The 56928-nt window shown below is 72.7% G+C and carries 51 protein-coding genes (2 of these 51 cut by a window edge); 16 read left to right on the top strand and 35 right to left on the bottom strand.

Annotation, left to right across the window (positions count from 1 at the left end; translation table 11 throughout):
• Positions 1–467, top strand: the 3' portion of a protein-coding gene (locus tag IEZ20_RS21065) for an urease accessory protein UreD (RefSeq protein WP_229896167.1). It extends 301 nt beyond the left edge of the window; the window shows 467 of its 768 coding nt (coding positions 302–768); the start codon falls outside the window, past its left edge; it ends in the stop codon at positions 465–467.
• Positions 468–611: 144 nt separating this feature from the next.
• Positions 612–2207: an alpha/beta hydrolase gene (locus IEZ20_RS21060; protein WP_189300997.1), complete on the top strand. Its 1596-nt coding sequence runs from the start codon at positions 612–614 to the stop codon at positions 2205–2207.
• A gap of 63 nt (positions 2208–2270) precedes the next feature.
• On the opposite strand, the gene IEZ20_RS21055 is transcribed toward IEZ20_RS21060, so the two are convergent.
• Together IEZ20_RS21055 and IEZ20_RS21050 are read right to left on the bottom strand one after the other, a co-directional pair.
• Positions 2271–3293 carry an NAD-dependent epimerase/dehydratase family protein gene (locus IEZ20_RS21055; RefSeq protein ID WP_229896166.1) on the bottom strand — a complete coding sequence of 341 codons (1023 nt, stop codon included), beginning with the start codon at positions 3291–3293 and terminating at the stop codon, positions 2271–2273.
• A gap of 58 nt (positions 3294–3351) precedes the next feature.
• Positions 3352–4077, bottom strand: a complete 726-nt coding sequence (locus IEZ20_RS21050; RefSeq protein ID WP_189300994.1) for a lysophospholipid acyltransferase family protein — start codon at positions 4075–4077, stop codon at positions 3352–3354.
• A 157-nt stretch (positions 4078–4234) separates the two neighbouring features.
• On the opposite strand from IEZ20_RS21050, the gene IEZ20_RS21045 reads away from it, so the two are divergent.
• Positions 4235–4636 (top strand): DUF6153 family protein, encoded by a 402-nt coding sequence (locus IEZ20_RS21045; RefSeq protein ID WP_189300992.1) that lies wholly within the window; start codon positions 4235–4237, stop codon positions 4634–4636.
• Positions 4637–4742: 106 nt separating this feature from the next.
• Positions 4743–5372: a DUF305 domain-containing protein gene (locus IEZ20_RS21040; RefSeq protein WP_189300990.1), complete on the top strand. Its 630-nt coding sequence runs from the start codon at positions 4743–4745 to the stop codon at positions 5370–5372.
• Positions 5373–5424: 52 nt separating this feature from the next.
• Here the strand turns inward: IEZ20_RS21040 and rocD are convergent, their stop codons facing one another.
• The 8 genes from rocD to IEZ20_RS21000 all read right to left on the bottom strand — a co-directional run bounded on the left by rocD (position 5425) and on the right by IEZ20_RS21000 (position 12671).
• Complete coding sequence (gene rocD / locus IEZ20_RS21035; protein WP_189300987.1) at positions 5425–6642, bottom strand: ornithine--oxo-acid transaminase; 1218 nt, start codon at positions 6640–6642, stop codon at positions 5425–5427.
• Positions 6642–7451, bottom strand: coding sequence for a dimethylargininase (gene ddaH, locus IEZ20_RS21030; protein WP_189300985.1), 810 nt, complete (start codon positions 7449–7451; stop codon positions 6642–6644). Before ddaH ends, rocD begins: the two co-directional genes overlap by 1 nt.
• A gap of 153 nt (positions 7452–7604) precedes the next feature.
• Positions 7605–8090 carry an Lrp/AsnC family transcriptional regulator gene (locus IEZ20_RS21025; protein WP_189300983.1) on the bottom strand — a complete coding sequence of 162 codons (486 nt, stop codon included), beginning with the start codon at positions 8088–8090 and terminating at the stop codon, positions 7605–7607.
• A 36-nt stretch (positions 8091–8126) separates the two neighbouring features.
• Positions 8127–8294: a hypothetical protein gene (locus IEZ20_RS21020; protein WP_189300980.1), complete on the bottom strand. Its 168-nt coding sequence runs from the start codon at positions 8292–8294 to the stop codon at positions 8127–8129.
• Between the two features lie 70 nt (positions 8295–8364).
• Positions 8365–9315 (bottom strand): cytochrome c oxidase assembly protein, encoded by a 951-nt coding sequence (locus IEZ20_RS21015; protein WP_189300977.1) that lies wholly within the window; start codon positions 9313–9315, stop codon positions 8365–8367.
• Positions 9316–9431: 116 nt separating this feature from the next.
• Positions 9432–10457, bottom strand: coding sequence for a 6-phosphofructokinase (locus IEZ20_RS21010; protein WP_189300975.1), 1026 nt, complete (start codon positions 10455–10457; stop codon positions 9432–9434).
• Positions 10458–10683: 226 nt separating this feature from the next.
• On the bottom strand, positions 10684–11412 hold the full coding sequence (locus tag IEZ20_RS21005) for a type 1 glutamine amidotransferase (RefSeq protein WP_189300973.1): 729 nt from the start codon (positions 11410–11412) through the stop codon (positions 10684–10686).
• Between the two features lie 20 nt (positions 11413–11432).
• Positions 11433–12671, bottom strand: a complete 1239-nt coding sequence (locus IEZ20_RS21000) for a MurT ligase domain-containing protein (protein WP_189300971.1) — start codon at positions 12669–12671, stop codon at positions 11433–11435.
• 153 nt (positions 12672–12824) lie between these two features.
• On the opposite strand from IEZ20_RS21000, the gene def reads away from it, so the two are divergent.
• A complete protein-coding gene (def, locus tag IEZ20_RS20995; RefSeq protein WP_189300969.1) occupies positions 12825–13364 on the top strand; it encodes a peptide deformylase in 540 nt (179 codons plus the stop codon).
• Positions 13365–13434: 70 nt separating this feature from the next.
• Here the strand turns inward: def and IEZ20_RS20990 are convergent, their stop codons facing one another.
• Positions 13435–14079, bottom strand: a complete 645-nt coding sequence (locus tag IEZ20_RS20990) for a TetR/AcrR family transcriptional regulator (RefSeq protein ID WP_189300967.1) — start codon at positions 14077–14079, stop codon at positions 13435–13437.
• A gap of 170 nt (positions 14080–14249) precedes the next feature.
• Between IEZ20_RS20990 and IEZ20_RS20985 the strand changes: the two genes are divergently transcribed.
• Positions 14250–15476 carry an acyl-CoA dehydrogenase family protein gene (locus IEZ20_RS20985; RefSeq protein ID WP_189300965.1) on the top strand — a complete coding sequence of 409 codons (1227 nt, stop codon included), beginning with the start codon at positions 14250–14252 and terminating at the stop codon, positions 15474–15476.
• 40 nt (positions 15477–15516) lie between these two features.
• Here the strand turns inward: IEZ20_RS20985 and IEZ20_RS20980 are convergent, their stop codons facing one another.
• From IEZ20_RS20980 to IEZ20_RS20945, 8 genes are all read right to left on the bottom strand, one after another.
• Positions 15517–16038, bottom strand: a complete 522-nt coding sequence (locus IEZ20_RS20980; protein ID WP_189300963.1) for a cupin domain-containing protein — start codon at positions 16036–16038, stop codon at positions 15517–15519.
• 7 nt (positions 16039–16045) lie between these two features.
• Positions 16046–17263 (bottom strand): cytochrome P450, encoded by a 1218-nt coding sequence (locus IEZ20_RS20975; RefSeq protein ID WP_373303952.1) that lies wholly within the window; start codon positions 17261–17263, stop codon positions 16046–16048.
• Positions 17260–18324 (bottom strand): type III polyketide synthase, encoded by a 1065-nt coding sequence (locus IEZ20_RS20970; RefSeq protein WP_189300961.1) that lies wholly within the window; start codon positions 18322–18324, stop codon positions 17260–17262. Before IEZ20_RS20970 ends, IEZ20_RS20975 begins: the two co-directional genes overlap by 4 nt.
• 175 nt (positions 18325–18499) lie before the next feature.
• Positions 18500–18733 carry a DUF6213 family protein gene (locus IEZ20_RS20965; protein ID WP_189300959.1) on the bottom strand — a complete coding sequence of 78 codons (234 nt, stop codon included), beginning with the start codon at positions 18731–18733 and terminating at the stop codon, positions 18500–18502.
• Between the two features lie 26 nt (positions 18734–18759).
• Positions 18760–20145 carry an NADP-dependent succinic semialdehyde dehydrogenase gene (locus tag IEZ20_RS20960; protein ID WP_189300956.1) on the bottom strand — a complete coding sequence of 462 codons (1386 nt, stop codon included), beginning with the start codon at positions 20143–20145 and terminating at the stop codon, positions 18760–18762.
• Between the two features lie 81 nt (positions 20146–20226).
• Positions 20227–20700, bottom strand: a complete 474-nt coding sequence (locus IEZ20_RS20955; protein ID WP_189300954.1) for an NUDIX hydrolase — start codon at positions 20698–20700, stop codon at positions 20227–20229.
• Positions 20697–22235: an ATP-dependent DNA ligase gene (locus IEZ20_RS20950; RefSeq protein WP_189300952.1), complete on the bottom strand. Its 1539-nt coding sequence runs from the start codon at positions 22233–22235 to the stop codon at positions 20697–20699. Before IEZ20_RS20950 ends, IEZ20_RS20955 begins: the two co-directional genes overlap by 4 nt.
• A gap of 88 nt (positions 22236–22323) precedes the next feature.
• On the bottom strand, positions 22324–23298 hold the full coding sequence (locus tag IEZ20_RS20945) for an NAD(P)/FAD-dependent oxidoreductase (RefSeq protein WP_189300950.1): 975 nt from the start codon (positions 23296–23298) through the stop codon (positions 22324–22326).
• A 65-nt stretch (positions 23299–23363) separates the two neighbouring features.
• Here IEZ20_RS20945 and IEZ20_RS20940 point away from each other — a divergent pair, with 65 nt between their 5' ends.
• From IEZ20_RS20940 to IEZ20_RS20915, 6 genes are all read left to right on the top strand, one after another.
• On the top strand, positions 23364–23936 hold the full coding sequence (locus IEZ20_RS20940; RefSeq protein WP_189300948.1) for a helix-turn-helix domain-containing protein: 573 nt from the start codon (positions 23364–23366) through the stop codon (positions 23934–23936).
• 86 nt (positions 23937–24022) lie between these two features.
• On the top strand, positions 24023–24988 hold the full coding sequence (locus IEZ20_RS20935; protein ID WP_189300946.1) for an NADPH:quinone oxidoreductase family protein: 966 nt from the start codon (positions 24023–24025) through the stop codon (positions 24986–24988).
• Complete coding sequence (locus tag IEZ20_RS20930; RefSeq protein WP_189300944.1) at positions 24985–26166, top strand: acyl-CoA dehydrogenase family protein; 1182 nt, start codon at positions 24985–24987, stop codon at positions 26164–26166. The genes IEZ20_RS20935 and IEZ20_RS20930 overlap by 4 nt, the downstream gene beginning before the upstream one ends.
• Complete coding sequence (locus IEZ20_RS20925) at positions 26163–27236, top strand: acyl-CoA dehydrogenase family protein (protein ID WP_189300942.1); 1074 nt, start codon at positions 26163–26165, stop codon at positions 27234–27236. Before IEZ20_RS20930 ends, IEZ20_RS20925 begins: the two co-directional genes overlap by 4 nt.
• Positions 27237–27465: 229 nt before the next feature.
• A complete protein-coding gene (locus IEZ20_RS20920) occupies positions 27466–28329 on the top strand; it encodes a phosphatidylinositol-specific phospholipase C/glycerophosphodiester phosphodiesterase family protein (protein ID WP_189300940.1) in 864 nt (287 codons plus the stop codon).
• A gap of 103 nt (positions 28330–28432) precedes the next feature.
• A complete protein-coding gene (locus IEZ20_RS20915) occupies positions 28433–28627 on the top strand; it encodes a hypothetical protein (RefSeq protein ID WP_189300938.1) in 195 nt (64 codons plus the stop codon).
• Between the two features lie 13 nt (positions 28628–28640).
• Here IEZ20_RS20915 and IEZ20_RS20910 read toward each other — a convergent pair whose 3' ends face one another.
• Complete coding sequence (locus tag IEZ20_RS20910) at positions 28641–29831, bottom strand: phosphodiester glycosidase family protein (RefSeq protein ID WP_229896165.1); 1191 nt, start codon at positions 29829–29831, stop codon at positions 28641–28643.
• 122 nt (positions 29832–29953) lie between these two features.
• A complete protein-coding gene (locus IEZ20_RS20905; RefSeq protein ID WP_189300934.1) occupies positions 29954–30313 on the bottom strand; it encodes a DUF779 domain-containing protein in 360 nt (119 codons plus the stop codon).
• A 203-nt stretch (positions 30314–30516) separates the two neighbouring features.
• Between IEZ20_RS20905 and IEZ20_RS20900 the strand changes: the two genes are divergently transcribed.
• Both IEZ20_RS20900 and IEZ20_RS20895 read left to right on the top strand, forming a co-directional pair.
• Positions 30517–31017 (top strand): hypothetical protein, encoded by a 501-nt coding sequence (locus tag IEZ20_RS20900; RefSeq protein WP_189300932.1) that lies wholly within the window; start codon positions 30517–30519, stop codon positions 31015–31017.
• Positions 31018–31050: 33 nt separating this feature from the next.
• Positions 31051–31782 carry a DUF2625 family protein gene (locus tag IEZ20_RS20895; RefSeq protein WP_189300930.1) on the top strand — a complete coding sequence of 244 codons (732 nt, stop codon included), beginning with the start codon at positions 31051–31053 and terminating at the stop codon, positions 31780–31782.
• Positions 31783–31841: 59 nt separating this feature from the next.
• Here the strand turns inward: IEZ20_RS20895 and IEZ20_RS20890 are convergent, their stop codons facing one another.
• The 11 genes from IEZ20_RS20890 to xylB all read right to left on the bottom strand — a co-directional run bounded on the left by IEZ20_RS20890 (position 31842) and on the right by xylB (position 49487).
• Positions 31842–32480: a DedA family protein gene (locus IEZ20_RS20890; RefSeq protein ID WP_189300928.1), complete on the bottom strand. Its 639-nt coding sequence runs from the start codon at positions 32478–32480 to the stop codon at positions 31842–31844.
• Positions 32481–32647: 167 nt separating this feature from the next.
• Positions 32648–34033, bottom strand: a complete 1386-nt coding sequence (locus IEZ20_RS20885) for a glycoside hydrolase family 43 protein (protein WP_189300925.1) — start codon at positions 34031–34033, stop codon at positions 32648–32650.
• Between the two features lie 192 nt (positions 34034–34225).
• On the bottom strand, positions 34226–38590 hold the full coding sequence (locus IEZ20_RS20880) for a caspase family protein (RefSeq protein WP_189300923.1): 4365 nt from the start codon (positions 38588–38590) through the stop codon (positions 34226–34228).
• Complete coding sequence (locus IEZ20_RS20875) at positions 38587–39459, bottom strand: lipase family protein (RefSeq protein ID WP_189300921.1); 873 nt, start codon at positions 39457–39459, stop codon at positions 38587–38589. The genes IEZ20_RS20880 and IEZ20_RS20875 overlap by 4 nt, the downstream gene beginning before the upstream one ends.
• Before the next feature lie 172 nt (positions 39460–39631).
• A complete protein-coding gene (gene exaC / locus IEZ20_RS20870; protein WP_189300919.1) occupies positions 39632–41155 on the bottom strand; it encodes an acetaldehyde dehydrogenase ExaC in 1524 nt (507 codons plus the stop codon).
• A 56-nt stretch (positions 41156–41211) separates the two neighbouring features.
• The gene (locus tag IEZ20_RS20865) at positions 41212–42519 is read right to left on the bottom strand and encodes a GAF domain-containing protein (RefSeq protein ID WP_189300917.1); all 1308 of its coding nucleotides are present in this window, start codon (positions 42517–42519) and stop codon (positions 41212–41214) included.
• Between the two features lie 103 nt (positions 42520–42622).
• On the bottom strand, positions 42623–43228 hold the full coding sequence (locus tag IEZ20_RS20860; protein WP_189300915.1) for an N-acetylmuramoyl-L-alanine amidase: 606 nt from the start codon (positions 43226–43228) through the stop codon (positions 42623–42625).
• A 294-nt stretch (positions 43229–43522) separates the two neighbouring features.
• On the bottom strand, positions 43523–44536 hold the full coding sequence (locus IEZ20_RS20855) for an acetamidase/formamidase family protein (RefSeq protein ID WP_189300913.1): 1014 nt from the start codon (positions 44534–44536) through the stop codon (positions 43523–43525).
• 258 nt (positions 44537–44794) lie between these two features.
• A complete protein-coding gene (locus IEZ20_RS20850) occupies positions 44795–46279 on the bottom strand; it encodes an APC family permease (RefSeq protein WP_189300911.1) in 1485 nt (494 codons plus the stop codon).
• 502 nt (positions 46280–46781) lie between these two features.
• Positions 46782–47990, bottom strand: coding sequence for an ROK family transcriptional regulator (locus tag IEZ20_RS20845; RefSeq protein ID WP_189300909.1), 1209 nt, complete (start codon positions 47988–47990; stop codon positions 46782–46784).
• Positions 47991–48041: 51 nt separating this feature from the next.
• Positions 48042–49487 (bottom strand): xylulokinase, encoded by a 1446-nt coding sequence (gene xylB, locus IEZ20_RS20840; protein ID WP_189300907.1) that lies wholly within the window; start codon positions 49485–49487, stop codon positions 48042–48044.
• 156 nt (positions 49488–49643) lie between these two features.
• Here xylB and xylA point away from each other — a divergent pair, with 156 nt between their 5' ends.
• Both xylA and IEZ20_RS20830 read left to right on the top strand, forming a co-directional pair.
• On the top strand, positions 49644–50810 hold the full coding sequence (xylA, locus tag IEZ20_RS20835) for a xylose isomerase (protein WP_189300905.1): 1167 nt from the start codon (positions 49644–49646) through the stop codon (positions 50808–50810).
• 209 nt (positions 50811–51019) lie between these two features.
• Complete coding sequence (locus IEZ20_RS20830; protein WP_189300903.1) at positions 51020–52474, top strand: fascin domain-containing protein; 1455 nt, start codon at positions 51020–51022, stop codon at positions 52472–52474.
• A gap of 128 nt (positions 52475–52602) precedes the next feature.
• Here IEZ20_RS20830 and IEZ20_RS20825 read toward each other — a convergent pair whose 3' ends face one another.
• The 3 genes from IEZ20_RS20825 to IEZ20_RS20815 form a co-directional block, all read right to left on the bottom strand.
• On the bottom strand, positions 52603–53943 hold the full coding sequence (locus IEZ20_RS20825; protein ID WP_189300901.1) for an esterase-like activity of phytase family protein: 1341 nt from the start codon (positions 53941–53943) through the stop codon (positions 52603–52605).
• Positions 53944–54074: 131 nt separating this feature from the next.
• Positions 54075–55355, bottom strand: a complete 1281-nt coding sequence (locus IEZ20_RS20820) for an SWIM zinc finger family protein (protein WP_189300900.1) — start codon at positions 55353–55355, stop codon at positions 54075–54077.
• Positions 55352–56928 carry the 3' portion of an SCO1167/SCO6262 family helicase gene (locus IEZ20_RS20815; protein WP_189300898.1) on the bottom strand. The gene runs 1291 nt beyond the window's last position, so only the last 1577 of its 2868 coding nucleotides appear in the window; its start codon lies off the right edge, out of view — the gene reads right to left on this strand; it ends in the stop codon at positions 55352–55354. The genes IEZ20_RS20820 and IEZ20_RS20815 overlap by 4 nt, the downstream gene beginning before the upstream one ends.

Raw genomic sequence — 56928 nt, 5'->3', positions numbered from 1 at the left:
GGCTCGACGTGGCCGCCGGCGCCGAACTGCACTGGACGCCCGAGCAGTTGATCTCCGCCGACGGCAGCGACCTGTACGTCACCACCCGGGCCGAACTCGCCGCCGGCGCCCGCCTCGTCCTGCGCGAGGAGCAGGTCCTGGGACGCGTCGGCGAGCCCCCCGGCCGGCTCACCAGCCGCCTCACCGTGCGCGTCGCGGGCCGGACCGTACTGGACCAGGAGCTGTCCTGCGGCCCCGGCGCACCGGGCGGCTGGGACGGGCCGGCGGTGCTGGCGGGACACCGGGCGGTAGGGCAGCTCGTCGTCGTCCGTCCCGAGTTCGCGCAGCGTCCGGTCGAGACGCGGATGCTGGGGGAGAGCGCGGCCCTGATACCGCTGGCCGGCCCGGCCGTTCTCGTCAGCGCCGTCGCCTCCGACGCCCTGCGCCTGCGGCGGCTCCTGGACGAGGCGCTCACCGGGCTCGGCTGAAGCGGACGGGCGGTTCGCGGCTCGAACATGATCATCCGGTTATCGGATTGGTAAAGAAGACCGGCAAACCCTGTTCCCCGCGCGCTCACAGCCGAGAGGATCCCCGCCTGACAACTCACAGCTAGGTACGGGGAGGGGCCCCACTTGAGGGAGAACAGACCGAAGAGCCGCCTGCTGGCGCTCGGTTCGGCCGGAGTACTCGTCACCGCCACTCTGATCGCCGGCGCCGTGTCGGCGCCCATGGCCGGCGCCGCGAGCCGGCCCGCGCCGGACCGGGAGGCCAAGGGCGCCGAGACAGCCGCCGCCCGCGCCGCCAAGGCCGGCGTCAAGTGGCAGGACTGCCCGGCCGACTGGGGGCTGGAGAAGCCCATCCAGTGCGGCTGGGTCAGCGTGCCGCTCGACTACGCCCACCCCTACGGCAAGCAGATCAAGCTCGCCGTGGACCGTATCGGCAACACCGGCACCAAGAAGGACCGCCAGGGCGCCCTCGTCTACAACCCGGGCGGCCCCGGCGGCTCCGGCCTGCGCTTCCCGCGCCGGGTCACCACCAAGAACCCCGTCTGGGCGAACGTCGCCAAGGCCTACGACTTCGTCGGCTTCGACCCGCGCGGCGTCGGTCACTCGGCGCCCATCTCCTGCGTGGACCCGCAGGAGTTCGTCAAGGCGCCCAAGATGGACCCGGTGCCGGACAGCACGGCCGACAAGACCGCGCAGCGCAAGCTGGCCCGCGCGTACGCGGACGGCTGCGCCGAGCACAGCGGCCGGATGCTGCCGCACATGACCACGCCGAACACCGCCCGCGACCTGGACGTCATCCGCGCCGCGCTGGGCGAGAAGAAGCTCAACTACCTCGGCGTCTCCTACGGCACCTACCTCGGCGCCGTCTACGGCACCCTCTTCCCGGGCCACCTGCGCCGCATGGTCGTCGACAGCGTGGTCGACCCCTCGCGGGAGAAGATCTGGTACCAGGCCAACCTGGACCAGGACGTCGCCTTCGAGGGCCGCTGGAAGGACTGGCAGGACTGGGTCGCCGCCAACGACGCCGCCTTCCACCTCGGCACCACCCGCGCCGCCGTCCAGGCCAAGTGGCTGGACCTGCGGGCCACCGCGAAGAAGCACCCGATCGGCGGGGTCGTCGGCCCGGCCGAGCTGATCTCCTTCTTCCAGAGCGCGCCGTACTACGACTCCTCGTGGGTGCCGGTCGCCACCGTCTTCAGCAAGTACGTCGCCGGTGACACCCAGGCGCTGGTCGACGCCGCCGCCCCGGACCTGTCGGACACCGCGGGCAACATCTCCGCGGAGAACAGCAACGCCGTCTACACGGCCGTCGAGTGCGCCGACGCCAAGTGGCCCACCAGCTGGCAGAAGTGGGACCGGGACAACACCCGGCTCAACAAGAGCTACCCCTTCCTCACCTGGTCCAACGCCTGGATGAACCTGCCGTGCGCCACCTGGTCGGCCAAGCAGCACACCCCGGTCGACGTCACGACCCACAAGGGTCTGCCCAAGGTCCTGATCGTGCAGTCCACGCGTGACGCCGCCACCCCGTACGACGGCGCCGTCGAACTGCACAAGCGCTTCAAGGGCTCCCGCCTGATCACCGAGAAGGACGCGGGCTCCCACGGTGTGACCGGCCTGGTCAACCCCTGCATCAACCAGCGCGTCGACGCCTACCTGCTCGACGGCACGCTGGACGGCAAGGACGTGACCTGCGCCCCGCACGCCACGCCCAAGCCGTAACCGCACCGGTACGGTGACGAGGGGCGGCCGGACTCTCCCGGCCGCCCCTCTGCCGTGCGCCCGCTAGGCCGTGCGCCAGGCGTCCTCCGCCGCGTAGTCGAACAGGTCCGGGTAGACCTGGGCGAGCAGCGGGAACGCCGCCCGCCAGTCCCGCCCGCGCAGCTCCCCGGTCAGCCACTCCACCGTCTCCGGCAGGCTCTCGGCGTACGACACCACCGGCCGGTAGCCCAGCTCCCGCTCGGCGGCGGCCATGTCGAACACCACCGGCCGCGGCACCGACCACGGCGTCCGGCCGACGGAACCGGCCGGCGGCCCGTCGAGGTACGCGGTCCGGGTCTCCACCCCCATCACGGCGTCGATCGCCGCGCCGATGCCGGCGACCGTCGGCGTGTCCCCGTCACAGGCGTTGAGCACCCGGGAGCCCGGCCGGGCCGCCGCCAGCCGCACCAGCTCGGCGATGTTCCGGGCAGCGGCCGGATGGAACCGGCTCCGGCCCCCGTGGGCCAGCACCCGGTCACGCCGCCCGTCCAGATTCCGCTTCACGAAGTACAGCTCGCGCGGCAGCGGGCTGTACGGCCCGTGCACGGCCCCCGCCCGCAGCACCGTCACCGGCAACTCATCACATGCCGCGCGGAGTTCGTGCTCCATGGCGACCTTACGGGTGCTGTAGGTGGCCTCACCGGGAGCGACCGTCGGCTGTGTCTCGGTCACCGGTACCGGATAGTCCGGGAAGCCGTCCGGCTCGCCCAGGGTGTCGAAACCGCGCCCCGCGCCGTCCTGGTACACGGAGACGCTGGAGACCACCACCGCCGAGCCGATCCGGTCCGCGAGAGCCGTCACCTGCCGAGCGTGCCCCGCGTCGTAGGCGATCACGTCGACCACCAGGTCGCAGCCGCCGCCCACCACCGCGGCCAGGGCCCCGTCGTCGGCGCGGTCCAGCCGGACCGTCCGCACTCCCTCGCCCCACGCGGCGTCCCGGCCGCCGCCACGCGAGGCGGCCGTCACCGCCCACCCGTCCCGCGCCAGCGCCTCCACCACCGGACGCCCGATCTGCCCGCTCGCCCCGATCACCACCGCTGTCCTCATACGGCGAGCCTAGGCACCCTGCCACGGCCGGCGGTCGTCGTTCTGCCCACGGCAGAGATCAGGCGAACGGCGCCCGCGGGAACCTGCGCTCCCGCGCCCGCTGCTCCGCGGCGTGCCGTTCCTTGACGACCGCCGCGTACTCGTCGACGTACTCCTGCCCGGACAGCGTCAGGATCGCGTAGACGATCTCGTCGGTGACCGCCCGCAGCACGGCCTTCTCGTTCTCCATGCCGGCGTAGCGGGAGAAGTCCAGGGGCTCGCCGAAGCGGATGGTCACCGGGCGGATCCGGGGGACGACCCTGCCGGGCGGCTGGGCCTCGAACGTGCCGATCATCGCGCAGGGCACCACCGGCACCCCAGCCGTCAGGGCCATCACGGCGACCCCGACCTTGCCCTTGTACAGCCGGCCGTCGTGCGAGCGCGTGCCCTCCGGGTAGATGCCGAGCAGCTCCCCCTTGCGCAGCACCCCGAGCCCCTCACGGATCGCGGCCTGCCCCGCCTCCCTGCCCGAGCGGTCCACCGGGATCTGCCCGGCGCTGCGGAAGAAGAACGCGGTGAGCCGGCCCTTCACCCCCGGCCCGGTGAAGTACTCGGCCTTGGCGAGGAAGGTGATGCGGCGCTTGAGGATCGCCGGCATCAGGAAGTGGTCGGAGAAGGACAGGTGGTTCCCCGCGACGATGGCCGGCCCCGACGCGGGCACGTGCTCCAGGCCCTCGATCCGGGGACGGAAGACCAGTCTGAGCAGCGGTCCCAGGAACACGTACTTGAGCAGGTAGTAGAACACGGCTCGCCCCTCACTCCGCTTCGACCGGTGTGAGTCATCTGTAACCATGTTCCGTCGGTCTCATGCTGACCGGGTACGGCCCAGCTGCCGAGCCGGGCGCGGCCGTTCGTGTCCGGCCTGACGGGCTCCGGCCGCCTCCCCTTGTACGATGACGCTGATGCACGGCACCGGATCACGCACCCAGCGCCCGCCCCGACGGCGGCACAGCGCGCTGTTCGTGCTGGTGGTGCTGGCCGGACTGCTGGGGATGCACGCCCTGGCGCCCGGCGGTGGCATGGTCCGCGCGCAGCACGTGCACACGGTGCACCGGGCGGTCGCGTTCAGCGCGCCGGACGGCTGTCCGGGCGACGGCGGTCACTGCGGCGGGAACCACCTGCACCACGCCGACCCCACCTGCGCGTCCGGTGCCGTCGGCGGCGCGCCCCAGCTGCCCGCGCTCGTTGCCGACCCCGTGATCACCCCCGAGGCGGCCTCAGCCGTCCGGTCGTGCGCGGTCGGGGCGCCGGACGGGGCCCGAGCGCCCCCCTCCCTGGCCGAACTCCAACTCCTGCGGATCTAGAGGCCGTCCCGGCCGCACGCCCTGCCATGCGCAGCACGCCATGCGCAGGTGCGGCGGTCGTGCGCACGCGTGTCCATATCCCTTGAGAACAGCAGGAGTTCCCCGCATGACCATCCGCACCCTGACCCGCCGTGCCGCCCTCGCCACGGTCGCCGTGACCGGCGCCCTCGTCCTGGCCGCCTGCGGCGGTGACAACGACGGCGACAGCGGCAGCGCCCACCCCGGCCACGGCGCCTCCGCCACCGCGAGCGCGTCGGCCGGCGCGCACAACGCCCAGGACGTCGCCTTCGCGCAGGGCATGATCCCGCACCACCAGCAGGCCCTGGAGATGGCGGAACTCGCCGACGGCCGGGCCGCCTCGGCCGAGGTGAAGGACCTCGCCTCGCGCATCGAGAAGGCACAGGGCCCGGAGATCCGCACCATGACCGGCTGGCTGAAGTCCTGGGGCGAGGAGGTCCCCATGGCCGGCATGGACCACTCCGGCCACGCCGGGATGTCCGGCATGTCCGGGATGATGGGCGAGGCCGACATGACGGCCCTGAAGAAGGCCCACGGCAAGGACTTCGACACCCGGTTCCTGACCCTGATGATCGAGCACCACCAGGGCGCCGTCACGATGGCCACCACCGAGAAGGGCAAGGGCCGCTACAGCGCCGCCACGGCCATGGCGGACGACATCGTCACCGCGCAGAACGCCGAGATCAAGGAGATGAAGAAGCTCCTCGGCGAGAAGTGACGCACGCGGCGGGCGGGGACCGGTCACCCGACCGGCCCCCGCCCGCCGTCCCTCAGGCCAGCACCTTCTCCAGGGCGGCCAGCGCCGACCGCAGCTCCTCCGCCGTGACGGTCAGCGGCGGCGCCAGCCGGATCGTGGAGCCGTGGGTGTCCTTGACCAGGATTCCCTCGCGCATCAGACGCTCACTGACCTCCCGGCCGGTGCCGAGCGCCGGGTCGACGTCCACGCCGGCCCACAGCCCGCGCGAGCGGAACCCGGTCACGCCCTTGCCCACCAGCTCGGTCAGCCCGTCCCGCAGGACCACCCCCAGCTCGGCCGCCCGGCGCTGGAACTCACCGGTCTCCAGCAGCTCGACCACGGCCGTGCCGACCGCCGCCGCGAGCGGGTTGCCGCCGAACGTCGAGCCGTGCTCACCCGGGTGCAGCACCCCCAGCACCTCGCGCCGGGCCACCACCGCCGACACCGGCACGATGCCGCCGCCCAGCGCCTTGCCGAGCAGCAGCATGTCCGGGACGACGCCCTCGTGCTCGACGGCGAGGGTACGGCCCGTGCGGCCGAGGCCCGACTGGATCTCGTCCGCGATGAACAGGCACCCCTTGCGGCGGGTCAGCTCGCGCACCCCGGCGAGATAGCCCTCATCCGGGATGATCACCCCGGCCTCGCCCTGGACCGGCTCGATCAGCACCGCCGCCGTGGTGTCGTCCACGGCCTCCTCCAGCGCGGCCAGGTCGTTGTACGGCACGACCCTGAAGCCGGGCGTGAAGGGGCCGAAGCCGGCGCGGGCCGTCTCGTCCGTGGAGAAGCTGACGATGGTCGTCGTACGGCCGTGGAAGTTCTCGGCCGCGACCACGATCGTCGCCCGGTCGGCCGGGACGCCCTTCACGTCGTACGCCCATTTGCGGGCCACCTTGATGCCGCTCTCCACCGCCTCCGCGCCGGTGTTCATCGGCAGCACCATGTCCAGGCCGGTCAGCGCCGCGAGGCGCTCGGCGAAGGAGGCCAGGCGGTCGTTGTGGAAGGCGCGGGAGGTGAGGGTGAGCCGGTCGAGCTGGCGGTGGGCCGCCTCGATCAGCGCCGGGTGCCGGTGGCCGAAGTTGAGGGCCGAGTAGCCCGCCAGCATGTCGAGGTAGCGGTTGCCCTCGACGTCCTCCACCCAGGTGCCCTCGGCGCGGGCCACGACCACGGGCAGCGGGTGGTAGTTGTGCGCGAGAACCGGCTCCTCCGCGCGGATCAGGTCGTCGGACGTACGGGTGCGCGCGGGTGCGGTCATCAGCGGATCTCCTGGGTGCAGCACTTGATGCCACCGCCGGCCTTGTGGAACTCGGACAGGTCGACGGGGACGGGGACGTAACCGTGGTCGGCGAGACGCCCGGCGAGGGCCTCGGCACGGGGCGCGATGAAGACGTGCCGGCCGTCGGAGACGGAGTTCAGGCCGAACGCCATGGCGTCCTCGCGGGTGGCGAGCACCGCGTCCGGGTACAGGCGCCGCAGCACCTCCCGGCTGCCCGGCGAGAACGCCTCCGGGTAGTAGCAGACGTTGTCGTCGTCGAGGACGAACAGCGCGGTGTCCAGGTGGTAGAAGTACGGGTCCACCAGGGTCAGGCCGATCACCGGGTGGCCGAGGAACTCCTGTGCCTCCCGGTGCGCCTCGCGGGTGGTGCGGAACCCGGTGCCCGCGAGCACGTACCGCCCCGTCCACACCAGGTCGCCCTCGCCCTCGGTCACCGACTCGGGGCGGTACACGTCGTAGCCCGCCGCCTTGAACCAGGTGTCGTAGTGCACCGACTCCGGGCGCCGCTCCGGCGCGTGGAACAGGGAGCCGAACACCCGGCCGCCGACGACGAACGCCGCGTTGGCGGCGAACACCATGTCGGGAAGGCCCGGGACCGGCTCGACGCAGTCGACGGTGTGGCCGTGGGCCCGGTAGGCGCGGATCAGCGCCTGCCACTGCTCCTGGGCCAGGTCCACGTCGACCGGCTTGTCGGGGTGCATCCAGGGGTTGATCGCGTACTGCACGGCGAAGTGTCTGGGTTCGCAGACCAGAAAACGCCGGGAACGCGGCACACGGCTGTCGGACACAGAGGGTTTCCTCCGCTTTCCTGTGTGTCACTGAGGGGTGCCACTACCGTAGGAAGGGAGGAAGACGGACGACAAGCGCGAAGAGCTGCGTGAATGCGCAGCATCGCTGCGTCTTCGGTGCGGGCCGCGCAGGACTCCTGCGCGCTTCCCGGGTCATTCGGGGGCCGGATGGGTGGCGCCCGCTTCCGGGCTTTCCGGGAGCAGATGGGACAGCACCATCACGCTGATCGTCTTCCGGATGAACGGCTCGGCACGGATCCGCTCCAGCACCTCCTCGAAGTGCTCCACGTCCCGGGCGCGCACGTGCAGCAGCGCGTCGGCGCCGCCGGTCACGGTCATCGCCGCCGCGATCTCCGGATGGTTGCGCACGACCTCCGCCAGCCGCCGGGGCGGGGCCGCGCCCTCGCAGTAGACCTCGACGTACGCCTCGGTGCGCCAGCCCAGCGCCGAGGGCTTGACGGTCGCCGTGAACCCGGTGATCACCCCGGTCTCGCGCAGCCGGTCCACCCGCCGCTTGACCGCCGTGGCGGACAGCCCGATCGCCGTTCCGATCTCGGCGAAGCTGGTGCGGGCGTTCGCCATGAGCGCGGTGATGATCTTGCCGTCGAGGTCGTCGAAGGACGCAGCCCTGCTGTTCATGCGGGCACTGTAATCAGCCGGGCCCGCGGGGGCGTGCTACGCCTGGGTGACCACCAGGGCGAGGGTCAGCAGACCCAGCACCACCCACCCGAACCACAGCCAGCCGTTGCTGCCGAGCGCGACCGTGTAGGCGGTCACGAGGACCAGCCCGCCGACCGTGAGCGCCCCCATCGTCTTGGTGGAACCGTTCGTGGAACCGGGCATCGCGACACCCTCCTCATGGTCCGTCTGAGACCATGGTGCCCCCGTTCGGGTCCGGAGGGGACGGGTGCGACTAGCCTTCGCGTGCGTTCAGCGAGGCCAGGTAGGCGTTGTACGCCTCCAGCTCCGTGTCGCCGTCCCGGTCGGCGGCCCGGTCCTTGCGCTTGGCCTGCCGCTGCTCGGAGCGGTACCACTGGAACAGCAGGGCGATCAGCACCAGCACCGACGGGACCTCGCTGAACGCCCAGGCGATGCCGCCCGCCGCGCTCTGGTCGGAGAGCGCCTCGATGCCGAGGGAGGCCGGCGGGTTCCTGAAGGTCTCCACCATCGGCGTCGAGGCCATCATCAGCGCGATGCCGAAGAACGCGTGGAACGGCATGCCCGCGAACAGCTCCAGCATCCGCATCAGGTGACCGGGCCGGTGCGGGCCCGGGTCGACCCCGATGATCGGCCAGAAGAACACCACGCCGACCGCGAGGAAGTGCACCATCATCGCGATGTGCCCGGCCCTGGAGCCCATCAGGAAGTCGAACAGGGGGGTGAAGTACAGGGCGTACAGGCTGGCGATGAACAGCGGGATGGTGAACGCCGGGTGGGTGATGACCCGCATGTAGCGGCTGTGCAGCAGCATCAGCAGCAGCTCGCGCGGGCCCCTGCGGCCCTTCCCGGCGGCCGGCAGCGCGCGCAGCGCCAGGGTGACCGGGGCACCGAGCAGGATCAGGATCGGTGACAGCATGCTGATCACCATGTGCTGCACCATGTGCACGCTGAACATGACCATGCCGTAGTCGTTCAGCTTGGTGCACATCACCAGCGCGATGGTGAGCACGCCGACGGCGTACGAGACGGTACGGCTCACCGGCCAGGCGTCCCCCCGGCGCCGCAGCCGCACGACGCCCCAGCCGTACAGGGCCAGACCGGCCAGGCAGGCGATGAGGAAGAAGGGGTCCGCCGACCACTCGAGCCCTCGCCCCAGCGTGAACGGCGGCAGATCCATGGTCATGCCGTGCCCGCTGTGATCCATCCGCCGGCTCCTGTTTCGTGGGGGTTGTGCGAGTTGTCCGCCCCCAAGAGTAGAACCGCCCCCGGTCAGGACCTTGACCGGGGGCGGGTTGTTCTCGGGTGAACTACTCGGGTGTCCTACAGGACGCACTCCGCCTCGTCGTACCGCTCCACCGGAACGGTCTTCAGCCGCTCGACCGCCTCCGCCAGCGACACCATCACGATGTCGGTGCCGCGCAGCGCGGTCATCTTGCCGAACTCGCCCCGGTGCACGGCCTCCACCGCGTGCCAGCCGAAACGGGTCGCCAGCACCCGGTCGTACGCGGTCGGCGTACCGCCCCGCTGCACATGACCGAGGATCACCGGGCGGGCCTCCTTGCCGAGCCGGTGCTCCAGCTCGACCGACAGCTGCCGGGCGATCCCGGCGAAGCGCTCGTGGCCGTAGATGTCCTTGCCGCCCTCGTCGAACTCCATGGAGCCGGGCTTCGGCTTGGCCCCCTCCGCGGCGACGACGATGGCGAACCGCTTGCCCGCCTCGAACCGCTCGCCGACCTTCCGCGTGAGCTCCTCGATGTCGAAGGGCCGCTCGGGCACGACGACCGCGTGGGCGCCTGCCGCCATGCCGGAGTGCAGCGCGATCCAGCCGGTGTGCCGGCCCATGACCTCCACGATCAGCACCCGCTGGTGGGACTCGGCGGTGGTCTTCAGCCGGTCCAGGGCCTCGGTCGCCACGGTCACCGCGGTGTCGAAGCCGAAGGTGACGTCGGTGACGGCGATGTCGTTGTCGATGGTCTTGGGCACGCCCACGATGGGCAGCCCGCTGTCCGACAGCAGCCGGGCCGCCTTCAGCGTGCCCTCGCCGCCGATCGGGATGATCGCGTCCAGGCCGAGTTCCCGGACGTGCCCCCTGGCCCGCTCCACCCCGTCGCGCAGGTGCTCCGGGCGGACCCGGGAGGAGCCGAGGATGGTGCCGCCGCGGGCCAGGATGCCGCCCACGGCGTCCAGGTCGAGCTTGAGGTAGTCGCACTCCAGGAGGCCCTTCCAGCCGTCCCGGAAGCCGATGACCTCGTCGCCGTGGTCGGCGACGGCACGGTGCACGACGGACCGGATGACGGCGTTCAGGCCGGGGCAGTCGCCGCCTGACGTGAGGACACCAATGCGCATAGCCCGAATACCTTCTCAACGTGGGCCGGGTAGACCGGACCACGTTGTCCGGCGGATTCCCGGCCACCCTACCGGCGTGAGGGGGTGGCTCCGTAGCGGGCGTCCGCCTGCTGGACGCGTCCGCACATGTGAGCGGACGGACCGTCAGGCGGGCCCGCCACGAGCCTGCCGGACCACGCTGAAGTCCCGGTGAAACCCGGGTGACGCGCAGCGCCGCGCGCTGGTGCTACGCGGGCTGCTGCGCGGCGCTGATCCGCTCGTCGCGCAGCGCCTCGTACCAGCGGTCGTCGATCGGCGGCAGCGCGTTGACGTCCAGCGCCAGCTTCAGCAGCAGATCGGCGATGAGCGGGTTGCGGGCGAGCACCGGCCCGTGCATGTACGTGCCGAAGACGGTCCCGTTGTAGGCGCCCTCGGTGCCGTCGCCGGTGCCGTTGCCGTTGCCGACCAGCACCCGGGCGAGGGGCCGGGCGGTGGGGCCGAGGTGGGTGACGCCCTGGTGGTTCTCGAAGCCGGTCAGCTGGGGCAGGCCCAGCTGCGGGTCGATGTCGGCCAGTACGTCGCCGACGCACCGTTCCTTCTCGCCGCGCACCGAGACCACGTCGAGCAGGCCGAGGCCGGGCTCGCGCTGGCCGAGGTCGTTGATGAACTCGTGGCCGAGGATCTGGTAGCCGGCGCAGACGGAGAAGACGATCGCTCCGTTCTCCACCGCCCGGTGCAGATGGCCGTCACGGCGCAGCCGCTCGGCGGCGAGCCGCTGCGGACGGTCCTCGCCGCCACCGATCAGGTAGATGTCGCCGGAGGTCGGGATCGGCTGGTCGCTGCGCACGTCCAGCCGGGCCACGTCCAGGCCGCGCTGCCGGGCCCGGCGCTCCACGACGAGGGCGTTGCCCTGGTCGCCGTAGGTGCTCAGCAGGTCCGGGTAGATCCACACCAGCCGTAGTTGGTTGTCGCTCATGAGGTGCTCGCCCTTCCTGTTCAGTTGCCGACGCGGCGGCGCAGGTCCTGGAACGCGGTGTAGTTCGCGATGACCTCGATCCGGCCGGGCGGGCACATCTGCACGGCCTGGTCGAGGGTGTCACAGACCTGGAAGTGCTGGTTCGCGACCTCCAGGCGGACGGCGAGGTCCATCTTCCGGTCTCCGATGACGAAGATCGGGTGGCCGGTCAGCCGCGTGTAGTCGACGTCCCACAGCCAGGAGGTGTCGGTGCCGTCGGCGGAGCGGGCGTTCACGGACAGGATCACCGGCGCGGGCGCCGGGTCGATCAGGGAGAACGTCTCCAGCCAGCCGGCCGGGTTCTTGGCGAGCAGCAGCCTGAGGTCGCGGTCCTGGAACTGGACGACGTCGTACCGCCCGGCCACCGCCTGCACCTGGTACATCCGCTCCAGGGCGACCTGCGGCGGCACGCCGAAGACGGCGGCGACGGCCGCGGAGGACGCGGCGTTGGCCTTGTTGGCGCGGCCGGGCAGCTGCAGGTGGATCGGCCAGGCCGAGCCGTGCGGGTCGAGGACGTGGTCCCCGGACAGCGCCCAGGTCGGCGTGGGCCGGCGGAAACCGCACTCGCCGCAGAACCAGTCGTCGCCCGGGCGCTGCATCACGCCGCCGCACGACGGGCAGGACCAGGCGTCCTCCTGCCACATCTGCCCGGCCGCGACCCAGACCACGTTGGGGGAGGAGGACGCGGCCCACACCACCAGGGGGTCGTCGCAGTTGGCGACGATCACGGCCTTGGAGCCGGCGAGTCCCTCGCGCCAGTTCTCGGCGAGCATCCGGGTCTCGGCCGCGCGGTCCAGCTGGTCGCGGGAGAGGTTCAGCAGCGCGATGCACTTCGGGGACGTGTCCCGGGCCACGCCGGCCAGGTACTTCTCGTCGACCTCGATGACGCCGAACTTCGCGTCCGAGCCGCCCGCCAGCGCCGAGGTGATACCGGCCGGCATGTTGGCGCCGAGCGCGTTGGACACGACCGGGCCCGCGGCGCGCAGCGCCTCGGCGATGAGCCGGGTGGTCGTGGTCTTGCCGTTGGTGGCGGAGACCAGGACGACGTCCAGGTTCTGGGCGAGCCGCCCGAGCAGATCGGGGTCGAGTTTCAGCGCGACCCGGCCACCGATCACCGACCCGCTGCCGCGTCCCGCGGCCCGCGATGCCGCAGCGACCGCCTTGCCCGCGGTCACGGCCAGCTTGGCCCGCGGCGAGAGCGGGTCCGAGTTGCCTGCCATCAGTTCTCGATCCTCCTTGCGTACGCGCCGCCGCCTGGGGCCATCCGGCTACGTGGTGTGAACCTCAGCCTATCGAGATCCACTCGCACACCCGAATCCCGGCCCACGCCTTCGGCGGCGGGCATGAGCGATACGAACCGTACCCTTGCCGCCATGCGACACGGTTCCATTCCGGGCGCCCGCGGGCGCGTCCGGCCTCTCACCCTGCTCGGCGACGCGGCGCTTCACGAGCCCTGCCGGGACGTCACGGACTTCGGCCCCGGCCTGGCGGCCCTCGTGGAGGACTTGTTCGCCACGATGTACGCGGCGCAGGGGGTGGGCCTGGCCGCCAACCAGATCGGGGTGGATCTGCGGGTGTTCGTGTACGACTGTCCGGACGACGAGGACGTGCGTCATCTGGGTCACGTCGTGAACCCGCGCCTGGCCGAGGCCGACGGCGTGGTCGTCCGGGGCCCGGAGGGCTGCCTGTCCCTGCCGGGTCTGGAGGCCGGGACCGAGCGCTACGACCACGCGGTGGTGGAGGGCTTCACGGTGACCGGCGACCCGGTCACCGTCCACGGCACCGGGTTCTTCGCCCGGTGCCTCCAGCACGAGTGCGACCACCTGGAGGGCCGCGTGTACGCGGACCGCCTCACGGGCTGGCGCAGGCGCAGGCTGGCGAGGCAGATCGACCGGGCCGCATGGCGGCGGTGAGGGGACCCGCCCGAGGGGCGCGGGGAGCCGTGCGCCCGGCCTGCGCCGGCCCGCACCCGGAGCACGGGGCTCAGAAACCCGGACCCCCGACTCTGTCCCCCGCGGCCGCGAGCCGGCCCCACAGCAGGTCGGCCAGCGACCGCACCAACTCCGCACGCGAGCACGGCCGTTCGCCGAGCCACCAGTCGCCGGCGGCATGCATCATCCCGACGATCCCGTGCCCCCAGACCCGGGCGAGCTGCTGGCTCTCCGGGCCGAGGTCCACCCGCTCCTCGATGACCTGGGCCAGCTCCTCGCCCATCCTGCGCAGCAGCGGCGCGGAGTGCTTGCCGACGTCGAATCCGTGGTCGCCCCCCGTGCTCCCCTCGGCGGGGTGCATGAGGAACCGGTACACCTGCGGCCGGGCCTCGATCGCGGCGAGGTACGTCTCCAGCGTGGACTCGACCCGCTCGCGGCGGTCGGCGGGAGCGTCCAGCGCCGCGCGCAGCGATGCCAGCAGGGCGTCGGTGTGCCGCTTGGCCAAGGCTGCGTAAAGGCCGCCCTTGTCGCCGAAGTGCCGGTAGAGGATCGGCTTGGTGATACCCGCCTCCGCGGCGATCGCGTTCATCGACGCCTGCGGACCGTCGCGCAGCACCACCCGGTCGGCGGCCTCCAGCAGCTCGCGCCGTCGGCGGTCGGCGGACCGCTGCTGATCGGTCCGCTGCGTGGTGTCCATGTGCTCTCCCCACCCGTGCTGATTCGGTGACGCCTGCGCAAACTAGCACTGACCGTGCCTCTGACATCGAACGGGATGCCGGGGCGTCCTCACCGTTTGACTTTCACTACCCATGAGTAACAGACTCGGGTTACCGCAAGTAACATCGCACCACCGCCGCTGGAGGGGACATGGCCGAGTTCACCATGGAGCTGAACGACGAACAGAGGGAAGTGCGCGACTGGCTCCATGGCTTCGCCGCGGACGTGATCCGCCCGGCGGCGGCCGAGTGGGACGAGCGGGAGGAGACTCCCTGGCCGGTCATCCAGGAGGCCGCGAAGGTCGGCATCTACTCCCTCGACTTCTACGCGCAGCAGTACTTCGACCCCACCGGCCTCGGCATACCGATGGCCATGGAGGAGCTGTTCTGGGGCGACGCGGGCATCGCCCTCTCCATTGTGGGCACCGGCCTCGCCGCCGTGGGAGTGCTCGCCAACGGAACCGAGGAACAGATCGGCACCTGGATCCCGCAGATGTACGGCGACCAGAACGACGTCAAGGTCGCCGCGTTCTGCTCCTCGGAGCCCGACGCCGGCTCCGACGTCGCCTCCATGCGCACGCGTGCCGTGTACGACGAGGCCAAGGACGAGTGGGTGATCAACGGCACGAAGACCTGGGCGACCAACGGCGGCATAGCCAACGTCCACGTCGTCGTCGCCGTGGTCGACCCGGAGCTGGGCTCCAAGGGCCACGCCTCCTTCATCGTCCCGCCCGGGACGGCCGGCCTGTCCCAGGGCCAGAAGTTCAAGAAGCACGGCATCCGCGCCTCCCACACCGCCGAGGTCATCCTCGACAACGTCCGGGTGCCCGGCTCCTGCCTGCTGGGCGGCAAGGAGAAGCTGGACGAGCGGCTCGCCCGCGCCCGGGAGAAGGCCAAGGCAAGCGGCGAGCGTGTGAAGAACGCGGCCATGGCCACCTTCGAGGCGTCCCGCCCGGCGGTCGGCGCCATGGCGGTCGGCACCGCCCGGGCCGCCTACGAGGTCGCCCTCGACTACGCCAGGACCCGCGAGCAGTTCGGCCGCCCCATCATCGACAACCAGGGCGTGGCCTTCCAGCTCGCGGACATGCGCACCCGGATCGACGCCGCCCGCCTGCTGGTGTGGCGCGCCTCCTGGATGGCGGTCAACGGCAAGCCGTTCACCGCGGCCGAGGGCTCCATGTCGAAGCTCTTCGCCAGCGAGACCGCCAAGAAGGTCACGGCCCAGGCCATCCAGATCCTCGGCGGCAACGGGTACACCCGTGAGTACCCGGTGGAGCGCATGCACCGGGACGCCGCGATCTACACCATCTTCGAGGGCACCAGCGAGATCCAGCGGCTCGTCATCGCCCGCACCCTGGCCGGGATGCCGATCCGCTAGGGGGCGCCACGGACCGGGGCCGGTCCCGACGCCCCCGGGATCAGCGGTGCCTGAGCGGTGTGAGCTGCTCGATGTCGTACTTCGCCCGCAGGGCCTCGATGGCCTCCTGGTCCGGCGGGCCGCCGTCGGCGAGGATCTCCAGCAGCTCCTCGAAGTACCGCTCGTGATCCGGCGGCGGGGACGCCTGGAAGAACATCCTCGCCGGTGCCTCCGTCGGGTTGGCGAAGGCGTGGGGACAGCCCGGTGGTACGACGATGACCGTGCCCGGTGTCGCGCGGACCACCCGGCTGCCCGAACACGACTCCCACGTCCGCCAGTTGTCGGGGGTGCGGACGCGGGGCTCGAAGGCGAGGACGTCCAGCTCGCCTTCGAGGACGTAGAACAACTCCTCGCTGCGCGTGTGCACATGGGCGCCCACGTCGAAGCCGGGCGGCACCTCCACCTCGAAGGTGGAGGCCATCCGCGAATGGGTGCCGGTGACCTTGAACGTCACCCGCTGGGCCGGTGTCTCCACGACCCGGCCCGCACCCGGCGGCACGTACAGTCCCTCGGTCTCCGTCATGGTCCCCTCACCAGGTCACCGGAAGCGACTTCGGTCCCCGGATCAACGCGCCCCGGTGGAAGGGGACCTGATCCGGCGGTACGGCCAGCCGCAGCCCCGGCACCCGGTCGAGCAGAGCGTCCATCAGGAGTTCCTCCTCCAGCCGGGCGAGCATGCCGCCGGGGCAGTAGTGCGGACCGAAGCCGAACGCCACATGCGGGTTCGGGCTGCGCGAGAAGTCGATGGTCTCCGGGTCGGGGAAGACGTCCGGATCGCGGTTGGCGGCCAGGTAGGAGACGTAGACCGCGTCGCCCGCACGGATGCGGACGCCCCCGATCTCCGTCTCCTCCCGTGCGATCCGGCACAGACCGACCGCGTTGCGGTGCGGGATCCAGCGCAGGAGTTCCTCGATCGCCCGCCGCCGGATCCCCGGCTCCGCGCGCAGCCGCCGTACCAGCTCGGGACGGGTCAGCAGCAGGTGGAACATCTGCCCGCTGTTGTTGGTGACCGCCTCACCGCCGATCTGGAGCAGCACGGCGAGACCGACGGCCTCCTCCAGCGTGACCTCGCCCCGGCCCACGGCGGCGCCGAGGAGCGAGGTGACGTCCTCACCGGTGCTGTTCTCGCGCAGCCCGATCAGGTCGGAGAAGTAGGCGCCCATCTCCCGCTTCGCCCTCTCGCTGACCTCCCTGCCGTGCGCGGAGGACAGGATCAGCTGGGTCCAGGCGTGCATGGCGTGCCGGTCGCGGGCCGGGACGCCCATCAGCTCGCAGATCACCGCGATCGGGAACGGGCCGAGCACCGCGCTGGTGAGGTCCGCGGGCGGCCCCGCCCGCAGCAGGTCGTCCACCAGCTCGTCCAGCATGCCGCGGGCCCCGGCCCGGACCCGCTCCACACCCTTCGCCGTGAAGGCGGCGGCGACCGAGCTGCGCAGCCGGGTGTGCTCGGGCGGGTCGAGGAAGCCGACCGCGCCCCGCTCCGGGATGAAGTGCGGGGCGAGCCGGGTGACCGGCCTGCCCATCACCGCCGCACGGCTGAACCGGGGATCGTTGACCACCCTGCGCACGTCCTCGTACCGGGTGACCAGCCAGGCCCAGCCCTCGCCGTTCGGCAGCTGGACCCGGGTGACCGGGCCCTCGGCCATCAGCTCCGCCAGCACCGGGTCGAACTCGGTCCCCGTGAGGTCGAGCGCCGGCCAGTGCCGGACCGGGGGCAGGGGCCCGGTGAGGGTGGCCTCCTCGATCATCGGGAGTTCCCGTCCCCGTCGACCCAGCGGCCCACCGTCATCTCGGCGGTGATCCCGGGGCCGAACCCGGCGAGCAGACCGCGGGCCCGGTCCTCGGCGCCGCCCTCGTCGAACAGCCGGCGCAGCGCGTCCAGGACGACGGCGCTGGCGATGTTGCCGTACTCGGTGAGCGTGGCCCGGCTGAACCGGAAGGCGTGCGGGTCGACCTCCAGGAACTTGCTGAGGTCGTCGAGTATGCGGGGGCCGCCCGCGTGGATGATGTAGAAGTCCAGGTCGGACGCGTCCCAGCCGTGCGTGCCGGCCAGGTCCTTCAGCGCCGGGGCGAGCGGCTCCATGGTCGCGGGCACCCGCTTGTCCAGCAGGAAGTGGAAGCCGGTCGCCCGGACGTCGTAGGCGATCCAGTCCTCGGTCTTCGGGATCAGGTAGGAGCCGTTGCGCTCCAGGCTGACCCCCCTGCCGCCGCGCCCGCGCACCACGGCGGCGGCGATGCCGTCACCGAACAGGCCGTTGGAGAGCAGCGAGCCGACACCGAGGTCGGTGGGCTGGTAGCACAGCGAGCAGAACTCGCAGGCCACGATCAGCGCGTTGGCGTGCGGGTAGGCCGAGCAGAAGTCGTGCGCCCGGTTGATCGCCGCACCGCCGGCCGCACAGCCCAGCTGGGCGATCGGGAGCTGGCGGGTGGTGCTGTCGAAGTCCATCTCGTTGATCAGCCACGCGGTGAGCGACGGCATCATGAAGCCGGTGCACGACACGTAGATGATCACGTCGATGTCGCTGGTGAGCAGCTCCGCGTCGTCGAGGGCCCGCTGGATGACCGCGGGGACGCGGGCCTTGGCCTCGGCCTCGTAGAGCTTGTTGCGCTCCTCGAACCCCGGGTGCTTGAGGGTCTCCTCGATGGGCTGCACGATGTGCCGCGTCCTGACGCCGGTGTTCTCGATCAGCCGCAGCGCCAGTGGCAGTTGGGGGTGGTCCGCGTGACGGGAGCGCGCCAGTTCCAGCGTCTGCTCCATCGTGATCACATGCTCCGGGACCGACACCGAGGGTCTGCACAAAGTCGCCATGAACCGTCCCTGCTTTCCGCTGTCCGGAAGGTGGTCCACACCTCTTGGGGTGCTCCACCCACCGTCACCCGGGAGGACGACGATCTCGCGCTGGATTACTCCGAACCGGGGACCCCGGGGTCAGGCTCGCAGGGCGATTCATGCCCCCGGACGAGGGAAAACAGGGTGCCGGCCGTTACGGCGCCCCACTGCTGTGCGCGATGCACGCCACGTCGATCCGGTCGGCCAGCTTCGCCAGCTCGATGGTCAGCGCGGCGACCGTGTCCTCGTCCAGGCTCTGCTCCCCGGCCTCGACGAGATGCAGCCACCGCGCACCCACGGTCCGCAACAACTTACTCACGTCGGCCGCGGAGACCTGCAGCACACCGCGGTCGTCGACGATCAGAGGCAGGGTCACTTCGCGGTTCACAAAACGGGATGGTAGCCGCGCGGTGCTCACGCACCCTGCCAAACCGTGGTGATGTTGCAGAACTCCCGGATTCCGTGCCCGGACAGCTCACGCCCGTACCCCGACCGCTTCACCCCGCCGAACGGGAACGCCGGATGGGAGGCGGTCATCCCGTTGACGTACACGGCGCCGGCCTCCAGGTCCCGCGCGAACCGCTCCACCTCGTTCTCGTCCCGGGTCCACACGTTCGAACTCAGCCCGAACGGCGAGTCGTTGGCGATCAGCACGGCCTCGTCCAGGTCGTCCGCCCGGTACAGCGTGGCGACCGGTCCGAACGCCTCCTCGCGGTGGATGCGCATCTCCCGGGTGATGCCGGCGAGGACGGTCGGCGGGTAGTACCAGCCGGGCCCGTCCGGCCGCTGCCCGCCGCACAGCACCTCCGCCCCGCTGCGCCGGGCGTCGTCCACCAGCTCCTCCAGGTCGGCGCGGCCCTGCTCGCTGGCGAGCGGTCCGATCTCGGTGTCCTCCGCCAGCGGGTCGCCGATCCGGAGGGCCCGCATGCCCGCGACGAACTTCTCGGCGAACGCGTCGTAGACGTCGGTGTGCACGATGAACCGCTTGGCGGCGATGCAGGACTGCCCGTTGTTCTGCACCCGCGCGGTCACCGCGACCTCGGCCGCGCGGTCCACGTCGGCGGAGGGCATGACGACGTAGGGATCGCTGCCGCCCAGCTCCAGCACCGTCTTCTTGATCATCTCCCCGGCGGTGGACGCGACCGCCCGGCCCGCGGGCTCGCTGCCCGTCAGGGTGGCCGCCTTCACGCGTTCGTCGCGCAGGACGTCGTCCACCGCGCCGGAGCCGATCAGCAGCGTCTGGAAGCAGCCCTCCGGGAAGCCCGCCCGGTGGAACAGGTCCTCCAGGTAGAGGGCCGTCTGCGGGACGTTGGAGGCGTGCTTGAGCAGGCCCACGTTGCCCGCCATCAGCGCGGGCGCGGCGAACCGGACCACCTGCCACAGCGGGAAGTTCCACGGCATCACGGCGAGGACCGGGCCGAGCGGCCGGTAGCGGACCCGGACCTGGGAGGCACCGGAGTCGCGCACGTCCGTCTCCGGGGGCTCCTCGTCGGCCAGCAGCCCCTCGGCGCGTTCCGCGTACCAGCGCATCGCCCTGGCGCACTTCGCGGCCTCCGCGCGGGCCTGCCTGACCGGCTTGCCCATCTCGGTGGTCATGATCCGGCCGATCTCCCGCTGGTCCTCGTCCAGCAGGCCGGCGGCCTTGTTCAGCAGTCGGGCGCGCTCGGCGAACGAGGTCGTCCGGTACGTGCGGAAGGTGGCCTCGGCGAGTTCGAGCCGGCGCTCCAGCTCGTCCTCGTCCATGGGCTCGTACGTCTTGAGCGTCTCGCCGTTCGCCGGGTTCACCGTCGCGATGGGCATGGCTGACCTCCCTGGGAGCGGGCTTGTCTCGACCTTCGCGCGCGGCCTGGCAGGACGCAACGCGACAGGCGCTCGGGCGTTTCAGGCCGAGTGCTCCGCCAGCCGGTCGAGAAACGCGGCCTGGGCCGTGACGATCACCGCACGGGCCCGGTCCAGACCGAACCACGCCACCCGGTCCAGCTCCGGGAACTCCTGCGTCCGGCCGGAGCGCGGCGGCCACTCCATGGTGAAGGTCCCCGGGGTGATCGTCTCCGGGTCGAGGTCCGCCGCCACCGCCCAGGCCGTGACGATCTTGCCGTTGCGCTGCACGACCTCGCCCAGCGGTACGGCCTCCCCGTCGGGCGGCTCCAGCCCCAGTTCCTCCCGGAACTCCCGCCGGGCCGCCTCCCAGGCCGGCTCCGCCGGGTCGTACTCGCCCTTCGGCACGGTCCAGGCGCCCGTGTCCTTCTTCGCCCAGAGCGGACCGCCCATATGGCCGAGCAATACCTCCAGCCCGTGATCGGTGTGCCGGTACAACAACAGTCCCGCACTGCGCTTCGTCGTCCGCACCGTCACGGCATGACCTCCGGGTGGGCTGCCAGCAGGGCCTCCACGGTATCGGCCTCCTCCGGGCGCTTGTCCTCCCGGTAGCGGACCACACGGGCGAAGCGGAGGGTGACACCGGCCGGATAGCGGGTGGAGCGCTGGAGCCCGTCGTAGGCGATCTCCACGACGAGCGCGGGGCGGACCCGGACCACCCGGCCGTCGTTCTCGACCGCCAGCTCCTGGAGCCGCTCGGTCTGCCAGGCGAGCATCGCGTCGGTCATGCCCTTGAAGGTCTTGCCGAGCATCGCGAAGCCGCCGTCCGCGGTGCGGGCGCCGAGGTGGAGGTTGGACAGCCTGCCGGTGCGCCGGCCGTGGCCCCACTCGGCGGCCAGCACCACCAGGTCGAGGGTGTGCACGGGCTTGACCTTCAGCCAGGAGGCGCCGCGCCGGCCCGCGCTGTAGGGCGCGTCCAGCGCCTTGACCACCACGCCCTCGTGGCCCCGGGCCAGGGTCTCGGCGAGGAACCGTTCCGCCTCCGGGGTGTCCGCCGGGCCCGAGGCCACCGTGCGCCGCACCCGCATCGGCTCGGGCACCAGCCGGGCCAGCTCCGCGTGCCGCTCGGCGAACGGCAGGTCGAGCAGGTCGCGGCCGTCGACGGAGAGAACGTCGAAGAAGACGGGGGAGACCGGGACCTCCTCGGCCGCCCTCACCACATCGGTCCTGGAGCCCACCCGGCCCGCCGTCTCCTGGAAGGACCGGGGCCGCCCCGCCGCGTCGAAGGAGATCACCTCCCCGTCCAGGATGAACCGCTCGCCCCGCAGCTCCCGTGCGGCCGAGGTCACTTCGGGCAGCCGGTCGGTGATGTCGTCCAGCGTGCGGGTGTGCACCCGCACGGTGTCGCCGTCCCGGTGCACCTGGACCCGGATGCCGTCCAGCTTCTCCTCCACCGCGCAGGCGCCCAGCTTCTCCACCGCCTCCGCGACCGAGGAGGCGCTGTGCGCCAGCATCGGCAGCACCGGCCGGCCCACGGTGAGCCGGAACCGCTCCAGCGCCGCGGGCCCCTCGCCGAGCAGGGCCCCGGCCACCGTCTGCAGCGAGCCCGCGAGCATCACGGCCCGCCGTACGTCCGCCGGGTCCGCGCCGGTCGCCTGGGCGAGACCCTCCACCGCGACCGCGTCCAGGGCGCCCTGCCGGACCTCGCCGGTGAGCAGGCCGAGCAGGAACCGCTGCTCCTCCTCGGTCGCCGCGCCCATCAGCTCGCCGACGATCCGGGCCCGCTCCGACTGGGACCCGGGTCCGGACACCTTGCCCAGCTCGGTGAGCCGTGCGTCGACCTCCCGGACGGTGAGGGAGGGCTCGTCGGCCGCCGGCACCCGGCGGCCCAGCACCTTCCAGCCGACGCCGAGCCGGCCCTGCGGCAGCCGTCCGGCCAGATAGGGGATGACGATCGGCGCGTCGTCCGCCTCCGCGTCCCGGAACAACTCCGCGAGCAGCGCGGTCTTCCGGGACCGGGCCGCTGTCGCGGCGACCTCCCGGGACACGTGGGCCAGCCGGGTCAGCAGCATGCAGCCCATAGTGCATCAGCCCTGTGCCGGATGCCCGGCTCCGCGCGTGCGGGTGCGCCGCGGCCGGCCGCGCACGTCCCCGCGCCCCTCAGGGGGCGCTCTCGTCGAGGTCGGCCATCAGCAGCTCCGCGTTGATCGCCGCGCCCGCCCGGTAGCCCCGGCTGGCCGCGTTGACCACCTGTTCCGCGAAGCCGCTCGCGTTGCCCGCCGCCCACAGGCCGGGCACGCTCGTCAGGCCCCGCTCGTCGATCACCGGGTAGCTGCCGAACGGGGTCTCGCGCAGCTCCGCGCCCAGCCGGACCAGCAGGTCGTTGCGGGGGACGGCGCGCGGGGCGGCGTACAGGACCTCGCGGGCGTGAAAAGACCCGCCCCCGGGGGCACCCCCGGCGAGCCGGACCCCGGTGAGCCGGTCGTCGGTGACCACGACTTCCGCCACCTCGCCGGGGACGACCGTGACCCCGGCGGCGGCCAGCCGGCGCAGGTCCTGGTCCGTCAGCTCCGACTCGCCCACCTCGTGCAGGAAGAGGCGTACGTCCTTCGACCACCGGGTGACCATCAGGGCCTGGTGCACGCTGAGCACGGAGGTGGCGAGGACGCCGGTCGGCAGGTCGCGGGATTCCCAGCCGTGGCAGTACGGGCAGTGCAGCACGTCCCGGCCGAACCGCTCGGCGAGGCCCGGGACCGGCGGCAGCTCGTCCTCCAGCCCGGTGGCGACCACCAGCTGCCGGGCCCGCACGGTCCGGCCGCCCGCGAGGACGACGCTGAAATCCCCGCCCCCGCCCCCGCCCCGGTCCGCGTCCTCCCTGGTGGCGTCCACCACCCGGTCCCGGACCAGCTCCACCCCGTACCGGGCGATCTCCCGCCGGCCGACGGCCAGGAACGCGGCCGGGGACATGCCGTCCCGGGACAGGTACCCCTGCATGTGCGCGGACGGCGCGTTGCGCGGCTCGCCCGCGTCGACGACCAGGGTGCGGCGCCGGGAGCGGCCCAGCACCAGGGCGGCGGACAGGCCGGCGGCACCGCCGCCGACGACGACAACTTCGTACCCGGTGTTCTCCGTCATGAGGAGACGGTCGCCCGTCGGCTGCGGGATTGACAAACCTGTTTGCCGTTCCTGCAATAGGGGTCATGAGTACAGACGACGTACTGGCGGACGTCGGCCCGAGGCTGCGCCGCCTCCGCAAGGAGCGCGAGGTGACCCTGGCCGCGCTGTCCGAGGCCACCGGCATCTCCGTGAGCACCCTTTCCCGGCTGGAGTCCGGCCTGCGCAAGCCCAGCCTGGAACTGCTGCTGCCGATCGCCCAGGCCCACCAGGTGCCGCTGGACGAGCTGGTCGGAGCGCCTCCGGTCGGCGACCCGCGGGTGCGGGCCAAGCCGATCGTGCGGCAGGGGCGGACCATGTACCCGCTGACCCGTCAGCCGGGCGGGCTCCAGGCCTACAAGGTGGTCGAGCCGCAGCGGGCCATGGAGCCCGATCCGCGGACGCACGAGGGGTACGAGTGGCTGTACGTCCTGTCCGGGCGGCTGCGGCTCGTGCTCGGTCAGCACGACGTGGTGCTCTCGGCGGGCGAGGCGGCCGAGTTCGACACGCGGGTGCCGCACTGGTTCGGATCGACGGGGGAGGGGCCGGTGGAGTTCCTGAGCCTGTTCGGGCCGCAGGGAGAGCGGATGCACGTCCGGGCGCGGCCCGCCCGGACGTGACCTACGCTACTGTTCCCTGATCGGCAAGCGACCGCTTAGTATGCGGTCGAACCCGGTCCGGCGAAGCAGTCGCGTGGAGGCACCGCATGCAGGCATGGCAAGTGCACGAGAACGGCGAGCCGAGCGAGGTGATGCGGCTCGAGGACGTCGAGCGGCCCACCCCCGGCGACGGCCAGGTCCTGCTCAGGGTGCGCGCCGCCAACGTCAACTTCCCGGACGCGCTGCTGTGCCGGGGCCAGTACCAGGTCCGGCCCCCGCTGCCCTTCACCCCGGGCGTCGAGATCTGCGGCGAGACCGAGGACGGACGCCGGGTGATCGCCAACCCCGCCCTGCCCCACGGCGGTTTCGCCGAGTACGCCCTCGCCGACGCACGGGCCCTGCTGCCCGCGCCCGAGGCGCTGGACGATGCCGAGGCCGCCGCCCTGCACATCGGCTATCAGACGGGCTGGTTCGGCCTGCACCGCCGGGCCCGCCTGGAGGCGGGGGAGACCCTGCTCGTGCACGCCGCCGCCGGAGGCGTCGGCAGCGCCGCCGTCCAGCTCGGCAAGGCGGCCGGCGCCACGGTCATCGGCGTCGTCGGCGGCGCGCAGAAGGCGGCCGTCGCCCGGGAGCTGGGCTGCGACGTGGTGATCGACCGGCGCGCCGAGGACGTCGTCGCCGCCGTGAAGGAGGCCACCGGCGGACGCGGCGCCGACGTGATCTACGACCCGGTGGGCGGCGAGGCGTACACCCAGTCCACCAAGGTCGTCGCCTTCGAGGGCCGGATCGTCGTCGTGGGCTTCGCCGGCGGCACCATCCCCAGCCCCGGCCTCAACCACCCCCTGGTGAAGAACTACTCGATCCTCGGGCTGCACTGGGGCCTGTACAACACGAAGAACCCCAAGCTCGTCCAGCACTGCCACGAGCAGCTCACCGAACTGGCCGCCCGCGGCGCGATCAAGCCGCTGGTGAGCGAGCGGGTGCCGCTGCGGGAGGCCGCGGCCGGCGTGCAGAAGGTGGCGGACGGCCTGAGCACCGGCCGGATCGCCGTGGTGACGGAGGGAGCAGCATGACCGACGCCGAGGAACTGCGCCGCCGGACCCGGGAGTTCCTGGCCGCGCACCCGCCCGCGACGACCGACCGCCTCGACTTCCTGCGGGCGCGGTTCGACGCCGGCCTCGCCTGGGTGCACTACCCGCAGGGCCTCGGCGGCCTGGGCGCCCCCCGCTCCCTGCAGGGCGTGGTGGACGCCGAACTCGCCGCCGCGCAGGCCCCGGACAACGACCCGCGCCGCAACGGCATCGGCCTCGGCATGGCCGCGCCGACGATCCTCGCGTACGGCACCGAGGAGCAGAAGCGGCGCTTCCTCAAGCCGCTGTGGACCGGCGAGGAGGTCTGGTGCCAGCTCTTCAGCGAGCCCGGCGCCGGCTCCGACCTGGCCGCGCTCGGCACCCGCGCCGTACGCGAGGGCGACCAGTGGGTCGTCAACGGGCAGAAGGTGTGGACGTCCGGCGCGCACAACGCCCGCTGGGCCATCCTCATCGCCCGCACCGACCCGGCCGTGCCCAAGCACGCCGGCATCACCTACTTCGCCTGCGACATGACCGACCCCGGCGTCGACGTCCGGCCGCTGCGCCAGATCACCGGCGAGGCCGAGTTCAACGAGGTCTTCCTCACCGACGTCCGCATCCCCGACACCGACCGCCTCGGCGAGGTCGGCGACGGCTGGCGGGTCGCCCAGACCACGCTCAACAACGAGCGCGTGGCCATCGGCGGCATGGCCCTGCCCCGCGAGGGCGGCATGATCGGCAAGGTCGCGCAGACCTGGCGTGAGCGCCCCGAGCTGCGCACCCACGACCTGCACCAGCGGCTGCTGAAGCTGTGGGTCGAGGCCGAGGTCTCCCGCCTCACCGCCGAACGGCTGCGCCAGCAGCTCGTCGCCGGCCAGCCCGGCCCCGAGGGCGCCGGCATGAAGCTCGCCTTCGCCCGCCTCAACCAGGAGATCAGCGGCCTGGAGGTCGAACTGCGCGGCGAGGAGGGCCTGCTGTACGACGACTGGACCCTGCGCCGCCCCGAGCTGGTCGACTTCACCGGCCGCGACGCCGGATACCGCTATCTGCGCGCCAAGGGCAACAGCATCGAGGGCGGGACCAGCGAGGTCCTGCTGAACATCGTCGCCGAGCGCGTCCTGGGCCTGCCCGCCGAGCCGCGCACCGACAAGGACGTCGCCTGGAAGGACCTCGCCCGATGACGGATCTGCTGTACTCCGAGGAGGAAGAGGCGCTGCGGGCCGCCGTCCGCGACCTGCTCACGGACCACTGCGCGGCGCCCGACGTGATCGCCCGAGGCGAGTCGGACGCCCCGCACGACCTCGCCCTGTGGAAGTCCCTCGCCGAGGGCATGGGCCTCGCCGGCCTGCTGGTGCCCGAGGACAAGGGCGGCCAGGGCGCCTCGCACCGCGACGTCGCGGTCGTCCTGGAGGAGCTGGGCCGCGCGGTCGCGCCGGTGCCGTACCTGACCAGCGCCGTCGTCGCCACCGAGGCGCTGCTGGCCTGCGGTGACGCGGACCTGCTCGCCGCCCTCGCCTCCGGCCGCACCATCGGCGCTCTCGCGGTCGGCCTGCACCGGGCGCCCGGCGCGGCCTTCCCCGCCGTACGCCTGGAGGACGGGCTGCTGCACGGAGAGATCACGGGCGTCGCGGACGCGGCCGCAGCCGGCGTCCTGCTCGTGCCGGCGGACGACGGCGGACTGTACGCCGTCGAGGCCGACGCCGTCACCGTCACGCCCCAGACGTCGCTGGACCTGACCCGCCCGGTGGCGACGGTACGGCTGGACGGCGCCCGCGGCCGCCGCCTCGGCGACGCCGAACCCGCCGTACGACGCGCCCTGCGCGCCGCGGCCGGACTGCTCGCCTCCGAACAACTCGGCCTCGCCGACTGGGCGCTGACCGAAACCGTGCGGTACCTGAAGGAGCGCAAGCAGTTCAACCGGCCCGTCGGCGGCTTCCAGGCGCTCAAGCACCGGCTCGCCCAGCTGTGGCTGGAGGTCGTCAACCTCCGCGCCGCCGCCCGGAACGCCGCCGACGCGCTGGCCACCGGCGAGGACACCGACATCAGCGTGTCCGTCGCCCAGGCCTACGCCGCGCCCGTCGCCGTCCACGCGGCGGAGGAGGCGCTGCAGCTGCACGGCGGCATCGGCATGACCTGGGAACATCCCCTCCACCTCTACCTGAAGCGGGCCAAGGCCGACTCGATCGCCTACGGTACGGCCGGCGCGCACCGCGAGGCGCTGGCCGCCCGCGTGGACCTCCAGGCGCCCTGACGCCCGGCACGGTGTGAAGCCCGCCCCACCTGACGGGGCGGGCTTCTCCCTGCCCGCCGGCTCCGAGCGGGCCTCTTCCGCGCACGCCCCCCGAACCCGTCGGCGCGCCCGTCCCCGCCCGCTCACGACAGGTGAACAACGCGCCAACTCCCCGCAGCACCAGCCCGTTCGACGGCTGGGCGCACGCATACTCTCCCCGGTCCGTCCGGAATCAAGGGGAGGCAGTGGCATGACCCCCACCACCCGTCGCAGAGCCCTCACGACCCTCGGCGCCGCCCTCGCCGGCGCGGTCGCCCTGCCCGCGCCACAGGCCTGGGCGGGCGGCACGCGGCGCGGCCCGCGCCCGCTGTGGAACGCCCACGCACACAACGACTACGAGCACCCGCACCCCCTGTTCGACGCGCTCGACCACCGCTTCGGCAGCGTGGAGGCCGACATCCACCTCGTCGGGGACCAGCTCCTCGTCGCCCACGACCCCGCCGACCTCGACCCCTCCCGCACCCTGGAGTCCCTCTACCTGGACCCGCTCGCCGCCCGCGTCAGGGCCCGGCACGGCTCGGTCTACCGGGGAGCGCGCCGGCCGCTGCAACTCCTCGTCGACATCAAGACCGAGGGCTCCTCGACGTACCGCGCACTCGACCGCCACCTGCGCCGCCACCCGCACCTGTTCACCCGGTACGCGCACGGCCGCGTCCACCCCGGCCCGGTCACCGTCGTCGTCTCCGGCGACCGGGCGGCCCGCGCCCCGATGGAGGCGCAGAGTGAGCGCCGCGCCTTCTACGACGGCCGGCTCGGCGACCTCGACGGCCCCGCCCCGGCCTCCCTCATCCCCCTGATCAGCGACAACTGGACGCAGAACTTCAGCTGGACGGGCGTGGGGGCCTTCCCGGACGCCGAGCGGCAGAGGCTGCGCGGCATCACCGCCGCCGCCCACGCGCGCGGACAGCGGGTCCGGTTCTGGGCCACCCCCGACACCGCGGGGCCGGCCCGGGACGCGCTGTGGGGCGAGCTGCTCGCCGCCGGGGTCGACCACCTCAACACCGACGACCTCGCCGGCCTGCAGGCCTTCCTCGACGCCCACCCCTCCGCGTAAGACCACACGATCGGAGGACATGTCAGCAGCCCGGACAAACCCTCCGCTACGCCACACTTGCGGCCGAACGCCGCACACGGGGCGTGGCGGAGGAGGGTTCCCGATGGTCATCTCCATCTCTGTGGTGCTGCTGCTTCTGGTCCTGGCCGTGATCTTCATTCGCAATTGCTCACTGAAGATCTCGCACGCCCTGGTCTGTCTGCTGCTCGGTTTCTACCTGGCCTGCACGAGCATGGCACCCACCATCCAGAGCGGACTCACCGCGACCGCCGAGCTGGTGAGCAGCCTGCGGCCCTGAGCCACGGGGTGCGTCACTGCGCGGAGAAGACGCCGATGCCGTTGGGCACCGGGCGTTCGGCGCCGCCGCTCGGATGGTTGCGCACCGTCACGGCGGTGGCGTCGGTGCCGCGGGTGACCAGCTCCGTCGAGCCGCCGCCGTCGAGGTTGAAGGCGTCGGTGGCCCCCAGCGACCGCATGGTCCGCGCCTCCTCCGCGACGGTCAGGCCGGTGCGGTAGGCGGCGGAGCCGTCCAGCGCCAGGAGCAGCAGCCTCCGTCCGTCGTCCTTGAAGCCGACGACCGTGCGCACCGCCGACGTGGAGTCGTCCAGGCCGGACAGCGGGGTGCCGTCGCGCAGGATCGGGAAGCCGCCGATCGCGAAGGTGTACGGCACCCCGGACGAGGCCGCCACCAGGGTGTGCGTGACGTCCACCCGGTCGCCGACGGCCAGCTTGCGCAGCTTCCGCGCGCCCTCCTCACGGCCCAGCAGGACCGTCGTGTCCGCCGGGATCGTGCCGCTGCCCGGGGCGTCCGAGGCGGACACCACCCGGCCGCCGCGCACCTTCACCTCGTAGGTGTCGCTGCTGCACGGCGCCGACCGCTGGGTGTCGGTGCCGCAGACCGCCCGCACCCGGGAGGCGCTGCCCCAGCGGGCGGTGAAGGCGCCGACGGAGCCGACCGGGAGCGCGTACTGGTTCAGGCCCTTCAACGACAGCTTCCCGTCCGGTGTGCCGACCGAGCCGGAGATGGTGAGGCGGTCCAGGCGGGCCCGCCGGTCGGTGCCCACGCCGAGCACGTCCCGGGTGCTGGTGCCCGGGGGCAGCGCGGGACCGAACCGCTGGCCCTTCGGTACCGCCGCCTTGAGCACCTGCCCGTCCGCCACGGCCGGTCCGACGGAGGCGCCGGTGGCCTCCACGCCCGGGTGCTGCGTCTCGGTGATGTTGAAGAAGTCCCCGTTCACCCCGGCGACCGCCCCGGCCGAGTCCGCCAGCCGGGAGACGGTCGCCCGGGCCGCCACCGCGCCCGGGTACAGCAGGTCCACGCTGACGTGCGGGTCGGCGAGGTCCACCGTGACCAGGTGGGCCCGGGTCTTCCCCGCTGCCGCCGTGAGGTCGAAGTGCCGGTAGGAGACGCCCGGCGCGAGCCGTCTGCCCGCCGGTGCGGCACCGGCCGGTGCCGCACCCGTCAGGGACGCGACCGTCAGCACACCGAACGCCGTGACCACCGTGAGAACCGATCTGCCCGCTGCCGAACGCCTGCGACGTCTGGTCACCGTGCCCCCTGATGTCTCGTCAACCGTCCTGTCCGCAGGGGCAGTGGACCAGAATCGGGCGGCCGGGGGGCCGACTAGGCGTCGACGACGCGAGAACGGGTGAGAAAACGCACCCCCTCGGGTGCTTCCAGCGAGAAGCCGCTGCCACGTCCCGGAACGACGTCCACGATCAGCCGGGTGTGGCTCCACGCCTGGTACTGGCTGCGCGACATCCAGAACGTGACGGGCTCGGGCACACCCGCCACCGCCAGCTCCGCCAGCAGCACGTCCGAGCCGCCGGTGCGGAACTCGCCGTCCGGATAGCACATCGGGGCGCTGCCGTCGCAGCAGCCGCCGGACTGGTGGAACATCAGCGGGCCGTGCTCGGCGCGCAGTCGGCGCACCAGCTCAGCGGCGTCGGGGGTGAGTTCGACGCGCGGGATCTCCTCTTCCATGTCACCGTCCTGGACAGCCGGGGGCGTCGGTCCGCTCCAGTCTCACGGATGGTCACGAACCCGTCCAGAACGCGTCCTTGCCCGTCCGGAACGCCTCGCTGCCCGCCCAGAACGATTCCGCTGCCCGTCCGGACACGCTCTCGGGCCCGAGGGTGCCCCGAGGCCGCGCCGCCGGGCCCTGGCCGAGGGGGGACAATGGCCGTGTGAGCCCTGCCTTCCCGACCCCGCCCGAGCCGTACCTTGTACCCGCCGGTGCGCACCCGCTGTGGGAGGAGGCGCTGGCCGTGGTCAACCGGGACCTGGCGGCGTCCCTGCCCGGGCAGCGCCCGCTGCGCCTGCTCGCCTACCCGGCCGAGGGCGGCGAGCCCGCACAGGTCTACGTCGCGCTGGCGAACGGCGACGCGCACGGCACCTCCCTGGAGCCCGCCCGCTCCGCCGCCGAAGCGCTGCCGGCCGTCGCCGAGGCCGCCCAGGACACGGTCATGGAGTGCCTGTGGCAGGTGTGGCCGGTCTGCACCCTGCACGGGCTCGGGATGCACGTGGCCGAGGAGGCCGGGCGTCCGGTGTGGAGGTGCGCCGGCGGAGGCCCTTCGGGGGAACCGGCCCATGTCCGGGCGGTGGTGGGGGAGCTGGACACGGTGCACCGGCCCCGGCGCCCGAACCGCAAGCGCCGCAAGGACCGCGCACCGCGCCGGGCCGGCTGAGCCCGGGCCGGAGGCGGCTGCGATCATCGGCGGATGCGAGAGTTCGACGAGCTGACCCGGGTGGACGATCCGGCCTGGCCGGAACTGCAGCAGGCGTTCGCGGCAGCCGCCGTACCCGTCCGGGTGCTGCCCGCCGACCCCGACGAGGGCCGCCGCTGCCTGCTCCAGCTCCAGGTCACCACGCGGTCGGTGCTCGGCGCGCTCACCCTGCACTGCGGCGGCCTCCTCCTGGACGACGGCTGGCTGCGGGTGTACGGCGCCGGCTCCGTGGCCGGCGGACTGCGGAGCCTCGGCCGGGTCAACGGGTTCCCCGGGGAGGCCGACCCCCACTGGCACCCGGAGGCCGGGCTCGTCGTCGGCCATGACGTGCTCGGCGGAGTGTTCTGCCTCAACGGCGCCGACCCCGCGGGCAGCGGCCGCCCGGGCGCCCCCGGGCAGCTGACCTACTTCGCGCCCGACACCCTGGCCTGGGAGGCACTGGGCATCGGCCACTCGGCCTGGATCGACTGGCTGCTGTCCGGCGGGACGGAGAGGTTCTACGCGGGGCTGCGCTGGCCGGGCTGGCGTGCCGAGGCGGCGGCCCTGGACCTGTCCCAGGGGGTCAGCGTCGTCCCGTTCCTGTGGTCCAAGGAGGCGCACGAGGATCTCGCCGCCACCAGCAGACGGGCCGTGCCGCTGCGCGAAGTCGTGGGGGTGGCCGCCGACTTCGCCCGGCGACTCGGCCCGGCGGACCCCGGGTTCCTCGGGCTCCTCGGCGAGGGGTGACCGGTCGGCACCGGGCCGACGTCAGCCGGTCGCCGGGGTGCGCCGGAGCCGCGGCGCGCTCAGTCCGAGGAGTCGCGGCGCTTCCGGCGGGCGCGGAGGGCCTCCGGGAGCAGCGGCAGCAGCGACACCACGACCACCACGCCGACCAGCGGCAGCAGGTAGTCGTCGATGTGCGGGACCGAGGCGCCCAGCGTGTACCCGGCGAGCACCAGCGTCTGCGACCACAGCACCCCGCCGACCGTCTGCCAGAGGGTGAAGGGCCGGCCGGGCACGCCCAGGGCCCCCGCCACCGGGTGCAGCACCGTCCGCAGCAGCGGAACGAACCGGCCGATCACCAGCGCCTTGCCGTAGCCGTAGCGCGCCAGCAGCCGCTCCGCCCGCGTCATCGCGTGCCGCACCCGGTCGCCGGAGGCGCGCGCGAGCAGCGCCCGGCCGCCGCGCCGTCCGATGAGGTACCCCACCTGGCCGCCCGCCACCGCCCCGACCGCGGCGCACAGCAGCACCTGCCACAGCGCCAGCCGCGGCGGCTGCTGGGAGCTGCCCGCGCACAGCACCCCGGCCGGGAACAGCAGCGTGTCACCGGGCAGGAAGAAGCCGACGACCAGCAGCCCCGACTCGGCGAAGACCACCACCAGGACGCCCAGCGCGCCGAAGGCGGCGAGCACCGAGGCGCTGTCCATCGGGTTGACGGCGAGCACCGGCCGAGCCTCCCGGTCTCCTAGGGGACCTGTCCGCTCCCCAGCATCGCGTGCCGGGGGCCTTGGTGCGCGATGGTCGGCCCTCCGAAGCCCGCCCGCCCCGGGTCGGTGACCGGTCCGGGCCACCCGTGCGGGGTCGGTGACCGGTCGGGCCCGCCCGTGTGGGGTCAGTGACCGACTCGGAACGTCGCGTCCTGCCGGTCGGTGGCCGTGGAGACCGGGTCGATCCGCAGGACGTAGTCGGAGTGGCGCAGATAGCGGGTGGGGTTGTTGTACGAGCGGAACGACGACCAGCTCGCGTCCGCGAGGCCCGCCGTGCGCTGGAAGGTGGCGTCCGCCGCGAACGCCGACGTGCCGTCGTTGACGTCCAGGCGCAGCTGGTAGTCGTAGTGGCGCAGATAGCGGGTCGGGTGGCTGACCGACCGGAACGACACCGCGCCGCTGTCGGCGAGCCCGGGCACCAGCTGCCACAGCGCGTCGGTGTACGGGTCGAAGGGGTACTCGTCGATCCGGCCGACGTAGTTCGCGTGACGGACGTAGCGGGCCGGGTAGTTGTACGACTTCAGCCGGTTCCAGGAGGGGACGCCCCACCGGGCCACGAGGTTGTCGTACTCGGTGGTGCTGAGGGGCGTGATCCCGCAGTGCTTGGAGTTGACCGGCTGGGTGTAGGCCTTCTGGTCGAGCGGGGTCCAGGTGCCGGAGGCGAGGTCGGTGGTCTGCCAGGCGTAGAAGACGCCGTTGGGGGTGTAGGTGTCTCCCCAGAGGTACCAGCTCCCGGCGCCGGGGGCCCTGACCAGGGCGGGCGCCTCGGTGCCGCCGTGCGCGACGGCGGTGCCGAACTCGCGGAAACTGCCCGGGTCGAGACTGGTGGAGCGGGCGCCGGCCAGCGTCTGGTTCTTCTTGAAGTAGAGGTAGTTGACCCCGTTTACCCCCACCGCCATGTCGCCGTCGATCACGTCGTAGCCGGGATCGAAGAACACCTGAGGGGCGGAGGCGGTGACGAAGTCGGTGGTGTAGTTCACCATGATCACGTTGTGCCCGCCGGAGCCGACCGCCGAGTAGATGAGCGCGTACTGACCCCGCCCCGCGTCCCAGAACGCCTCCGGAGCCCAGGCGTGGGTGTTCAGGCTGTGCACCTTCAGCCGGTGGTAGCCGGTGAAGGTCCGCAGGTCGGGGGAGTTCCACACGTGCACGTACTGACTGACGTAGCTCCAGTCCGTGCCCTTCAGGTCCGTCGCCAGGACGACGAACGTGCCGTCCTGCTTGCGCAGGACGAACGGGTCCCGCAGCCCGAGCGCGCCCTCGGTGGGGATGACGACGGGATCGTTCTGGTTCAGCGGCATCCAGTTGAGGGAGTCCGTGCTGACGGCCAGGTGGAGGCCGTAGTCGGTGCCGGTGCCGTTCGGTGACTCGGTGAAGTAGGCCATGGCGTACGCCGTGCCGGCGGCGTGGGCGGCTCCGGCGCCGGTACCCAGCGCGCCGGTAACGGCGAGGGGCGTGGCGGCGGCCATACCGAGGAAGGAGCGGCGGGGGAGGCGGGGGCCGGATGTCATGCGTGCTCCAGGGGCGTCGGAGTGGTCGGTATCTCGAACGGGGTTCGGTTGTCCGGTCGGACGGTAGGGGTGTGGTCATGCCCGCGTCAATCACTTGGCCGGTGGTGCACAGGAGCGATCACCGGCCGGGCGCGGAGAGGGCGCGCGGGTGGGGTCAGTGCCTGTGGAAAGGGGGCGGCCCCGGAGAGAAGATCAGCGCTGCCGGCCGAAGGCCGCGACGTCCTGCTCGAAGGCGACGACGATGCGGCCCGCGGGGTCGACGTCGAGCGCCGTACCGCTCACCCTGGCCACGGTCTGCGAACGGCGGGTGCGCAGGTCCCATACCCGCAGGGTTCCGTCGTACCCGCTGGTGACGGCGACCGGTCGGCCGTCCAGCTCGGCGCACGCCACCGCGAGCACGGCGTCGGTGTGGCCGGTCATCGGCTCCCCGACGGGCCGGCGGGAGGTCAGGTCCCACACGCGCACCGTGTGGTCGAACCCGCCGGTGACGGCGACGGGCCTGCCGTCCACCACCCTGCACGCCACGGCGACGACGAAGTCGGTGTGTCCGGTCAGCGGCTCCCCGAGAGGCCGTCGGGTGGTCAGGTCCCAGATCCGCACCGTGGCGTCGGCCGCGCCGGTGACGGCGACGGGCTTGCCGTCCACCTCCGTACACGCCACCGCGTACACCGTTTCCGTGTGGCCGGCCAGCGGGCCTCCGACGACCCGGCGCGAGGCCAGGTCCCACACCAGCACGGTTCCGCGGCCCCCGCCGGAGACGGCGACGGGCCTGCCGTCCACCACCGCACAGGCCAGGGAGTCGACCGAGGGGGTGGGGCCGCTGAGTGGTCCGCCGACGGGGCGACGTGACGCCGGGTCCCACATCCGCACCTTGCCGTCGTACCCGCCGGTGAGGACGACGGCCCGGCCGTCCACCTCCGCGCACGCGACGGCCTGCACCATGTCCGGGCCCGCCAGCGGCTGACCGACGGGTCGGCCCGAGGCCGGGTCCCAGATCCGTACCGTGCCGTCGTATCCGCCGGTGAGGGCGACGCTCTCGCCGTTCAGCTCCGCACACGCGACCGTCGAGACGAAGCCGGTGTGGCCGCCCGGCGCCTTGTCACCGTGCTCGCGCGCGCCGAGGTCCCACACGCGCACGGTGCCGTCCATGCCGCCCGTGACGGCGACGGGCCGGTCGTCCATCTCCGTGCACGCGATCGCATTCACCGTGCCGGCGTGGCCGGTGAGCGGCTCGCCGAGCGGCTGACCCGAGGACAGGTCCCACATCCGCACGCCGCCGTCGTTCCTGCCGAGGAGGACGACCTGTCTGCCGTCGACCTCGGCACACGCCGTCGCGGACGCGTTGCCGGAGTGCGGCCCCAGCTCACCCACCGGCTGCCCCGACGCCAGGTCCCACACGCCCGGAGCGGTTTCCGGCCCGCAGAGGACGGCGACCGCTCTCCCGCCCAGCTCCGCACAGGCCAGCTGGCCCACCACGGCGGCACCGACGCCCAGCGGTTCGCGGACCTGTCGACATGTCGACAGGTCCCACACGCGCACCGGGCCCTTGCCCCCGCCGGTGACGACGACGGACACCCCGTCCACCACGGTGGTCGCCACGGCGAGCACGGTGTCGTAGCCGGTCAGCGGCTCTCCGACCGGCCGTCGCCCGGCCAGGTCCCACATCCGTACCGTGCCGTCACGCCCGCCGGTGACGGCGACGGGTGTGCCGTCCACCACGGTGGCGGCCACAGTGAGCACCAGGCCGTCGTGGCCGGTCAGCGGCTCTCCGACGGGCCGGTGCGCGGTCAGGTCCCATATGCGGACCGTGCCGTCGTACCCGCAGGTGACGGCGACGGGCACGCCGTTCACCACCGTGCACGCGACAGCGCTGATGGTGTCGGTGTGGCCGGTCAGGGGCTCACCGGCCGGCCTGCCGGACATCAGGTCCCAGACCCGTACCGTGCGGTCGCTCCCGCCGGTGACGGCGACGGGCCGGCCGTCCACCACCGCGCACGCCACAGCGTCGACGGAGCCACGGTGACCGGTCAGGGTGTCGCGGAGAGCCGGGGTGAAACCGCTGCCGACCGCCCACCGCGGAACCCAGGATCCCGTGGGGATCCGGTCGATGAGCTGTCGGCGCAGGCCGTTCTGCTGAGCGCGCGTCGCGTCGAGCGCGAGGATCTGCCGGCGGACGGTGGGATCGGCGTGCTCGTGGACGGTCAGGCTGGAACGGTAGGCGGCCGCCGTGAGCTGGGCGGCGGCGCTCTGGGCCCGGTGCAGGTGGGGGGTGAGGCCGCGAGGCGTGGCGTGGACGAGGTAGGCGCTGTCGGCGAGGAGGTCGTCGAGACGGCCGGCCGCAGCGGCGTGGGCGGCGAGGTGGTGGAGGGCGTAGGGGTGGGCGCGGGACCAATCGCGGGTGCCGTCGGCGTGGTACGGCACGCAGGCGACGAGGACGTCCGTGAAGGCGCTGTGGACGGCGGCCGGGTCGGTGCCGTCGCGGAGGTGGTCGGTGAGGGCCTGGTGATAGAGGCGGTAGGCGGACCGGCCGGCCTCTTCCGCCTCCACGACGTAGGAGCCGGCGTGGTGACGCAGCCACAGCAGGTCCTCGTCGGTGTACACGCGGCCGGAGACGGCCGTGGCGAGGGGCGCCCAGACGTCTTCCCACGGCAGGCCCTGGCCTTCGGCGTAGGCGAGCGGGAGCAGGAGGTCGGTGGCGCGCCCGGCGTCGGCGCCGAGACGGCGCCGGAGGTCTTCCCGGAGGGCGTCGCCGGCGTGGCGGGGCAGACCGGCCCGCCAGGAGGCGGAGCGCGGGTCCGCGACGACGCGGCTGTCCGCGGCGAGGGTGCTCGCGGCGATCCGGGCGACCAGGAAGGAGTTGCCTGCTGCCTGCGCGACCGCCCGGGCGACGGGCTCGACCACGTCAAGGCGCTCACGGTAGGGGGACTCGGCGTGCGCGTCGAGCAGGTTGCGGGCGGCGTACGCCGTGAGGGCAGCGCGGTCGGCGTAGCGCGGATGGTCCAGGTCGACGATCTCCCGCCGGGGTCCCGGGCTCTTCACGCGGAAACCGAGGCGGTCCAGGAGGTACGGGCGGGTGCCGAGGAGGAGGCGGACACGACCGCGGGAGTGGTCGATGAGGGGCCGCAGGACGCGGGTGCAGAGGGTGGTGGGTGTCTCCGCCTCGTCCAGCGCGTCGATGAGAGCGGTGAACGGGCGGTCCTCGTCCCGCTCGTCAAGGGCCTCCAGGAACTCCCCGACGGTCCCGGCACGGACCCCGGCGGCGGCCGCGAGCGCCTCCAGGACCAAGCTGTTGCTGAGTTTCTGGGCGTAGACGGCGACGTCGACGGACTTCTCGTCCGGCAGGTGGGCGGCGCTCAGCCCCAGGGCGTGGAGCGGGACGGTGGCCCGCCGCTCGGGATGCGTGAGGGCGGCGACGAGGCCGAGGACGGCGGTCTTGCCCGAGCCGGGGCCGGCGGTGACGATCCGGCAGGCGTCACCGCCCGGGGCGTTCAACCAGGCGGCGAGGTCCGCGAGCGCGGTGTGCCGGCCGGAGAACCACCAGCGGGGCTCGGCCGTGCCGCCGTAGCCCATGGCGCGCACCAGCAGGCGGCGGGTCAGCTCGGTGTCGCGGCGGCGCGCCTGCGCGTCGAACTCTTCGGCCTGCTGCAGCGCCAGGTCCACCTCGTTGAGGCGGACGTCGTGCCGCGGGTTGGCGAAGAAGCCCGGAGGTTCACCGGTCAGTCCGATCAGGGTGAGGCTGACGCGCTGCCAGCCCGGCCTGTCCCGATGGTCGTTCACCTGCTGCACCACGGCGGACACCGACAGGTTCCGCGGCCCGTGCCCGGCCGTGGCCCGATGGCCGACGGCCTCCTTGAGCAGGCGCGGGAACAGGCCGGCATCGGCCTGCTGGTGGGGCTGGGCCGAGGAGATGACGACGACACCCGAACCGTTCGCGTCGCGCCACTGGGCGCTGATGCGTTCCAGGGCCGCCGCGGCCAGCTCGTTGCCGCCCCGGCCGGAATAGCAGGTGTCGAGCACCAGCAGGAGCCGGCGCAGCGGGGTGTCCCGGAGCATGGCTCTGGCGAGCTGGGCGGTGGGCAGCGTGGTGAAGGTGAGGTCGGCCGGATCGGTGTCCGCCAGGTACAGGACGTGTTCGTCGCCGTCGTCGAGGATCTCGCCGTGGCCGGAGAGGTAGACGGCCACCAGGTCGTCCTCGCGGCGGTCCGGCGCACGGCAGAACGCCCGCAGCTGCTCCACCAGCTGGGCACGGGTCACGTCCATGCCGAGCGCAGACTCGTGACGGTAGCCCAGCTGGTGCGTGAAGGTGTCGATGATCTGCTCGCGGGCGGTGGCCAGCTCGGGCCGGTCCCAGGACGGGCATTTCGCATAGCGGGCCACGGCCGTGGCGATCAGAAACCTGCGCGGCTCGCTCGGGGCCCCCGCGGAGGCGTGCGGGGTTCCGTACGGAGTGGGCCGGCTCCCGTACGGCGTGTACGGCGTGTACGGCGTGCCGTCCGGGCTGAGCCCGCTTCCGTCCCGGGTGTGCCGGCTCGGATCCGGCGTGTGCGGGTCGGTCATGCCAGGCCGTCCGCCAGAGCGCGGCCGCACAGCTTGTCGGTGAGATAGGCGGTCGCGTCGTGGGCGTGGGAACCGTTGTGCACGACCGCGGAGCGCAGGCGCCGGCCGAAGTGGGGACGCAGGTCCTTCACCAGCGCCACGACATCACCCTCGTCCGCGAGGTTGGTCCACACCAGGTGGTCGCCTCCGGGCCACACCGCCTGCACGGGCCCGCCGAGGTCGACGGGTGCCGGCTGCAGGCGGTGCAGGATCAGGTGGGGGATGCCGAGCGGGGAGCCGAGCGTGATCAGGGCGCGCACCCGGTGCCCGGGCCGGGCGCACAGCGCCTCGTAGGCGACCACCGAGCCGAGGGAGTGCGCGACCACCACACGGGTGTCCTCCGTCACCGCGTCGAGTACCCGTTGCCGAGCCTGAGCACGCAGGTCCGGATCGGTGAGGTAGCGGTGGACCTGCTTGAGATCGAAGACCATCGCCCGCAGCGCGAGTCCGGCGAAGAACCGGTACCCGGACAGGGCGCGCAGCGCGGCCTGCGCCGCACCGGGAGTCGCCACCAGGGTGCCCGCCTGCCGCGGTGGTACGACGGTCGGGTCCGAGTCGGCGGCGGCCTGCCACCAGGCCAGGAGCAACTCCTGCTCGAACCCCGGCTCGACGTCGGCCGCGGTGTAGGGCGGATCTCCGGCGTCCAGGTACCGCCCGGCGGGCCGGAACAGGTCCCCGTAGAACGCCATCGTCAGGTCGGACTCCGTCATCGCTGTGCCCGCCCCGGCCCGCCGCAGACCGTCCAGGATCGCCGGCTGCCACTCCTTGCGCAGCGTGTCCTCGCCCAGCCGTTGCTTGCCGATCCCGTGCACACCCACCACACGCGCCATACTCGCCCCGTCCCCGTGCCGTTTCTCCTCGTATCCCTCCTGCGACCGCAGGGTAAGGCCGGAGCCGGCGACCGGGGGGACGAACCCGGGAACCGACTGCTGTGCACCGCCCGCACCGCCCAGGCGCCTGCCCGGCACACCCTCCCGGCCAGGCGCCCCTCGGCCACCGTGTCTAGAAGAAGCCCAGCTTCTTCGGCGAGTACGACACGAGGAGGTTCTTGGTCTGCTGGTAGTGCTCCAGCATCATCTTGTGCGTCTCGCGGCCGATCCCGGACTGCTTGTAGCCGCCGAACGCCGCGTGCGCGGGGTAGGCGTGGTAGCAGTTGGTCCACACACGGCCCGCCTGGATGGCGCGGCCCGCGCGGTAGGCGGTGTTGATGTCCCGGGTCCACACGCCCGCGCCCAGGCCGTACAGCGTGTCGTTGGCGATCTTGATCGCGTCGTCGAAGTCGTCGAAGGAGGCCACCGAGACGACGGGACCGAAGATCTCCTCCTGGAAGATCCGCATGCGGTTGTCGCCCTCGAAGATGGTCGGCTGGACGTAGTACCCGCCCTTCAACTCGCCGTCGTACTCGACGCGTTCCCCGCCCGTGAGGACCCTCGCGCCCTCCTGGCGGCCGATGTCCAGGTAGGAGAGGATCTTCTCCAACTGGTCGTTGGAGGCCTGCGCGCCGATCATCGTGTCGGTGTCCAGCGGGTGGCCCGGCTTGATGCGCCGGGTGCGTTCGACGGCCGCCTCCAGGAACTCCGCGTAGTGGCCGCGCTGGACCAGCGCCCGGGACGGGCACGTGCAGACCTCGCCCTGGTTGAGCGCGAACATCGTGAAACCTTCGAGCGCCTTGTCGCGGAAGTCGTCGTCGTGCGCCCACACGTCGTCGAAGAAGATGTTCGGCGACTTCCCGCCGAGTTCCAGGGTGACCGGCTTGATGTTCTCCGAGGCGTACTGCATGATCAGCCGCCCGGTCGTGGTCTCCCCGGTGAACGCGACCTTCGCCACCCGCGGGCTCGACGCCAGCGGCTTGCCCGCCTCCACACCGAAGCCGTTGACGATGTTCAGCACGCCCGGCGGCAGCAGGTCCGCGATCAGGCTCAGCCAGTAGTGGATGGAGGCCGGGGTCTGCTCGGCCGGCTTGAGGACCACCGCGTTCCCCGCGGCCAGCGCCGGCGCCAGCTTCCAGGCCGCCATCAGGATCGGGAAGTTCCACGGGATGATCTGCGCCACGACCCCGAGCGGCTCGTGGAAGTGGTACGCCACCGTGTCGTCGTCCAGCTCGCCCAGCGAACCCTCCTGCGCCCGGATCGCCCCCGCGAAGTAACGGAAGTGGTCGATCGCGAGCGGGATGTCGGCCGCCAGCGTCTCCCGCACCGGCTTGCCGTTCTCCCAGCTCTCGGCCACCGCCAGCGGCTCCAGGTACGCCTCCATCCGGTCGGCGATCTTCAACAGGATGTCGGACCGCTCCGCCACCGGTGTACGGCCCCACCCGGGCGCCGCCTCGTGCGCCGCGTCCAGCGCCCGCTCGACGTCCTCCGCGGTACCCCGCGCGATCTCCGTGAACGGCTGCCCGTTGACCGGCGACGGATTCTCGAAGTACTGCCCGCGCGCGGGCGGCACGTAGGAACCGCCGATGAAGTGGTCGTAGCGCGCCTGGTAGGAGACGATCGAGCCCTCGGTGCCCGGCGCCGCGTAACGAGTCATCCTGGTCTGCCTCCCGGTGCAGCGCTGCCCGCCGTTGGGCAGCTCTCGCCGCGAGGCTAGGCAGGCGGACGTTGCAAGTACGTTGCACCGCGGGTCCGTGCCGGTGCCGGGCCGGCCGGTACGCCCAGTTCGGCCTCCAGCGCGGCGAGCCGGGCACGGACCGGTGCCGTCGGACGCACCACGGCGAGCGCCCGCCACACCTCGATGTCCTCCTCGCCCCACGGAGCGTGTGCCCAGTCCGCCAGCAGGTCGGGATCGCGGTGCGCGATCAGCGCGGTGCGCAGCGCACTCGCGAGCCGCTCCCGCAGCCGGACGATCGCCGGGGCCTGCGAGCCGGGCAGCAGGGGCCCGGCGTACGCCTTGGCCGCCGCGGTGAGCCCGCCCGTCTCCAGCCGCCGCTCGACCACGGTGGCGTCCGACTCGACCGCGGCCGTCAGCCGGTACGGCCGTGAGGCGAGCAGCTCCGGTCCCAGCAGCCTGCGCAGCCGGGCCAGTTCCGCCCGCAGCGTCACCGGCGTCACCGACTCGTCCGCGTACAGGGCGCACAGCAGCTCGTCCCCGCTCAGGCCCTCGGGGTGCCGCGACAACAGCACGAGGATCTCGCTGTGCCGGCGGCTGAGCCTGATCCGCCGTCCGTCGACGGCCAGTTCGGCCTCGTCCCGGCCCAGCGCGCTGAGCAGCGGCCCCTCCCCGGCGACGCCCGGCGGGGCGAGCAGGGCGAGCTGCGCCTCCGCCGCCCGCGCCACCGCCTGCACGAAACCGAGGCTGTGCGGATGGGCGAGCCCGTCGCCGCCGGTGATGTCCACGGCTCCGAGGACCCGTCCGGTGCGGGGGTCGTGCACCGGAGCGGCGGCACACGTCCACGGCTGCACCCGCCGTATGAAGTGCTCGGCGGCGAACACCTGCACGGGCCGGTCCACGGCTACCGCGGTGCCCGGCGCGTTGGTGCCGACCGCGCTCTCCGACCAGCGCGCGCCCGGGACGAAGTTCATCCGGTCCGCGCGCCGCCGGGTCGCCGCATGCCCCTCCACCCACAGCAGCCTGCCGTGCGCGTCGCACACCGCCAGCAGATGCTCGCCGTCGGCCGCGAACGTGCCCATCAGCTCCCGGAACAGGGGCATCACCCGGGCCAGGGGGTGCTCCGCGCGGTAGGCGCCGAGGTCGCCGTCGGACAGTTCCACACTGGCGGTGCCGTCCGGCCCGACACCCGCCCGCGCGCTGCGCCGCCACGACTCCGCCACCACCGACCGCACCGGGCGCGGCACCGTCCCCGCCGTGGTGAACGTCTCGTGCGCACGGCGCAGGGCCCGGACGCGCTCGGCGGGGTCGGCCCCTGGCTCCAGGGCAACCCACGGATCGGTCAACTCGGCCTCCCCGGACGGTGGAACGGCGGTACCACGGTGGCTCGGACCATCGTCACCCCACGTGTTCGCTGGGACAACCTGTGCGACAAGCGGCTCCTCCCGGCTAGGCGAAGTTGACCAGTCTGATGTAGCGCACCCAGTCCCAGTGCGGCCCCGGGTCGGTGTGGTCGGTGCCGGGCACCTCGTAGTGGCCGATGATGTGCTCTCTGTCCCGGGGGATGCCGTACGCCGTGCAGATCGCCGCCGTGAGTCTCGCCGACTCCTCGTAGAGGGCGTCGGTGAAGTAGGCGGGCTGGTCCACCCAGCCCTCGTGCTCGATGCCGATGCTGCGTGTGTTGTAGGACCAGTTGCCCGCGTGCCAGGCGATGTCGGCCTCGTGCACGCACTGGGCGACGTGCCCGTCCGCCGAGCGGACCAGATAGTGCGCGGAGACCTTCTTCTGCGGATTGGCGAAGATCGCCAGCGTGTTGGCGTACGTCTCCTGCGTGACGTGGATGATCACCCGGTCGATGGCGTAGTCGTCGGGGCGGTCGGACACCGTGTAGTTGGAACCGCTCGCCGGCCGCCACTCGGCGAGCGGGTAGTCGACGAACCCCGTCTGTGCTCCGGCACGCGGGTCGGGAAGCAGTGCGTAGGGGACGGCGGCGAGGGCCGCGCCCTTCAGCAGCCGTCGCCGGCTGAGCCTCGGTTCCGCTCGGTTCGTGTCCATGGCGGGATGCCTTTCGGGAAGCTGTTCGGAGAGTTTTTCGGGGAGCTTCTTCGGGATGCCTTTCCGGGCGGTTTCGCCAGGCCGTCGCGGGTGCCCTGCGGGTGCGTTCGCGTGGCCTGGCGGTGCGTACGCGTTGTCTGGCGGTGCGTACGCGTTGTCTGGCGGTGCGTTCGCGTTGTCTGGCGGTGCGTTCGCGTTGTCTGGCGGTGCGTTCGCGTTGTCTGGCGGTGCGTTCGCGTTGTCTGGCGGCTTCGCGTGGTCCGGCGGGGCCTTTGGAGGGGTACGGCGCAGACCTCAGCCGCGCAGGACCCGCGCCGTCTCCCTCAGCCGTGCGTGCACACCGCGGTACGTCTCCCGTGCGGGCAGCCACTCCTTGCGGAGCTTGGCCACGCAGGTGTAGTTCGTGTCGCATACGTTGGCCAACGGTGACTCGACCGTCTGGGTTGCGAACTGGTACGCGTCCAGCTCACTGAACCCGTAGTCGCGCACAAGCCAGTGCACCAGGTCGAGTTGGGATATGCGGAACGCGTCCTCCAGCGGGCGGGCCGATCCGGTCGACATGATGTGCGTGTCCGACTCCAGCCGGGGCCACGGTGTGGCCACGCCCTTGAGGAGGTCCACGACCACCACCGTGTTCATCGCGCACTCCACGGCCACTCCGCAGGTCTCGCCCTCCCCCTGCCGGGCGTGCCCGTCGCCGAGGCTGAGCAGGGCGCCCTCGACGTTGACGCCCAGGTAGCAGGTGACACCGGCCCGCATCTCGGGCGTGTCCATGTTCCCGCCGTGCGCGTCCGGCACCAGGGCCGAGCGCACCTCCAGGTTGGCGGGTGCCACGCCCACCGTGCCGTGCATCGGGTCCAGGGGCAGCTCCACCCGGATGTCGCTGTCCCGCGCCTGGAACAGGGCGGTCCGCCGGGCCCGGTCCAACTGCCAGATCCAGACCCGCTCCGGCAGCGGTGGCTGCAGCGTGGCAGTGGTGTGGGTGGAGGTGAGGGCGCCGAAGAGGGGGACCGTCGTGGACGCCGCCCAGTCGCGGGCCGGTTCGATCGACACGAAGTGCACGGCCAGGGTGTCGCCGGGCTCGGCGCCCTCGATGTGGAAGGGGCCGGTCTGCGGATTGAGGTAGGGGAACTCGCACACCTCGGACACGAGGTCCTTCTCGGAGCGGATCCGGCCGGCGAAGCAGTCCTCCGTGTACAGGTCGAGGACGGTGCCCGGAGCGATCCGTGCCAAGGGTGCTGCTCCGCCGAACGTCCAGGCGTACTGGTCCGGTTCCGGGCGCACGGTGAGGATGCGGGGCTCGGTCATCGTGGCGTGGCTCCTTTCGTGGGGCGGGTCGTCAGGTCGGTGCAACAGGTCGGCCGGGGTGGTCAGCCGGGCGGGCGGGGAGGTGAGGGGGCCGGCCGGGGCTCGCGACCTGGGCGTGAACGAGGCCGGATACGACGTGGTCGGCCTCGCGGTGACCACCGGTCAGCCAGGCGCAGTCCCGGTCGGCGGGTCGGCGGGTCGGCGGGTCAGCGGGTCGGCGGGTCAGCGGGGCAGGGTCTCGCTCTGCCAATCGGCGGGTCAGCGGGGCGCGGTCCCGCTCTGCCGGTCGGCGTCGGGGCCGTACGCGTCGAGGTGCACCCGCGCGGTCTCGGCTATGCGCTCGGGATGCCGTCGTACGAGCACCAGCAGGACGAGCACGCCCACCCCCAGCCAGGCGCCGACGACCGGACCGGCGTAGGACACCGGAGCCGTCAGTTCCGTGACGAAGTCGAACACCGGGAGACCGGCGGCCGTCAGCAGGGCGGGGACGAACGCGGCGATGCCCAGCACCGGGAACAGCAGGTGCCGTACCGGCTTGAAGGCGGCCCGGCCACGGCGCAGGAAGTGCCCGGTGCAGGAGAGGTTCACGATGATGTAGACGCCGACGACGACGGTGACGATCACGGTGGCGAGGAGCAGGAACGCGGTCACGGGGTCGTAGGCGAAGCCGAGTCCCAGCACCGCCGTGACGGCCACGACGGTCTGCACGGCGATGCCGGCCACGGGGGAGCGGTGCCGTGGGTGGAGCGTGGCGAGCAGGCCGGGCAGGACCCGGACGCGGGCCAGGGCGAAGGCCGTGCGGGTCGAGACGTTCGCGCACGCGTTGGCGTTCGCGATCGTGGAGTTGACCACCGCGAGGAACACCAGCACCCAGAACAGACCGAAGGAAGACCGGGCGACGCCCTCCCAGGAGGCCGCGCCCGAGGCGCCGAACTCCGCGAACCGGTCGGGGCCGAAGTAGACGGTCATCGCATACGTCGTGAGCACGTAGAACAGGCCGATGCCCAGGGCCGCGCCCAGGACCGCGCGGTGCATGGTCCGCCGCGGGTCGCGGGTCTCCTCGGCGAGCGGCGCCGCCGCCTCGAAGCCGGCGAACGCCAGCACCGTGTACACGGACCCGGCGAACACCCCGGCGGCCCCCGTGTATCCGTCGGCGGTGTGCGCCGTGCCGAACACCGTCAGGGTGTTCGCGCCGCCCGCCTTGCCGATGAGCAGCACCGCGAACACGAGGAGGACGAGGATCTCGAAGACACCGAGGACGGTGCCGAAGCGGGCCGAGGCGCGGACGCCGAGGTATCCGGCCACGGCGATCACCGCGGCTCCCGCCAGTGCCCACGGCCACCACAGGTCCGCCGGGTACGCGGACCACTCCTCGTGCAGTGTGGCGGCCGCCGTGAAGCCCAGTTGCAGGAGCAGCAGCGGTGGCACCAGCATCTCCACGAAGACGTACGCCCACCCGACGAGGAAGCCGACGGCCGGGTGCAGGCCCCGGGCCGCGTATGTCGCCACCGAGCCCGCCGCGGGCAGCTCCCGGGCCAGCTCCGCCACACAGGAGGCGGTGAACAGGCAGGCCACCAGGGCGACCAGCACCGCCAGGGGAAGGCTGCCGCCCGCGAAGGCGGCGCCGGACGGAATCGACGCGGCCACCGCGGCGGCCGGCGCCATCGCCGTGACGCTCTGGAAAAGCACCTCGCGCAACCCGATCGCATCGCGCCGCAGCGCCCCGGTCGGCTCCTCGTTCATGTGTCCCCCTGGTGCGTGTCAGTCCGCTGCCACCTGTCGCCTGCGCGTTTCCCTCGTTCCGCGAGCGCCCGCCGCCCGCGCGTGCCTGACGTGACGAGCCGCCTGCCCGTGTATGACGAGCCGCCTGCCCGTGTATGACGAGCCGCCTGCCCGTGCGTGACAAGTCGTCCACCACCCATGACGCCCCTCGGCGCGATCTGGCGACTTGCCGACGGACGTGACGGGTTGCCGGCCGTACATGACGGACCGTCGGCCTACATGACGGGTCGTCGGTCTTTCGTGACGGTCCGTCGGCTGCGCCCCGCGTGAATCACGGTACGACTCGGGCCGGTTGGGCAGAAGGGCGTGCCGCGGTTCCGTGGACAAGTCGCGGGCTGTGGATAACTTGATCACCCGATCGGGCGAAGCGCGGGACCGCGGGGGCCGTGCCACCACGGGATCCTGGGGGCACGTCCCCCACGGAACTGTGGGGGACGGCCCCGGCGTGCGGCGAGCCGGCGGCTCAGGATCGCTCCGCCACCATCGCCGGATCGTCCAGCACCGCTCGGACGACCGAGTGGGCGGCGCCCAGCAGGGGACCCTGCGGGCCCAGCGCGGACACAGCCACGGGGCAGGCCGGGCCCGCCGTGCGGCCCGTCAGCTCCGCCTCCAGCGACGGCAGCAGCCAGGGGGAGAGGCCGGCCAGGGCCCCGCCCAGGACCACAGTCTCGGGGTCGAGGAGGTTCACCGCCCCGGTCAGGGCGATCCCGAGCGCCGTACCGGCGTCCCGCAGAGCCGCCCGTACACCCTCGTCGCCGTCCTCGGCGCGCTCGGCGAGCAGACCCACCAGATCCTCACGCGGTTCCAGCCCGGCCGCGCGCAGTACCGCGTCCTCACCCGCGTACTGTTCCAGGCAGCCCCGGCCGCCGCACGGGCAGGCGGGACCGTCCGGCCGTACGGGCACATGGCCCAGCTCGCCCGCGAATCCCCGGGTCCCGCGCAGCAGCCTGCCGTCGACGACCACGGCCGCGCCGATGCCGATCTCGGCGGACACGTGCAGGAAGTCACCGGGGGTGCCGGCTCCGAGCCACAGCTCGGCCAGCGCGCCGAAGTTGGCCTCGTTGTCCACGGTCAGCGGCCAGTCGCCGGGGAGCAGGAGGCCGAGGTCGGTGTCGTGCCAGTCGAGATTCGGGGCCCGCACGACGGTCCGTCCGTCCCGGGCCACCAGGCCGGGCACGGCGACCGCGAGACCGGCGGGCCAGAGCTCCGCCCGCTCAGCCTCCGAGACGACCCGGCGGATCAGCTCCGTCAGCTCCTCGATCACGGGCCCGGCCGCCCGGCCCCGGTTGGCGCCGTGCCGCACGGCCCGCGCCCGGACCTCGCCGCGCAGGTCGACCGCGCACACCGCGAGATGGCCGACGCCGATCTCCGCCCCGATCCCGGCCGGACCCCGGCCGCTGACCGCGAGCGCCGACCCGGGCCGTCCCACCCGGCCCGGCCGCTCGGGGCCCAGTTCCTCCAGCAACCCCCAGCGGATCAGCTCGTCCACCAGTGTCGACACCGCCGCCCGGGTCAGCCCGATCCGTGAGGCGACCGCCGCGCGGGACAGTGAGCCCTCGGCGCTGACGGCGTGCAGGACCCGGGCGAGGTTGCGCCGGCGCATGCCCTGCTGGGTGTCCGGCAGGGAGCGTCCGGCGCTCTGTGGACGCGCCTCGTGCAGCGGTGCGGTCATGCCTCCGTCAATCCTCGGTGTCTGCCGCCCGGCTGGAGGCGGGCGGCCTGGTCACTGGGTGTTCGGGTCCCGCTCCAGCAGCGGGGCCGCGTCGGAGAGTACCCCGGTGATCCGGTCGAGCGCCGACGAGTCCCGTTCCACGGCCTCGAGGACCGGGCCCGCGGCCGTGTTCCAGCGGCGGGCCACCGCCGCGGGGTCCTCGCCGGTCAGCAGACCGGCCGCCTGCGCCGCCGCGCCGAGGGCGACCAGTTCTTTGGCCTCCGGCACCTGGACGGGCCGGCCCGACAGCCGGCGCACCGTCTGCTGCCAGGCCGTTCCCCGGGCCCCTCCGCCGATCAGGAGCAGCGGGGTGCCGCGGTCCGCGTCCTCGTCGAGGACCAGGTCGAGGGCGCCGAGCAGCGCGTGCACCGCGCCGTCGTAGGCCGCCTGCAGCAGCTGACCGGCGGTGGTGTCGTGGCGCAGCCCGTGCAGCAGTCCGGAGGCGTGCGGAAGGTTGGGGGTGCGCTCGCCGTCCAGGTACGGCAGGAGGGTCACCGAGCCGCCCGGTTCCACGGCCTCCCGGTCCAGGCCCAGCAGGGCGGCGACGCGGTCCACCGCGAGGGTGCAGTTCAGGGTGCACGCGAGCGGCAACCAGTCCCCGCGCGCGTCGGCGAAGCCCGCCACCGTGCCGGTCGGGTCGGTGGGGCGGTGCCTGGAGACGGCGTAGACGGTGCCCGAGGTGCCGAGGCTCAGCACCGGGGTGCCCGGCCTGAGGCCGAGGCCCAGCGCCGCCGCCGCGTTGTCGCCGGTACCCGGAGCCACCAGCGTGCCCTTGGAGAACGGCAGGTCGTGGCTGTCACGCACGGTGCCGGCGACCTCGCCGGGCCGCACCACCCGAGGCAGCAGCGCCGGGTCGAGACCGATGTGCGCGAGGGTCTCCTCGTCGTACGCCTCCGTCCCGGACGCCCACCAGCCGGTGCCCGAGGCGTCGCCGCGGTCGGTCGTGCCCTGTCCGGTCAGGCGCTCGGTGAGGTAGTCGTGGGGGAGCCGTACCGCCCGGGTCGCGCGGACCGCCTCCGGCTCGTGCTCGGCGAGCCACGCCCACTTGGTGGCCGTGAAGGACGCCCCGGGCACGCTGCCGGTGCGTTCGGCCCAGGCCTTCGGTCCGCCCAGCTCGTCCACCAGCCGACGCGCCTGCGGTGCCGAGCGGACGTCGTTCCACAGCAGCGCCGGACGCACCGGCTCGCCGTGCTCGTCGAGGGTGACCAGACCGTGCTGCTGGCCGCCGATCGACACCGCCGCCGCCTCGTGCGCCGCGTCACCGCACTGGCGCAGTGCCGCGCACAGGGCGTCCCACCACTGACGCGGATCACTCTCACGGCCCGCTCCGGAGGTCACGGAGTGCGGGGCCTGGCCGCTCGCCACCACCTGACCGGTGGACGCGTCGACGACCAGCGCCTTCGTGGACTGGGTGGACGTGTCCACCCCGACGACGAGCGGACCCTCGGCTGCTGACATCGGGCTCTCCCTCTTCCGCGGCTCCGCGGGACGTGCGGTGGGCTGTTTCGAAGACACCTTGCTGTCGAAGACATCTTGTCTCTTCCCAGCGGTGCGTCCGCATACTAATTTGTAAACCGCCATGACGAATAGTCGTACGCAGCAAGGAGCCGCGGCATGAACTACCAGCCCACCCCCGAGGACAGGTTCACCTTCGGCCTGTGGACCGTCGGCTGGCAGGGAAGGGACCCGTTCGGCGACGCCACCCGCCGTGCCCTCGACCCGGTCGAGACGGTGCAGCGCCTGGCCGAGCTCGGCGCCCACGGAGTGACCTTCCACGACGACGACCTGATCCCCTTCGGGTCCTCGGACACCGAGCGCGAGTCGCACGTCAAGCGGTTCCGGCAGGCCCTGGACGCCACCGGCATGACCGTCCCGATGGCCACCACCAACCTCTTCACCCACCCCGTCTTCAAGGACGGCGCTTTCACCGCCAACGACCGCGACGTGCGCCGCTACGCTCTGCGCAAGACGATCCGCAACATCGACCTCGCGGCCGAGCTCGGCGCCAGGACGTACGTCGCGTGGGGCGGTCGCGAGGGCGCCGAGTCCGGGGCCGCCAAGGACGTACGCGTCGCCCTGGACCGGATGAAGGAGGCCTTCGACCTGCTGGGCGAGTACGTCGTCTCCCAGGGTTACGATCTCCGCTTCGCCATCGAGCCCAAGCCGAACGAGCCCCGCGGCGACATCCTGCTGCCCACCGTCGGGCACGCGCTGGCCTTCATCGAGCGCCTGGAGCGGCCCGAGCTGTACGGCGTCAACCCGGAGGTCGGCCACGAGCAGATGGCCGGTCTGAACTTCCCGCACGGCATCGCGCAGGCCCTGTGGGCGGGCAAGCTCTTCCACATCGACCTCAACGGCCAGTCCGGGATCAAGTACGACCAGGACCTGCGGTTCGGCGCGGGCGACCTGCGGGCCGCCTTCTGGCTCGTCGACCTCCTGGAGAGCGCGGGTTACGAAGGGCCCCGCCACTTCGACTTCAAGCCGCCGCGGACCGAGGACCTCGACGGCGTCTGGGCGTCCGCGGCCGGCTGCATGCGCAACTACCTCATCCTCAAGGAGCGTGCGGCCGCCTTCCGTGCGGACCCGGAGGTGCAGGAGGCGCTGCGCGCGTCGCGGCTGGACCAGCTGGCCCAGCCGACCGCGGCCGACGGCCTGCAGGGCCTGCTCGCCGACCGCGCGGCCTTCGAGGACTTCGACGTGGAGGAGGCCGCCACGCGCGGCATGGCCTTCGAGCGCCTTGACCAGCTGGCGATGGACCATCTGCTGGGGGCGCGGGGCTGACCGCACGCGCGCGTGCGGGCGAACGCCTCCACGCGCGCGGTACGGAACGGAACAGAGAGCGGAGCGGTACGGAACAGAGAGCGGTACGGAACAGGGAGCGGTACGGAACAGGGAAGGGCATGTGCATGCCCCCCACTTCTTGATCATGCTTGAATCCACCCCGCGTCGACATCCGCGCACAGGTGCGGAGCGTTCTCAAGGGACCAAGCATGATCAAGCGAATACGGCTCGTGCTGGCGGCGGTGCTCACCGCCGTCAGCGCCGTTGTGGCGCTGGCCGCACCGTCGGCCGCGGCCGACACCGCGGTGCCCCCGTCGTCCGCGGGCCAGAGGTGGGCGCTGAAGGTCAACGGCTACTACGTGACCGTCTACGCGGGGCCGGACGGTGACATGAAGCTCAGGGCCAACCCGGATGCTGCCGAGGCCAAGGGATGGGAGCTGTTCACCCTGCACACCGACTACGTCGAGGAGGTGAAGAGGTACGGAACGACGGTCAGCTTCCGCTCCGAGGCCACGGGCAACTACGTCACGGCGGAGGACGACGCCAGCGGAGCCCTGCTGCGCACCCGGGGGACGACCACCGGATCCTGGGAGCGCTTCAAGCTGACGCCGCTGTCCGGCGGCGCGTTCGGACTGCTGGCCCACAACGGCAAGTACGTGGCCGCGGAACTCGGCAGCTACCCCGACTACGGCCTGCTGCGCGCACGGACGTCCGTCTCCGACCCCGCCGGCCTCGGTTCCTGGGAGCGCTTCACCCTGGAGCAGATCGGCCCGGAGGGCGCCTACACCGCGAACATGCCCGCGCCCACCGCCCAGGCGCCCAGGGCGCGCGACGTCGTCTCCTGGAACGTCTGCGCCAACAACAACCCCGACCCCGACTGCGACCTGAAGTACGCCCCGCCGGCGACCGTCGCGGACGACGTCTCGGCCGCTCTCCACGCCGCCATGGGCACCCGGCGGCCCGACGCGATCTTCTTCCAGGAGATCTGCGAGAAGTCCGCGAAGCCCCTGGAGCTGAAGCTCGAAGGCTGGGCCGGCCCTCTGGACGTGCGGTTCATGCCGACGTACTACAACGTGGCCACCGCATCCGACGGCACGGTCGTCCGAGCCCAGAAGAACTGCTCGGACGGCACCGACCACGTCGACCGAGGAGCCTTCGGCATCGCCCTTGCCATGCCCGACAGCAACACCTGGTACCAGGGCACCGTCCTGCCGTCGCCGAGCGGCAAGGAGCAGCGCCCCATGCTCTGCGCGGTCGTTCCGGCCGAGGGTTCCGCCTACTGCAACGCCCACTTCAGCAGCGGTCCCTACATCGACTCCAACGGCAAACTCGCCGGTGACGACACCGACCCGGACAACCTCTTCCGCCCCCAGCAGGCCGCGAAGATGCGGGGGAGCGTCGACACCCTCACGGCCGGTGGTTACACCACGTACTACGGCGGCGACCTCAACACCGCCACGAAGGATGTCGGTTACCTCGACAGTCTCTACCCGGACCACCAGGAGTGCGGGCAGCCGACCCCGACCTCACCGCACACCGGTGCCGCCACGGACGGCGGCAACAAGATCGACTACATCTTCGGCCCTCAGGGGCGCACGTACGCGTGCCGTGTCGTCGACGGTGGACTGTCCGACCACAAGATGATCAATCTGACGACGTCCTGATACCAGTCTGTCCGGCGGACCGTCTGTCCGGCGGACCGTCTGTTCGGCGGACCGTCCGTCTGGCGGGCTGTCCGTCTGGCGGGCTGTCCGTCCTGTGACGGGTCCGGCGGGCCGGCCCGCCGGACCCGTCACAGCTTCCTGGGCAGGCGGACGTACACCACCGTCGTCTCGATCCCGCTGTCGACCAGGCGACCCCGGGCGTCGAACGCGTCCGCCCCGTCCGTCATCCCGAAGTCGTTGTCGTTGACGAGCGCGAGCGTGTCGTGGTCCACGCGCGCGACGCCCTCGATCTTCCCGGGCACCCCGGCCACTTCGCCCAGGTCCACCACGAGCCGCTTGGACAGCACCGGCACCCCCACGGCCGCCGGGTCCTCCAGCTGCTCCAGCGAGGGCGACGTCGTGTCGTCGTCCCACGGGCCGCCGAGGATGTCGGATCTGTCGCGCAGCCTGACCAGCTGCAAGCGGGCAGCCCTGTCGGTGCGCTCCTCGACGAGCAGCCGGTCGCGGCCGACCGCCACCACCGACGAGATCTTCAGCTCGGAGGTGTCGTCCTCGCCCGGGTCGACCACGCCGACCGGGTCGAAGCGGTACGCGTACTCGGCCGTGACGGCCTTCTCGCGCGGCGAGAAACGCAGCAGACGCGTGGTGCGCGAGGCGTCCCCGGCGTCCGCGTCGGGCAGCGAGAGCGGGCTCTGCAGGGCCATCACCAGATCACCGCCGGGAAGCTGCGCCAGCCCCTCGAACCCGCGGTTCGTCCTGCGGTGCAGCAGGATCGACGGCAACGCCTCCACCACCGGGTAGTCCGCTCCGGCCAGAGCGAGTCCCTTGGGCACATAGCGAGCGAGAACCCGCCCGCGCGCGGAGACGTGCACCAGGGACGGTCCGTACTCGTCGACGAGCCAGAAACCGCCGTCCCCGGCCCGCACGATGCCCTCGGTGTCCAGGCCGTTCGGGTCGTAGGACAGCGGCGTCCCCGCGTCGTAGGTGTACGGTGCCTCGTCCCGGCTCCTCTGGTTCGGCAGCCCGGTGACGGCCTTCCTGGAGGAGGTGGTCAGCGGGATCGCGTCCAGGACCTCGACCGTGTGACCGGAGACCCGGATCCTGACGATCGCGGGGTCGAATCCCGGCACCGGGAAGGTGCGGCGCTTCTTGCCGTCCACCTTGATCTGGCCGTTGGGACCGCGGTCGGTCACCGTCCAGTACTCGCCCTCGCGTCCCGCCGGGTAGATGTCGCTGCCGATGCCGCCGAGCTCCACCCCGTGGTCGTCGGCCACGCTGCCGGGCAGCAGCGCGTTGCTGAACGCGCCGAGCGGGATCTCGCCGAGGGTCGCCGTACGGACGACGCGGGCGTCCCCGGACGGCGCCGCCGTGGCCGTCCCCGCGGCCACGAGGACGGCGGCCAGAGCCAGGGGGAGCCCCGTGGCGACGGAACGGGCGACGCGGCGCCGGCCGGCGGCGTGCGGGGACATCAGGCCTCCTGGGGGACAACGTCGTGGGCTGCGGCCACCCTTGGGTCCCCGGAGGAACGTTGCACGACCGCAGGGTGAACGGCCGGCGTCCGCCGCTCATCGGATCCTGCCGGTCCCCTGAGGGCGGCGGATCAGGAGACCCGAGCCTCAGCGGCGCCGGGTCGTGCCGAGGCCAGTGCCGTCGCGGGATCGGGGTCCGCCCCGCCCGTCGGCACCCAGTGGTCACCCTCCTCGCGATACGGCCACCAGTGGCCCTCACCGTCGAGCCTCAGCTGAACGCCTTCATCCGCAACGGTCCACCGGTTGCCGCTGCGGTGGAACACCGGCCGCTCGTCCTCCTCCCAGGCCGCTTCCAGAGCCGCACGCGCGCGTGCGAGGGCCACGCCCTCCACCTCACGCTCCTCGTCGAGCACGGTCAGCGCCACCGCGCCCCCGAGCCGCCACGCGCGCACGGCCGCCGCGAGCCCGTCAGGGCCACGCCCCGACCCGGTGGCGAGCCGCTCGACGACGCCGGCGGGGGCCGGCCCGCAGGCCAGCCGTACGGCGTCCTGAGCGGCCGTCAGACCGGCCTCGGCCGGCGCCTCGCCGCCCAGGATCGCGGCCAGCAGCCGGGAGGCCTCCACAGCGGTACGACCGGCCAGGTGCTCCAGTGCCGCGGTGTCGATTCCGGGAGCCACGACGGACCCGGCGGTGAGGGACGGCGGCGTGCCGGGTGCCTGCGGAAGACCCGGAACCTCGGGCAGTGGCGGCAGGATGTCGGCAGCCGCCCACGCCTCGGCCGCGTCCACTCCGGCGGCCTCGGGTGTCACTCCGGACGGCCCGGCGGTGCTGCGGACGTGCAGCTCCGTCAGGAAGGCGTCCTCTCCCCGCCCCCGCAACAGCAGCAGCAGAAACGGATCCTCGTCCAGCAGCCGCGCCACCTGGTGGCACAGCGCGGCCGTGTGTCCGCAGTGGTCCCAGGCCCCGCAGTCGCACGCCGGTTCGAGATCGCCGAGGCCCGGCAGGAGCTCGATCCCGGACAGCGCCGCGTCCTCGATCAGGTGGGGAGGAAGCTCCCGGTCCAGCAGCGCGGCCATGTGTCCGGACCGCTCCACCACGAGGTCCTGGAACCGCGCCCACTCCCCGTCGGACAACTCCGGCAGCAGGACGTCGGCCCGGTGGGCCGCACCTCCCCTGTCGCGTACGACGGCCGTGACCCGGCCAGGCCGCACGGTCACCGCGCCGACACCGCCCGCGCGCGCGAGCCGGCGTCCCGCCTTGACCGCCGCCGTTTCCAGGGCTGCGTCCTCCAGGGACTGCAGCCAGGCGCGTCCCCACCAGCTCTGCGCGAAGGCCCGCCCGCGCGCGGGTGGCAGCGCGGCGAACGTCCGCTCCGCCCGGCCGTTCTGGTCGTGGTCGTGGTCGTGAGTCATCGTGCCTCCCCGCGTAGTTCCACCAGTGCGGCCAGTTCCTCGTTCGACAGCTCCGTCAGAGCGGCCTCTCCGGTGCCGAGCACGGCGTCGGCCAGCTCCCGCTTGCGGCCCAGCATCTCCGCAATGCGGTCCTCCAGGGTCCCCTCGGCGATCAGCCGGTGCACCTGGACCGGACGGGTCTGCCCGATGCGGTAGGCGCGGTCGGTGGCCTGCGCCTCCACCGCCGGGTTCCACCAGCGGTCGTAGTGCACGACGTGCTCGGCACGGGTGAGGTTCAGTCCCGTTCCGGCGGCCTTCAGCGACAGCAGGAACACCGGTGCCTCGCCCGCCTGGAAGCGCCGTACCAGGGCCTCCCGCCGGGCGACCGGCGTTCCGCCGTGCAGGAGCAGCGACGGCACCCCACGGGCCGCCAGGTGCCGTTCGAGCAGTCGGGCCATGCGCACGTACTGGGTGAAGACGAGCACGCCCGAACCCTCCGCGAGGATGGTGCCGAGCAGTTCGTCCAGCAGCTCCAGCTTCCCCGAGCGCCCCGCGAGCCGCGGATCCTCCTCTTTCAGGAACTGTGCCGGGTGGTTGCAGATCTGCTTCAGGCCGGTCAGCAACTGCACGATCAGGCCCCGGCGTGCCATGTCGTCGGCTGTAGCGATCCGGTCCAGCGTCTCGCGCACCAACGCCTCGTACAGTCCCGCCTGTTCGGTCGTGAGCGGCACCGGATGATCGGTTTCCGTCTTCGGCGGGAGCTCCGGTGCGATGCCCGGATCGGACTTGCGCCGACGCAGCAGAAACGGTCCGACGAGCCGGGCGAGCCGTTGTGCGGCGGCGGGGTCCCGGCCGCCCTCGACGGGCTGTGCGTAGCGCGCGCGGAAGCCGCCGAGACCGCCGAGCAGGCCCGGGGTCGTCCAGTCGAGGATCGCCCACAGCTCCGTGAGGTTGTTCTCCACCGGAGTACCGGTGAGCGCCACGCGCGCGCGTGCGCCGATCGTGCGCAGTGCCCGCGCGGTCGCGGAGTAAGGGTTCTTCACATGCTGGGCCTCGTCGGCCACGATCATCCCCCACGACACACCGGCCAGGCCCGCGGCGTCCATGCGCATCGTCCCGTACGTCGTGAGGACGAACTCCCCGGCCGCCGGAGATCCGAGCGCGCGCCCTGCTCCGTGGAACCGGCGCACCGGCGTGCCGGGAGCGAACCGCTCGATCTCCCGCTGCCAGTTGCCGAGCAGCGAGGCCGGGCAGACGACGAGCGTGGGACCGGCCGCCGAGGGGTCCGTCTGCCGGTGCAGATGCAGCGCGATCAACGTGATCGTCTTGCCGAGGCCCATGTCGTCGGCCAGGCAGCAGCCCAGGCCCAGGGATGTGGTCCGGGCCAGCCAGTCCAGGCCCCGCAGCTGGTAGTCACGCAGGGTCGCGGCCAGGCCCGGCGGCTGTCCGACCGGGTCCGTCGGCTCGCCGGCCGTGAGCCGTTCCCGCAGCCCCGCCAGCCAGCCGGTGGGCCGTACGTCCACCTGTCGGCCGTCGACCTCCGCCGAACCCGTCAGCGCCGCGGCCAGCGCCTCGACGGGAGCGAGGGTGCGGT

Origin of the sequence: Streptomyces cinerochromogenes (genome assembly GCF_014648635.1) — a bacterium.
Classification (GTDB): Bacteria; Actinomycetota; Actinomycetes; order Streptomycetales; family Streptomycetaceae; genus Streptomyces; species Streptomyces cinerochromogenes.
Note: the sequence above shows the minus strand (reverse complement) of the source record. Positions and strands in the feature narration are given on the sequence as shown.

Coding starts and splice junctions, on each gene's coding strand:
- IEZ20_RS21055 (WP_229896166.1), bottom strand. CDS start 3,293: ATGAGGACAGCGGTGGTGATCGGGGCGAGCGGGCAGATCGGGCGTCCG.
- IEZ20_RS21045 (WP_189300992.1), top strand. CDS start 4,235: ATGCACGGCACCGGATCACGCACCCAGCGCCCGCCCCGACGGCGGCAC.
- IEZ20_RS21040 (WP_189300990.1), top strand. CDS start 4,743: ATGACCATCCGCACCCTGACCCGCCGTGCCGCCCTCGCCACGGTCGCC.
- rocD (WP_189300987.1), bottom strand. CDS start 6,642: ATGACCGCACCCGCGCGCACCCGTACGTCCGACGACCTGATCCGCGCG.
- IEZ20_RS21025 (WP_189300983.1), bottom strand. CDS start 8,090: ATGAACAGCAGGGCTGCGTCCTTCGACGACCTCGACGGCAAGATCATC.
- IEZ20_RS21020 (WP_189300980.1), bottom strand. CDS start 8,294: ATGCCCGGTTCCACGAACGGTTCCACCAAGACGATGGGGGCGCTCACG.
- IEZ20_RS21015 (WP_189300977.1), bottom strand. CDS start 9,315: ATGGATCACAGCGGGCACGGCATGACCATGGATCTGCCGCCGTTCACG.
- IEZ20_RS21010 (WP_189300975.1), bottom strand. CDS start 10,457: ATGCGCATTGGTGTCCTCACGTCAGGCGGCGACTGCCCCGGCCTGAAC.
- IEZ20_RS21005 (WP_189300973.1), bottom strand. CDS start 11,412: ATGAGCGACAACCAACTACGGCTGGTGTGGATCTACCCGGACCTGCTG.
- IEZ20_RS21000 (WP_189300971.1), bottom strand. CDS start 12,671: ATGGCAGGCAACTCGGACCCGCTCTCGCCGCGGGCCAAGCTGGCCGTG.
- def (WP_189300969.1), top strand. CDS start 12,825: ATGCGACACGGTTCCATTCCGGGCGCCCGCGGGCGCGTCCGGCCTCTC.
- IEZ20_RS20990 (WP_189300967.1), bottom strand. CDS start 14,079: ATGGACACCACGCAGCGGACCGATCAGCAGCGGTCCGCCGACCGCCGA.
- IEZ20_RS20985 (WP_189300965.1), top strand. CDS start 14,250: ATGGCCGAGTTCACCATGGAGCTGAACGACGAACAGAGGGAAGTGCGC.
- IEZ20_RS20980 (WP_189300963.1), bottom strand. CDS start 16,038: ATGACGGAGACCGAGGGACTGTACGTGCCGCCGGGTGCGGGCCGGGTC.
- IEZ20_RS20975 (WP_373303952.1), bottom strand. CDS start 17,263: ATGATCGAGGAGGCCACCCTCACCGGGCCCCTGCCCCCGGTCCGGCAC.
- IEZ20_RS20970 (WP_189300961.1), bottom strand. CDS start 18,324: ATGGCGACTTTGTGCAGACCCTCGGTGTCGGTCCCGGAGCATGTGATC.
- IEZ20_RS20960 (WP_189300956.1), bottom strand. CDS start 20,145: ATGCCCATCGCGACGGTGAACCCGGCGAACGGCGAGACGCTCAAGACG.
- IEZ20_RS20950 (WP_189300952.1), bottom strand. CDS start 22,235: ATGCTGCTGACCCGGCTGGCCCACGTGTCCCGGGAGGTCGCCGCGACA.
- IEZ20_RS20945 (WP_189300950.1), bottom strand. CDS start 23,298: ATGACGGAGAACACCGGGTACGAAGTTGTCGTCGTCGGCGGCGGTGCC.
- IEZ20_RS20940 (WP_189300948.1), top strand. CDS start 23,364: ATGAGTACAGACGACGTACTGGCGGACGTCGGCCCGAGGCTGCGCCGC.
- IEZ20_RS20935 (WP_189300946.1), top strand. CDS start 24,023: ATGCAGGCATGGCAAGTGCACGAGAACGGCGAGCCGAGCGAGGTGATG.
- IEZ20_RS20930 (WP_189300944.1), top strand. CDS start 24,985: ATGACCGACGCCGAGGAACTGCGCCGCCGGACCCGGGAGTTCCTGGCC.
- IEZ20_RS20925 (WP_189300942.1), top strand. CDS start 26,163: ATGACGGATCTGCTGTACTCCGAGGAGGAAGAGGCGCTGCGGGCCGCC.
- IEZ20_RS20920 (WP_189300940.1), top strand. CDS start 27,466: ATGACCCCCACCACCCGTCGCAGAGCCCTCACGACCCTCGGCGCCGCC.
- IEZ20_RS20915 (WP_189300938.1), top strand. CDS start 28,433: ATGGTCATCTCCATCTCTGTGGTGCTGCTGCTTCTGGTCCTGGCCGTG.
- IEZ20_RS20905 (WP_189300934.1), bottom strand. CDS start 30,313: ATGGAAGAGGAGATCCCGCGCGTCGAACTCACCCCCGACGCCGCTGAG.
- IEZ20_RS20895 (WP_189300930.1), top strand. CDS start 31,051: ATGCGAGAGTTCGACGAGCTGACCCGGGTGGACGATCCGGCCTGGCCG.
- IEZ20_RS20885 (WP_189300925.1), bottom strand. CDS start 34,033: ATGACATCCGGCCCCCGCCTCCCCCGCCGCTCCTTCCTCGGTATGGCC.
- IEZ20_RS20880 (WP_189300923.1), bottom strand. CDS start 38,590: ATGACCGACCCGCACACGCCGGATCCGAGCCGGCACACCCGGGACGGA.
- IEZ20_RS20875 (WP_189300921.1), bottom strand. CDS start 39,459: ATGGCGCGTGTGGTGGGTGTGCACGGGATCGGCAAGCAACGGCTGGGC.
- exaC (WP_189300919.1), bottom strand. CDS start 41,155: ATGACTCGTTACGCGGCGCCGGGCACCGAGGGCTCGATCGTCTCCTAC.
- IEZ20_RS20860 (WP_189300915.1), bottom strand. CDS start 43,228: ATGGACACGAACCGAGCGGAACCGAGGCTCAGCCGGCGACGGCTGCTG.
- IEZ20_RS20855 (WP_189300913.1), bottom strand. CDS start 44,536: ATGACCGAGCCCCGCATCCTCACCGTGCGCCCGGAACCGGACCAGTAC.
- IEZ20_RS20850 (WP_189300911.1), bottom strand. CDS start 46,279: ATGAACGAGGAGCCGACCGGGGCGCTGCGGCGCGATGCGATCGGGTTG.
- IEZ20_RS20845 (WP_189300909.1), bottom strand. CDS start 47,990: ATGACCGCACCGCTGCACGAGGCGCGTCCACAGAGCGCCGGACGCTCC.
- xylB (WP_189300907.1), bottom strand. CDS start 49,487: ATGTCAGCAGCCGAGGGTCCGCTCGTCGTCGGGGTGGACACGTCCACC.
- xylA (WP_189300905.1), top strand. CDS start 49,644: ATGAACTACCAGCCCACCCCCGAGGACAGGTTCACCTTCGGCCTGTGG.
- IEZ20_RS20830 (WP_189300903.1), top strand. CDS start 51,020: ATGATCAAGCGAATACGGCTCGTGCTGGCGGCGGTGCTCACCGCCGTC.
- IEZ20_RS20825 (WP_189300901.1), bottom strand. CDS start 53,943: ATGTCCCCGCACGCCGCCGGCCGGCGCCGCGTCGCCCGTTCCGTCGCC.
- IEZ20_RS20820 (WP_189300900.1), bottom strand. CDS start 55,355: ATGACTCACGACCACGACCACGACCAGAACGGCCGGGCGGAGCGGACG.